55 protein-coding genes, 1 tRNA gene and 1 other RNA gene (1 of these 57 only partly in view) are annotated in these 57671 nt (G+C 36.1%); 19 read left to right on the forward strand and 38 right to left on the reverse strand.

The window, feature by feature from the left end; genetic code table 11:
- On the reverse strand, positions 1-339 hold the 5' portion of the coding sequence (locus R2Q77_RS09180) for a hypothetical protein (protein WP_316803424.1). The gene continues 264 nt to the left of window position 1, outside the view; only the first 339 of its 603 coding nucleotides appear in the window; it begins with the start codon at positions 337-339; the stop codon falls past the left edge of the window.
- 143 nt (positions 340-482) lie between these two features.
- Here R2Q77_RS09180 and gatB point away from each other — a divergent pair, with 143 nt between their 5' ends.
- The 5 genes from gatB (at position 483) to R2Q77_RS09205 (ending at position 6608) form a co-directional block, all read left to right on the forward strand.
- Positions 483-1940 (forward strand): Asp-tRNA(Asn)/Glu-tRNA(Gln) amidotransferase subunit GatB, encoded by a 1458-nt coding sequence (gene gatB, locus R2Q77_RS09185; RefSeq protein WP_316803425.1) that lies wholly within the window; start codon positions 483-485, stop codon positions 1938-1940.
- Positions 1941-1942: 2 nt separating this feature from the next.
- Positions 1943-3055 (forward strand): TlpA disulfide reductase family protein, encoded by a 1113-nt coding sequence (locus R2Q77_RS09190; protein ID WP_316803426.1) that lies wholly within the window; start codon positions 1943-1945, stop codon positions 3053-3055.
- A 104-nt stretch (positions 3056-3159) separates the two neighbouring features.
- Positions 3160-3849 carry a response regulator transcription factor gene (locus R2Q77_RS09195; RefSeq protein WP_316803427.1) on the forward strand — a complete coding sequence of 230 codons (690 nt, stop codon included), beginning with the start codon at positions 3160-3162 and terminating at the stop codon, positions 3847-3849.
- A gap of 170 nt (positions 3850-4019) precedes the next feature.
- Positions 4020-4742 carry an RluA family pseudouridine synthase gene (locus R2Q77_RS09200; RefSeq protein WP_316803428.1) on the forward strand — a complete coding sequence of 241 codons (723 nt, stop codon included), beginning with the start codon at positions 4020-4022 and terminating at the stop codon, positions 4740-4742.
- A 75-nt stretch (positions 4743-4817) separates the two neighbouring features.
- A complete protein-coding gene (locus R2Q77_RS09205; protein ID WP_316803429.1) occupies positions 4818-6608 on the forward strand; it encodes a chloride channel protein in 1791 nt (596 codons plus the stop codon).
- An 86-nt stretch (positions 6609-6694) separates the two neighbouring features.
- Here R2Q77_RS09205 and R2Q77_RS09210 read toward each other — a convergent pair whose 3' ends face one another.
- From R2Q77_RS09210 to R2Q77_RS09260, 11 genes are all read right to left on the reverse strand, one after another.
- Positions 6695-8098 carry a sigma-54 dependent transcriptional regulator gene (locus R2Q77_RS09210; RefSeq protein WP_316803430.1) on the reverse strand — a complete coding sequence of 468 codons (1404 nt, stop codon included), beginning with the start codon at positions 8096-8098 and terminating at the stop codon, positions 6695-6697.
- A 140-nt stretch (positions 8099-8238) separates the two neighbouring features.
- An RNA gene (rnpB, locus tag R2Q77_RS09215) (RNase P RNA component class A) lies at positions 8239-8616 on the reverse strand.
- 76 nt (positions 8617-8692) lie between these two features.
- Positions 8693-9115, reverse strand: coding sequence for a cytochrome c (locus R2Q77_RS09220; RefSeq protein WP_316803431.1), 423 nt, complete (start codon positions 9113-9115; stop codon positions 8693-8695).
- A gap of 107 nt (positions 9116-9222) precedes the next feature.
- Positions 9223-9873, reverse strand: a complete 651-nt coding sequence (locus R2Q77_RS09225) for an SCO family protein (protein ID WP_316803432.1) — start codon at positions 9871-9873, stop codon at positions 9223-9225.
- Positions 9874-9938: 65 nt separating this feature from the next.
- Positions 9939-10196 carry a YHS domain-containing protein gene (locus tag R2Q77_RS09230; protein WP_316803433.1) on the reverse strand — a complete coding sequence of 86 codons (258 nt, stop codon included), beginning with the start codon at positions 10194-10196 and terminating at the stop codon, positions 9939-9941.
- 5 nt (positions 10197-10201) lie between these two features.
- Positions 10202-10666: a hypothetical protein gene (locus R2Q77_RS09235; protein ID WP_316803434.1), complete on the reverse strand. Its 465-nt coding sequence runs from the start codon at positions 10664-10666 to the stop codon at positions 10202-10204.
- A gap of 3 nt (positions 10667-10669) precedes the next feature.
- A complete protein-coding gene (locus tag R2Q77_RS09240) occupies positions 10670-11647 on the reverse strand; it encodes a transporter (protein WP_316803435.1) in 978 nt (325 codons plus the stop codon).
- Positions 11610-12620, reverse strand: coding sequence for a cytochrome-c peroxidase (locus R2Q77_RS09245; protein WP_316803436.1), 1011 nt, complete (start codon positions 12618-12620; stop codon positions 11610-11612). Before R2Q77_RS09245 ends, R2Q77_RS09240 begins: the two co-directional genes overlap by 38 nt.
- A gap of 26 nt (positions 12621-12646) precedes the next feature.
- Positions 12647-13417, reverse strand: a complete 771-nt coding sequence (locus R2Q77_RS09250) for an MbnP family protein (protein ID WP_316803437.1) — start codon at positions 13415-13417, stop codon at positions 12647-12649.
- A gap of 168 nt (positions 13418-13585) precedes the next feature.
- Positions 13586-13957, reverse strand: coding sequence for a hypothetical protein (locus tag R2Q77_RS09255; protein ID WP_316803438.1), 372 nt, complete (start codon positions 13955-13957; stop codon positions 13586-13588).
- Between the two features lie 179 nt (positions 13958-14136).
- On the reverse strand, positions 14137-15873 hold the full coding sequence (locus R2Q77_RS09260; protein WP_316803439.1) for a phospho-sugar mutase: 1737 nt from the start codon (positions 15871-15873) through the stop codon (positions 14137-14139).
- Between the two features lie 271 nt (positions 15874-16144).
- On the opposite strand from R2Q77_RS09260, the gene R2Q77_RS09265 reads away from it, so the two are divergent.
- A complete protein-coding gene (locus R2Q77_RS09265; RefSeq protein ID WP_316803440.1) occupies positions 16145-17458 on the forward strand; it encodes an aspartate kinase in 1314 nt (437 codons plus the stop codon).
- Here the strand turns inward: R2Q77_RS09265 and R2Q77_RS09270 are convergent.
- Positions 17447-17611, reverse strand: coding sequence for a hypothetical protein (locus tag R2Q77_RS09270; RefSeq protein ID WP_316803441.1), 165 nt, complete (start codon positions 17609-17611; stop codon positions 17447-17449). The genes R2Q77_RS09265 and R2Q77_RS09270 overlap by 12 nt on opposite strands.
- A 218-nt stretch (positions 17612-17829) precedes the next feature.
- Between R2Q77_RS09270 and lysA the strand changes: the two genes are divergently transcribed.
- Positions 17830-18984: a diaminopimelate decarboxylase gene (lysA, locus tag R2Q77_RS09275; RefSeq protein ID WP_316803442.1), complete on the forward strand. Its 1155-nt coding sequence runs from the start codon at positions 17830-17832 to the stop codon at positions 18982-18984.
- A gap of 422 nt (positions 18985-19406) precedes the next feature.
- On the opposite strand, the gene R2Q77_RS09280 is transcribed toward lysA, so the two are convergent.
- The 3 genes from R2Q77_RS09280 to R2Q77_RS09290 form a co-directional block, all read right to left on the reverse strand.
- On the reverse strand, positions 19407-19619 hold the full coding sequence (locus R2Q77_RS09280; protein WP_316803443.1) for a hypothetical protein: 213 nt from the start codon (positions 19617-19619) through the stop codon (positions 19407-19409).
- A 48-nt stretch (positions 19620-19667) separates the two neighbouring features.
- Positions 19668-20045, reverse strand: coding sequence for an SRPBCC domain-containing protein (locus R2Q77_RS09285; RefSeq protein WP_316803444.1), 378 nt, complete (start codon positions 20043-20045; stop codon positions 19668-19670).
- Between the two features lie 118 nt (positions 20046-20163).
- Positions 20164-21354 (reverse strand): acyl-CoA dehydrogenase family protein, encoded by a 1191-nt coding sequence (locus R2Q77_RS09290; RefSeq protein WP_316803445.1) that lies wholly within the window; start codon positions 21352-21354, stop codon positions 20164-20166.
- 113 nt (positions 21355-21467) lie between these two features.
- Here R2Q77_RS09290 and R2Q77_RS09295 point away from each other — a divergent pair, with 113 nt between their 5' ends.
- From R2Q77_RS09295 to R2Q77_RS09305, 3 genes are read left to right on the forward strand one after another with little or no spacing between them, the layout of a single operon-like run.
- The gene (locus tag R2Q77_RS09295; protein ID WP_316803446.1) at positions 21468-21836 is read left to right on the forward strand and encodes a dihydroneopterin aldolase; all 369 of its coding nucleotides are present in this window, start codon (positions 21468-21470) and stop codon (positions 21834-21836) included.
- Between the two features lies 1 nt (position 21837).
- Positions 21838-23247 carry an FAD-binding oxidoreductase gene (locus tag R2Q77_RS09300; RefSeq protein ID WP_316803447.1) on the forward strand — a complete coding sequence of 470 codons (1410 nt, stop codon included), beginning with the start codon at positions 21838-21840 and terminating at the stop codon, positions 23245-23247.
- Positions 23248-23284: 37 nt separating this feature from the next.
- Complete coding sequence (locus R2Q77_RS09305; protein WP_316803448.1) at positions 23285-24214, forward strand: alpha/beta hydrolase; 930 nt, start codon at positions 23285-23287, stop codon at positions 24212-24214.
- Here R2Q77_RS09305 and R2Q77_RS09310 read toward each other — a convergent pair.
- A complete protein-coding gene (locus R2Q77_RS09310) occupies positions 24202-24696 on the reverse strand; it encodes a thioesterase family protein (RefSeq protein WP_316803449.1) in 495 nt (164 codons plus the stop codon). The genes R2Q77_RS09305 and R2Q77_RS09310 overlap by 13 nt on opposite strands.
- Before the next feature lie 69 nt (positions 24697-24765).
- On the opposite strand from R2Q77_RS09310, the gene R2Q77_RS09315 reads away from it, so the two are divergent.
- Positions 24766-25200: an Hsp20/alpha crystallin family protein gene (locus R2Q77_RS09315; protein ID WP_316803450.1), complete on the forward strand. Its 435-nt coding sequence runs from the start codon at positions 24766-24768 to the stop codon at positions 25198-25200.
- 156 nt (positions 25201-25356) lie between these two features.
- Positions 25357-26670, forward strand: a complete 1314-nt coding sequence (locus R2Q77_RS09320; RefSeq protein WP_316803451.1) for a nicotinamide mononucleotide adenylyltransferase — start codon at positions 25357-25359, stop codon at positions 26668-26670.
- A gap of 4 nt (positions 26671-26674) precedes the next feature.
- Here the strand turns inward: R2Q77_RS09320 and R2Q77_RS09325 are convergent, their stop codons facing one another.
- The 9 genes from R2Q77_RS09325 to R2Q77_RS09365 all read right to left on the reverse strand — a co-directional run bounded on the left by R2Q77_RS09325 (position 26675) and on the right by R2Q77_RS09365 (position 34829).
- Positions 26675-27373: a LytTR family DNA-binding domain-containing protein gene (locus tag R2Q77_RS09325; RefSeq protein ID WP_316803452.1), complete on the reverse strand. Its 699-nt coding sequence runs from the start codon at positions 27371-27373 to the stop codon at positions 26675-26677.
- A complete protein-coding gene (locus tag R2Q77_RS09330) occupies positions 27370-28416 on the reverse strand; it encodes a sensor histidine kinase (protein ID WP_316803453.1) in 1047 nt (348 codons plus the stop codon). Before R2Q77_RS09330 ends, R2Q77_RS09325 begins: the two co-directional genes overlap by 4 nt.
- A 153-nt stretch (positions 28417-28569) precedes the next feature.
- Positions 28570-29793 (reverse strand): ABC transporter permease, encoded by a 1224-nt coding sequence (locus tag R2Q77_RS09335; RefSeq protein ID WP_316803454.1) that lies wholly within the window; start codon positions 29791-29793, stop codon positions 28570-28572.
- 10 nt (positions 29794-29803) lie between these two features.
- Positions 29804-30550 (reverse strand): ABC transporter ATP-binding protein, encoded by a 747-nt coding sequence (locus R2Q77_RS09340; RefSeq protein ID WP_316803455.1) that lies wholly within the window; start codon positions 30548-30550, stop codon positions 29804-29806.
- Entirely contained in the window at positions 30550-31749 is a 1200-nt protein-coding gene (locus R2Q77_RS09345; RefSeq protein ID WP_316803456.1) for an efflux RND transporter periplasmic adaptor subunit, read from the reverse strand. The genes R2Q77_RS09340 and R2Q77_RS09345 overlap by 1 nt, the downstream gene beginning before the upstream one ends.
- A 41-nt stretch (positions 31750-31790) precedes the next feature.
- Positions 31791-33086 (reverse strand): TolC family protein, encoded by a 1296-nt coding sequence (locus tag R2Q77_RS09350; protein ID WP_316803457.1) that lies wholly within the window; start codon positions 33084-33086, stop codon positions 31791-31793.
- A gap of 167 nt (positions 33087-33253) precedes the next feature.
- A complete protein-coding gene (locus tag R2Q77_RS09355) occupies positions 33254-34279 on the reverse strand; it encodes an LD-carboxypeptidase (RefSeq protein ID WP_316803458.1) in 1026 nt (341 codons plus the stop codon).
- Positions 34280-34590: 311 nt separating this feature from the next.
- Positions 34591-34663 (reverse strand) — tRNA-Met (locus R2Q77_RS09360).
- A 4-nt stretch (positions 34664-34667) separates the two neighbouring features.
- Positions 34668-34829: a hypothetical protein gene (locus tag R2Q77_RS09365; protein ID WP_316803459.1), complete on the reverse strand. Its 162-nt coding sequence runs from the start codon at positions 34827-34829 to the stop codon at positions 34668-34670.
- Positions 34830-35043: 214 nt separating this feature from the next.
- Here R2Q77_RS09365 and R2Q77_RS09370 point away from each other — a divergent pair, with 214 nt between their 5' ends.
- Positions 35044-36342 (forward strand): DEAD/DEAH box helicase, encoded by a 1299-nt coding sequence (locus R2Q77_RS09370; protein ID WP_316803460.1) that lies wholly within the window; start codon positions 35044-35046, stop codon positions 36340-36342.
- 157 nt (positions 36343-36499) lie between these two features.
- On the opposite strand, the gene R2Q77_RS09375 is transcribed toward R2Q77_RS09370, so the two are convergent.
- The 4 genes from R2Q77_RS09375 to R2Q77_RS09390 all read right to left on the reverse strand — a co-directional run bounded on the left by R2Q77_RS09375 (position 36500) and on the right by R2Q77_RS09390 (position 40403).
- Positions 36500-37819, reverse strand: a complete 1320-nt coding sequence (locus R2Q77_RS09375; RefSeq protein ID WP_316803461.1) for an OmpA family protein — start codon at positions 37817-37819, stop codon at positions 36500-36502.
- Between the two features lie 211 nt (positions 37820-38030).
- A complete protein-coding gene (locus tag R2Q77_RS09380) occupies positions 38031-38696 on the reverse strand; it encodes a YdeI/OmpD-associated family protein (protein WP_316803462.1) in 666 nt (221 codons plus the stop codon).
- An 8-nt stretch (positions 38697-38704) separates the two neighbouring features.
- The gene (locus R2Q77_RS09385; RefSeq protein WP_316803463.1) at positions 38705-39235 is read right to left on the reverse strand and encodes an RNA methyltransferase; all 531 of its coding nucleotides are present in this window, start codon (positions 39233-39235) and stop codon (positions 38705-38707) included.
- A 16-nt stretch (positions 39236-39251) separates the two neighbouring features.
- Positions 39252-40403, reverse strand: coding sequence for a galactokinase (locus R2Q77_RS09390; protein ID WP_316803464.1), 1152 nt, complete (start codon positions 40401-40403; stop codon positions 39252-39254).
- A gap of 74 nt (positions 40404-40477) precedes the next feature.
- Here R2Q77_RS09390 and R2Q77_RS09395 point away from each other — a divergent pair, with 74 nt between their 5' ends.
- Together R2Q77_RS09395 and R2Q77_RS09400 are read left to right on the forward strand one after the other, a co-directional pair.
- Positions 40478-41527: an aldose epimerase family protein gene (locus R2Q77_RS09395; RefSeq protein WP_316803465.1), complete on the forward strand. Its 1050-nt coding sequence runs from the start codon at positions 40478-40480 to the stop codon at positions 41525-41527.
- Between the two features lie 3 nt (positions 41528-41530).
- Complete coding sequence (locus R2Q77_RS09400; protein ID WP_316803466.1) at positions 41531-41926, forward strand: DUF1398 domain-containing protein; 396 nt, start codon at positions 41531-41533, stop codon at positions 41924-41926.
- A gap of 205 nt (positions 41927-42131) precedes the next feature.
- Here the strand turns inward: R2Q77_RS09400 and R2Q77_RS09405 are convergent, their stop codons facing one another.
- On the reverse strand, positions 42132-42893 hold the full coding sequence (locus R2Q77_RS09405) for a LytTR family DNA-binding domain-containing protein (protein ID WP_316803467.1): 762 nt from the start codon (positions 42891-42893) through the stop codon (positions 42132-42134).
- Between the two features lie 334 nt (positions 42894-43227).
- Between R2Q77_RS09405 and R2Q77_RS09410 the strand changes: the two genes are divergently transcribed.
- Positions 43228-46326 (forward strand): two-component regulator propeller domain-containing protein, encoded by a 3099-nt coding sequence (locus R2Q77_RS09410; RefSeq protein ID WP_316803468.1) that lies wholly within the window; start codon positions 43228-43230, stop codon positions 46324-46326.
- Positions 46327-46343: 17 nt separating this feature from the next.
- On the opposite strand, the gene R2Q77_RS09415 is transcribed toward R2Q77_RS09410, so the two are convergent.
- From R2Q77_RS09415 to ribD, 6 genes are all read right to left on the reverse strand, one after another.
- Positions 46344-47555, reverse strand: a complete 1212-nt coding sequence (locus tag R2Q77_RS09415) for a patatin-like phospholipase family protein (RefSeq protein ID WP_316803469.1) — start codon at positions 47553-47555, stop codon at positions 46344-46346.
- Positions 47552-50548, reverse strand: coding sequence for a hypothetical protein (locus R2Q77_RS09420; protein WP_316803470.1), 2997 nt, complete (start codon positions 50546-50548; stop codon positions 47552-47554). Before R2Q77_RS09420 ends, R2Q77_RS09415 begins: the two co-directional genes overlap by 4 nt.
- 348 nt (positions 50549-50896) lie before the next feature.
- The gene (locus R2Q77_RS09425; protein WP_316803471.1) at positions 50897-51757 is read right to left on the reverse strand and encodes a nucleoside phosphorylase; all 861 of its coding nucleotides are present in this window, start codon (positions 51755-51757) and stop codon (positions 50897-50899) included.
- Positions 51758-51771: 14 nt separating this feature from the next.
- Positions 51772-52386, reverse strand: a complete 615-nt coding sequence (locus R2Q77_RS09430; protein WP_316803472.1) for a YigZ family protein — start codon at positions 52384-52386, stop codon at positions 51772-51774.
- Positions 52373-53242: an EamA family transporter gene (locus R2Q77_RS09435; protein ID WP_316803473.1), complete on the reverse strand. Its 870-nt coding sequence runs from the start codon at positions 53240-53242 to the stop codon at positions 52373-52375. The genes R2Q77_RS09430 and R2Q77_RS09435 overlap by 14 nt, the downstream gene beginning before the upstream one ends.
- The gene (ribD, locus tag R2Q77_RS09440; protein ID WP_316803612.1) at positions 53242-54294 is read right to left on the reverse strand and encodes a bifunctional diaminohydroxyphosphoribosylaminopyrimidine deaminase/5-amino-6-(5-phosphoribosylamino)uracil reductase RibD; all 1053 of its coding nucleotides are present in this window, start codon (positions 54292-54294) and stop codon (positions 53242-53244) included. The genes R2Q77_RS09435 and ribD overlap by 1 nt, the downstream gene beginning before the upstream one ends.
- Positions 54295-54382: 88 nt before the next feature.
- Here ribD and prmC point away from each other — a divergent pair, with 88 nt between their 5' ends.
- Complete coding sequence (gene prmC / locus R2Q77_RS09445; RefSeq protein WP_316803474.1) at positions 54383-55246, forward strand: peptide chain release factor N(5)-glutamine methyltransferase; 864 nt, start codon at positions 54383-54385, stop codon at positions 55244-55246.
- On the opposite strand, the gene xerD is transcribed toward prmC, so the two are convergent.
- Positions 55221-56120 (reverse strand): site-specific tyrosine recombinase XerD, encoded by a 900-nt coding sequence (gene xerD / locus R2Q77_RS09450; RefSeq protein WP_316803475.1) that lies wholly within the window; start codon positions 56118-56120, stop codon positions 55221-55223. The two genes, prmC and xerD, sit on opposite strands and share 26 nt — an antisense overlap.
- Before the next feature lie 63 nt (positions 56121-56183).
- On the opposite strand from xerD, the gene aroQ reads away from it, so the two are divergent.
- On the forward strand, positions 56184-56615 hold the full coding sequence (gene aroQ / locus R2Q77_RS09455) for a type II 3-dehydroquinate dehydratase (protein WP_316803476.1): 432 nt from the start codon (positions 56184-56186) through the stop codon (positions 56613-56615).
- A complete protein-coding gene (locus R2Q77_RS09460; protein WP_316803477.1) occupies positions 56608-57327 on the forward strand; it encodes a TlpA disulfide reductase family protein in 720 nt (239 codons plus the stop codon). Before aroQ ends, R2Q77_RS09460 begins: the two co-directional genes overlap by 8 nt.
- The last annotated feature ends 344 nt before the right edge of the window (positions 57328-57671 follow it).

Below are 57671 nucleotides of genomic sequence, written 5' to 3' on the forward strand. Positions count from 1 at the left end.
CTTGCCGTATTGCGATACGTATATATTATTTTGCAAATATGGTTTCGGTTTATTGATAACCACTTTATAAGCATTGTATAAATTAAAATTGGAGTACATTGGAGGCAGGCTGTTTACCCAAACCCAACGGCCATTGTTCAAATAAATGTACTGACCTGATGGCACATAATAATAAGCATTGATATCAGGTAAATAGTAATAATCTACATGGTTGTAGCCAGTTGGACCCCATAGTGGTTGTGAACCTATATTTATACTTAAACTTACCTGTGCTTTTGCACCATTTATACTGAATAGTGAAACCATCATTATTGCAGCGATTAAAAATATTTTTTTCATGACGTTTTAAATTAAAGGTTTCTTTTCTGTGTTAATTACTAATCAGACAATAGGATTACACGGTAGTTTAATTAGCCCGGACTGTTTTAACAGTATTTAACTATATTTGCCTGCACAACATCGTTAAACCGCATAATTTAAATATGAGTTTAGGTACAGAACCAAACAAATTCGAACTCGTTTCAGGACTGGAAATACATGTTCAGTTAAATACCAATACTAAAATTTTCTCTGCTGACAGTGCTTCTTTTGGTGCTTTGCCTAATCAAAATATCTCTACTGTTTCTTTAGCTTTACCAGGCGCGTTGCCTAAGTTAAATAAAGAAGTAGTGGCTAAAGCCATCAGAATTGGTTTAGCCCTGAATTGTACCATAAACCAGCTTAATTTTTTCGATCGAAAAAACTATTTCTATGCAGATTTACCAAAAGGCTACCAGATTACACAGGACAACCAACCCATCTGTATTAATGGTTTCTTAGAGGTGGAACTTGGTGATGGTTCTACAAAAAAAATTGGCATTAACAGAATCCACCTGGAGGAAGATGCCGGTAAGAGCATTCACGATCAGGATGAAAATTACTCGTTTGTAGATTTAAACCGTGCGGGCGTACCTTTAATTGAAATTGTAACCGAGCCTGACATTAGAACAGCTGAAGAAGCTTCAGCCTTGTTAAGTGAAATCAGGAAACTGGTGAGGCATTTAAATGTGAGTGATGGGAACATGGAGGAAGGTAGCTTACGTTGCGATGCAAATATTTCCATACGCCCGTTTGGTGCCAGCGAGTTTGGTACCCGTTGCGAGGTTAAAAATTTAAATTCTATGCGTAATGTACGCAGAGCAATAGATTTTGAGTTTAGTCGACAGGTAGAAGTTATTTCAGAGGGTGGGAAAATTATTCAGAGTACCTTAAACTTTGATGCCGATAAAGGCACAACTTCACCTATGCGTACCAAGGAAGAAGCAAACGATTATCGTTATTTTGCCGATCCTGATTTACAACCGATACAGATTTCGGATGAATGGCTTGCTGAAATAAAATCAGCCATGCCTGCTTTGCCAAATGAAATTTCAAAACAATTAATTTCCGAATTCGGGATTAATAGGGCTGATGCAACACTTTTTGCGGAGGATATTGATTTGTTGAATTATTTTAATGCGGCATCGCCATCCGTTAACCATAAAAAAACGTTAATTAACTGGCTAATCGGTCCGGTTAGAGCGTTGTTAAACGAAAAAGGAGTAGGAATTGCCGATTTTAAGGTGAAACCTAAGCAACTGGCAGAAGCCATTAATTTAGTTGATGATAAAAAGTTAACCCAGCAAATTGCCATACAACAATTATTGCCTGCAATTGAAGGACAAGAAAATCAAACCGTATCAGCATTAGCCGCCTCATTAAACCTGTTGATTTCTGATAATGGAGATGAATTATCAGCTTTTATAGATGAAGTTTTAAATAAATATGCCGCACAGGTTGAGGCATACAAAAAGGGTAAAAAAGGCGTTTTAGGCTTATTTGTTGGAGAGGTGATGAAAATGGCCGAAGGCAAGGCAGATGCTAAAAAAATAAATGAATTGATAATTGAAAAACTGAAATAATAATGAAATTAAAACAATTAAGCCTGATTGCGCTTATTGCCGTTGCATTTGCAGCCTGTAAGCCAAAAGATAGTTTTGTAATAGATGGAACTTTCCAAAATCCAGGAGCAGAGAAAAAAGTATTTTTATTCGGAATGAAAAGCAGCAACATGATTGCTATTGATTCTACTGTTTTATCAGAAAAAGGTGAATTTAAATTTATCCGTAAAACGCCGTCTGTAGATTTTTTCAGGGTATCTATTGGCAATCATGAATTTATGTTAATTGCAAAAAATGGCGATAATATTAAACTGGAAGCAGATTTAGCGGATAAAACACTTGCTTATAAAATTTCGGGCGCAAATGAAGTTGATAAACTTTCGGAACTGAATGGCCTTAGAAACAATTTTGCCAAACAGGTAGAAGGAATTCAAAAAGATTTTGATGCTAAAGTTGCCGCACAACCTCAAAATAGAGCCGCTATTTTGGATGCCATGCGCCCTCAATACGAATCTTATATTAAACAACTTAATAATGCTGTTATAAAATTTGCCGCAGATAACAAAGGTACACTTGCCAGCTTTTATGCAATGAATACTTTAAGTCCGCAGGAATATGAAGCAGAACTGGTAAAATTCAGCGATGAAATTAAAGATCAGATTAAAGGAAATGCAACGGTTGATACTTTTGTAAAACAAATGCAATTGCTTAAAACTGTTCAGGTGGGCCAACCTGCACCAACTTTTACCATGAATACTGCTGATGGAAAAGCCATTAACTTAACAGATTACAAAGGAAAGTATATATTGCTTGATTTTTGGGCCTCGTGGTGCCAGCCTTGCCGTCAGGAAAACCCGAATGTAGTTAAGGTATACAATAAATTTAAAGCCAAAAACTTCGATATTTTAGGGATTTCACTGGATACGGACAAAGAAGCTTGGTTAGGTGCTGTAAAAGCCGACGGTTTAGCATGGCAGCATGTAAGTGAACTGAAGGACTTTAATGGCACTACGGTTAGAAAATATCAGGTGCAGGCGATACCATCATCTTTCCTGATTGATCCGAATGGTAAAATAGTGGCTAAAAACCTACGTGGAGAAGAATTAGATGCATTTTTGACTAAAACATTACTTTAAAAGAAATTAAATGTTAAACTATTTTCACTGCTTAACAATTTCTTAACTTTGACTTAACTAAATATTGCATCAGAGACACTACTTTCGTAACAAATATTTAATTTATGAATAACGCAGGTCAGAAAATATTAATTGTTGATGATGAACCAGATATCCTGGAATTGATTGAATACAATTTAAAAAAAGAAGGATACCAGGTTTTCTTAGCTTCAAATGGCCAGGAAGGTATTACAATTGCGAAAAAAGTACATCCGGACTTAATCATTTTAGATATTATGATGCCTAAAATGGATGGGATAGAAGCCTGCCGTTTAATGCGGGCAATACCTGAGTTTAAAAATACCTTTATGGTGTTTTTAACCGCAAGGAGCGAGGAGTATTCTGAAATTGCAGGTTTTAATGTTGGTGCAGATGATTATATTGCTAAGCCCATTAAACCAAGAGCACTGGTAAGTCGTATAAATGCAATTTTAAGAAGAAATAGCAGTTCTGAAGAGGTATCAGAGAATAAGTTGGAGATTGGAGATTTAGTGATTGACAGAGAAGCTTATTTAGTATTTCAAGGTGGCAATAAAGTAGTGCTGGCTAAAAAAGAATTTGAATTATTGTATTTATTAGCGTCAAAACCGGGTAAAGTATACACCCGGGAATCTATCCTTAAAAATATTTGGGAAGATTCAGTGGTGGTAACCAACCGTACCATCGATGTTCATATTCGTAAACTGAGAGAAAAATTAGGCGAAACTTATGTGTCTACTGTAAAAGGTGTTGGGTACAAATTTGAGCTTTCCTAAGAAAAATAACGAGGCCGCAGATTTCTGTATTAACCAGAAATCTGCGGCTTTTTTACGCGACTAAATTTCATATTGGTCTTTTTAATTTCATTTCAGCTGATAATAAGCTGTTCTAAATGGCATCTCCAAAAATAAATCGTATTTTTGCGGCTCATTAGCATTATCATATATTGAAGTTTCCAAATTTTAAAGACCTTATTTTATTCGAAGACAACGATTTTATTGTTGTAAACAAACCACCGTTCCTTGCATCACTAGATGAAAGAGGTGCAGCTGGTGAAATTAACCTTTTGCGGTTGGCCAAACAATATAGTGATGATGCACAGGTTTGCCACCGGCTGGATAAGGAAACTTCTGGTGCGCTAATTATTGCTAAAAATCCTGAGGCTTATCGCCATGCTTCCATGCAATTTGAAAGACGTAAGGTAAATAAAACTTACCATGCAGTTGTAGACGGGCATGTAATATTCGATGATTTATTAGTGGATTTACCGATTTTAAATGCTGGTAATAAAAACGTAACCATTGATAGAGCTGAAGGAAAAAGAGCTGAAACTTATTTTAATTCCTTAAAGTATTACAAGCATTATACCTTGGTAGAATGTAAGCCTATAACGGGTAGAATGCACCAAATCCGCATTCACTTAGCTACACAGAAGGCTGCCATAGTGGGTGATGATATGTACCGCGGCAAACCCGTATTTCTCTCTTCTATAAAAAGAGGTTTTAAATTATCCAAAGGAGAAGAGGAGCAACCCATCATGAAACGTTTTGCTTTACATGCCAGACATTTGGTATTTAAAGGCCTCAATGATCAGGATATTATTATTGATGCCCCTTATCCAAAAGATTTTGCAACCTTAATTAAGCTTTTAGATAAATTTGATGCATAGTTAACGATATAAAAATTGTCTTCCGGCTATGTTTTTCTTACTTTTGGATTATCGCTCCAGATAAACTCCTAAGAAATGTATATTCGATTTGTAAATTACCTTGATAGCTTAAACCAGTACCGAAAATCTAAAATATCAAACCGTAATTTTCTCATCATCCTGGCTGTTATTGTTGGCATATTGGCCGGCTTGGCCGCTGCTGCTTTAAAATCACTTACCCACCACATTGAAGAATTTCTTCAGTCAGACTGGCAGTGGAAGTATAAATATTATCTATACTTATTATTTCCGTTAATCGGTATTATGCTTACGGTGCTTTATGTAAAGTATTTCATCAGGAAAAGTAAATTCGAAACTGGTTTAACGCCACTGCTGTATGCCATTTCAAAAAAATCGAGCAGGATAGAACCACATAATATTTATTCTCAGATTATTACTGCTGCCGTTACAGTAGGCTTTGGTGGCTCAACGGGTTTGGAGGCACCTATTGTAACCAGCGGATCGGCTATAGGTTCTAATCTGGGTAGGTTTTTGGGTTTATCCTATAGGGAAATAACCATGCTGGTAGCCTGTGGAGCAGCGGCAGGAATAGCCGGTGCTTTTAACAGCCCTATTGCAGGTATTGTTTTCGCCATTGAAATTTTACTTCCTGAATTTACCATTCCGGCATTTATTCCTTTATTATTATCTGCAGCAACTGCGGCTGTTGTAGCCAGGGTATTTTACACCCAGCAATTGTTTTTTCTGGTAACAGAAGGCTGGCAGATGAATGCCTTATTTTATTATATTTTGCTGGCTGGCGTTATTGGCCTGTTCTCCATTTATTTTACTAAAGCAAACTACGCCGTAAAAGGACTTTTCTATAAGATAAAACATCCATACACGAAAGTTATTGTAGGTGGTTTAATGTTAGGTGCAATGGTTTTTTTATTTCCAACACTTTATGGTGAAGGATACATTACCATTAAAAGTTTATTAAGGGGCGATTACCTTGCTATAATTAATAACAGTATATTTTCTGAATACAATAACATTCCGGCGCTGGTGGTCTTATTTACAGTGGTTACCGTTTTTATGAAATCTATTGCCACCCTGGTTACGCTTGGTGCTGGTGGTAATGGTGGTACTTTTGCACCCAGCTTAATTATGGGTGGATTAATCGGTTTTGTGTTTGCCTACACGATTAATCTTTCCGGTATTGCACATTTAAATGTTTCTAACTTTATTGTAGCGGGCATGGCAGCAGCTTTAAGCTCGATTATGCACGCGCCTTTAACAGGAATATTTTTAATTGCCGAAATTACGGGGGGCTATATTTTAATGGTTCCTTTAATGATTACTTCGGCCATTTCCTATGCCATTAACCGCAGTTCTCAAAAACACTCCATTTACACTAAAGCCCTTGCCGATAAAGGCGAACTTTTATCGTATGAAGATAAGGATACAACGGTTTTAAATCAGATGAAGTTAAGGTATTTGATTGAGAAAGATTACGTTAAGCTAAATCTGAATGATAAAATTACTGAAAGAATGTCTGACATTCTGCAATCAAAAAGGAATATCTGCGCTGTTGTAGATGAAACTGATGATTTTAAAGGTTTGATTTACGCGGAAGAGTTGTTTAAAGAGATGATGAATAATCCTGATAAGAATGAATTAACAGCGCATCATCTTGTTCAGGCGGCACCTAATACCATCAAAGAAAACGATGATCTTAAAATCGTACTTCAAAAAATGGAGCAGGAAAATGTATGGCTTTTACCGGTTGTGGATGAACTTAACCGCTATAAAGGTTTTGTATCTAAAACGGCCATCTTTAATAAATACCGGGCATTGCTAATGCGGCAGAATGATTATATGGGATAGGTGATAGCCATTAAGGTTAAAATATTGGAAGGTTCAAAGGCTGATTATAAAATCCACTATTAAACCTTCCAATAGACACAAAATATCTATTCTGCTCTTTTCAAGCCAAATTTTTCTATTTTGCTGTATAAGTGACTCCGCTGTATGTCAATTTCATCAGCGGTTTTAGAAACATTCCAATTATTTTTTTCCAGTTTAAATTTAATAAACTCACGTTCTGCGTGGTCTTTATAATCCTGGAAATTATTAAAACTATCAAAAGTAGAAGCTAAGCTTGAACCACCCGACCCGGCAATTTGTGCGCTGGTTGCAGCGCCTATATTAGTACCACCACCTGGATTTGCAAACGCCCTTACATCGTTTTCGGTAATCACCCTGTCACTTAAAATAATTAAACGCTCAATCATATTATGAAGCTCACGTACATTACCGGTCCAGGGCAATGCTTGTAATGCACTCATCCCGCCATCGTTAATCTTTTTAACTGGCATGCCATAATCATTACAAATGCTTTCCAAGAAGTTTTGAGCAATAACCGGAATATCATCAGTACGTTCGGTTAAGTGCGGCACATGAATGTTAATTACGTTTAAGCGGTGGTATAAATCCATACGGAAATTACCATCTTCAATTTCTTTTAACAAATCTTTATTGGTTGCAGCTAAAACACGAACATTTACTTCAATTTCCTTTTCGCCACCAACGCGTGATATTTTATGCTCCTGCAATGCTCGCAATACTTTTGCCTGTGCGGAAAGGCTCATGTCGCCAATCTCATCTAAAAATAAAGTTCCGCCATTGGCCAATTCGAATTTACCTATCCTTTGTTTTACAGCAGATGTAAATGAACCTTTTTCATGCCCGAATAACTCACTTTCAATCAATTCAGAAGGTATAGCCGCACAATTCACTTCAATTAAAGGGCTGTCTGCACGATTTGATTTTTCGTGTAACCAACGGGCTACCAGCTCTTTACCGCTACCATTGGCGCCTGTGATTAATACGCGGGCTTCTGTAGGGGCAACACGCTCTATGGTTTCTTTAATTTTAGAAATACTTTCTGAAGCACCTAAAATTTCGCGTGTTTTACTTGCTTTGCGCTTTAAAACTTTAGTTTCAGTAACTAAAGTACCACGATCAAGCGCGTTTCTAACCGTAATTAATAAACGGTTTAAATCAGGTGGTTTTGAAATAAAATCAAAGGCTCCTTTTTTACTGGCTTCTATTGCAGTTTCAACGGTTCCATGTCCAGAAATCATAATAAAAGGAAGGTCTGGTTTAATAATCAGCGCTTGCTCAAGCACTTCCATACCATCCATTTTATTCATCTTAATGTCGCAAAGTACAAGGTCGAAATTCTCTTTTTTGATCATTTCTAATCCATCGATACCGTTATCAATATCTTCTACATCATAGTTTTCATACTCTAAAATTTCTCTTAAGGTACTTCTTATTGCACGTTCATCATCAATTATAAGCAGTTTTGCCATTTGGTTTTATTTATTCTATTTTGAAATGCGAATATATTATTTTTTAATTAATGTATAGTTTTTTATACAATAAGTTAAGCTATTAACGGGAAAATGTTTTAAAAGTTTTAGCCTGGTGGGAAATAATATAGGATAAAGGAAAAAAATGCAGGTCTGTAAGCCGGGTTCTGTTTCCCAATAAATTGGGCTTCTATCATTAATCCACTATAAACGTTGCCGTTTATCTCTAACGACCTACCCACTAACATCGGACGGGCAGCCCTACATGCGTTAGCCTATTTGGTCTTTCAACTCCCGGGGTTTACAATCATTTACAGTCGCCTGCAAATGTCGTGTGCTCTTACCACACGTTTTCACCCTTACCCCGATAAATCGTGGCGGTATACTCTCTGTTGCACTTTCCGTAATTCAGGTTTTCAATCCTAAATCCCTTTCTGTTAGAAAGCGGGATGCCCTGTGTTGCCCGGACTTTCCTCTCTCTCGATTTTACCCGAAACAGCGATAGAACAACCTGCATTTTGCGCAAATATGAGCTTTTTAAGTGAAAGGCACCAAAAAATACTTATTTTTTTATATATAAAGCGATAGTCAGGATTACTTGCAGTTCTGCAAATCTTTGCTCACTTCATTATAATGAACAAAACCCTGTTTGTTTCCAAAAGAGTTGGTAATAAAAACCATTACCTGCGCTACATCAATATTTGCAAGCTCTGGAAATGCCGGCATTTTCTCTTTATATTCTTTACCGTGAATGGTGATGGATTCGTTTAAACCATTTTTAATAATACAAGCTAAGCGGGTTTTATTGTTTTTTAAAAAAACAGAATCTGTTAATGGAGGTGCAAGCTGACCTAATCCTTCTCCGGTTTCGCCATGACAGTTCTGACATTTGGCTACGTAAATATCTTTTCCATTCGACATGTAGTTTTGTAAATCTATTTGCTGCTGATTTTGACAGGAAATCATTATCGCGACCACAGAAAGGATAAAAACAGAATTGATGATGTATTTACGCATGGATGTTTTGTTGAAAATCAAAAATTAGTTTGTCACAGAAACACAGGTTTATAAGAAATAAAAAAAAATAATTATTCTTAATTCCTGTATTTCCGTAACGAATTGTTTTATTTTTTGTACTCCGCTAATAATACCGGAATATCTTTTTTTAATTGCTCTACCTGATCTGTTTTAGTGCCATCGTATGCACCACGGATGCGTTTGTCTTTATCTACCAAAACTAAATATCCCTGATGGATATAGCCATCTTTAGCCGTACTGTCTTCGCCAACAGCAACTAAATAACTTTTTTCAGCCAAAGTATAGACACTATCTTTCGATCCGTAAACAAATTGCCATTTGGGCCCATCTACACCTAATTTTTGTGCGTATTTTTTTAATACTGATGGTTTGTCGTACTTAAAATCAATGGTATGAGAAAGGAACATCACATCCGGATTGGATTTAAATTCGTTATAAACCGTCATTAAATTGCGGTGCATGGTGGGGCAAATGGTTGTGCATGATGTGAAAAAGAAATCGGCTACGTATACCTTACCTTCTGTAGCTGCATTTGTAATTAAGGTACTGTCCTGATTTAAAAATGACCATTTAGGTATAGTTTGATATACTGTATCTATTTTATCTACCCCGGCGGCATCCTTTTTAACTTCAGCATGGCGTTCGCCATAAATTGGGAGTTTTCTGTCTTGTTTACAAGATGATATTAGTGCAACAGACAATAAACATATTGCGATTGATGAGATAATTTTATTCATGTTCTTATATTAAAGTGTAAATATACAACCTCTGTTTTGCAGAAGACAATTATTTATGGCATCAATTAATTTTTGGTGTATTTGACAGGCTCTTTTACAAATTTTTGCTTGCAGCTTTCTGAACAAAAACCGTAAACAACTTTATTGTATACGACTGTTTTGGTACTGCCTGCTTTAACTTTCATTTTACAAACCGGATCAATGCCCTCTTTTTTCAAGGTATCGGTTAATGGTGTATCGGGGTTTGTAAAATGATTTTCGGTTGCTTTTAAAGTTAGCATGGCTACCAAAGCAATCAAAGTGGTGATTATTAATCTTTTCATCTTTTTTATTTATTTGTTTTTAATGGACCTGATTTTATTTGATAGCTGTTTAATACCGAATCAGATTCTCTTATGATTTTAATGTATACATCTTCTACACCTCTTATTTTCATCATTTCTGTTTTGTAGTAAGCTAAATTTTGTGCTTCGGTTTTGCCGTTGTAATCATCTTTAAATTCGTGCATCCAATCCATCATCTGTTCGTCGGCCAGGTTTAAGCGATTAATTAGATTGGTGATTTTTTCTTTTTGCTGGGTCGAATCCTGAGCAGTTCTTACCTGTTTTGATAAAAGAACCGTATCCAGAATCATCCTGTTTTTAATTACTTTTTCGCCATCAATCATAAGCTTATCGTGTATATTTAATACTTCCTTTTTAACGGCTTTAGAATCGGGCGTGGTTTTACAGGCCGTTAGGGCGGCTGCTATAATTGCATAGCAGCCGATTTTTTTGAAACTTATTCTATTCATAATTTAAAAATTATAGGTAACACCGATATATGCTTTTCCGGCACTCATTGGGTGGTCGGTTTTGGCTTCCCATATGTTTTTTTGGATGCCTGCATTTAAGGCTATGTTTTTATAGAAAATATCAGCACCTATTCCACCCATCAGGTTATTCATTTTATGCTCTCCGGTTTGCTGGCCCTTATATTTTTCACCTGCTGAATATTCGTAAAAGAATTGAGCTGAGGGCATAACCTGCCAGTCTTTATTAATTCTTTGAGTAAAGAAAATGTTAAGAAAACTTGTGGTGCTGTTGGCTATGCCTTCCTGTTCGCTGTTTTGGCCATTAACCTTATACGATGTATTTAAACTTGCGCCGAATTTTCCTAACCCTACCATGTAGTTTAAATAAACAAAGCCATCTGTACTGCCTGTACCGGCTTGCATTAATGAAGAATAACGAATGCCTTCAAAATTTTTGAAATCATTTTTACCTGTTGGTAATTTTATACCTGCTCCGGCAATTAACTGCTGTTTAAAATTATCTTCCATTTTTCTGAATAAATGATAACCTGCATAGAGATTTACATCACCAATGCCCGAAATAGAAGAGGTGTAACCATTATATCTTTCTGAATTGGATGCATAAGGCACAATGGCATTGATTTCAAGTTTATCGGTAATAAAATATCTTCCTCTAATCTCAAGTGAACGATAAATCTCATAATCTGCCGGATTATTATTGTGCCCTGTTATGGGCTGGTCCTGGCTTCTGGCCGGAATAAAAAAGCTACTTCCACCGGGGAATAATGAATGCGATTGTCCTTCGTAACCATTAAATGAGCGATAACGATATAACATACTGATGCTGTTTCGGTTATAGTATGGCGTAATACCCATAAAGCAACCGCAAATGTCGCAGGCAAAAGTTTGTGCGCTGATTAGCAAAAAAACTAAAACCAATAATTTACGCTTCGCTATATAGAGTGTTTTTAATAAATTCATAATCTGTTAATGTTTTTAAAAATGCTTTGATTTGTTCTTTTTCTGATCCACTTAATGGAATTCCATTTTTAAGCAGTGGATCTAAATTTTCTGATGCTTTAATACCAGAATTGTAATGCTCGAGTACTTCATCCAGGCTATAAAAGCGCCCGTCGTGCATGTAGGGCGAAGTATATTCAACATTTCTTAAAGTAGGTACCCGAAATTTCCCCCTGTCCGAATCTACGCCGGTGATATGCGCCCGGCCTTCGTCAATACTTGTTACATCCAGACCGTTGCTTTTATAATCAAAATCTGTAAAAAATGGTTCTTTATGGCACGAAGCACATTTTTCTTTAAATAATGCGTATCCCTTTTGTTCTGTATCGGTAAATGAAACGCCGGCTTCTTTTCTGATAACTTTATCATATTTGGAATTGGCAGAAACTAAAACACCAGTAAACTGCGTAATTGATTTTAAAATCAATTGTGAATTAATTTCAGTTGTACCGAACGCTTTTTTAAATAAATCAGGATAGGGTGCTGTATTTTTTAAAAAAGTTACGATGGTTTCAATATCCGTTCCCATTTCGCAGGCATCGGTAATCGCATTTAGCGGAGAAGTTTCCAGGTTTTTGACACCGCCATCCCAAAAAAATGCTTTTTGCCAGGCTAAATTAACTAATGGAGGCGTATTACGCTTTCCCTGACAGTTGTTTACACCATGGCTAACCTTATGATCCAATTGTGTAAAGGCGGCAAACTGCTGATGGCAACTTCCGCAGGAAACACTTTTATCGGCAGATAAGCGTGCCTCGTAAAATAATTTTTTACCCAGTGCAAAACCTTCATTGGTTAACTTATTATCTTCAAAATTGTATGCTGGCTCCGGAAAGTTAGAAGGCCTTTCAAACTTAATTGCTTTTTCCTCTGGCGTTAGCGTTCCTTCATTTTTACTACAGGCATACATCAACGCAATGCTTAAAAAAAGCATTGCGAAGACAGTTAATTTCCTAAGCATTAATTATGAATATGATCTAAACGAAATAGGCCGTTTGCATAATTATTGGCTACCAAAACAGAATTGACACCACCCATGGTGAAATTTAAAGTAGCAAAACTAACATCTGTTTTACCGGTAAAAAGAGCGGCGGCATTTACAATAAAATGCATATCAGGTTTTTTATCGGTTCTAATTCTTAATGGATTTGCTGCATTAATTTCTGTAGAAAAAGTTCTGATGGTATTGTTTGGATCTAATACGCCCCCGATATGGAATGTTAAAGCATTATTAGCAGCAGTGGATTGTGGCGATGTGCCTTCCAGTTTCACGAAAATATAACCACTGTTCCAGGTCCAGAACATTCCGTTTACAGGGTCCAAAGCACCTGTTTGGGCCCCTGCAAAATTACGTGCATAATCCACACCAATGGTATATTCAATTTTAGTATAATCTCCGGTTGGAATGTTGGCTACTGTAACCAGTTTTGAGTTGTCTTTAGATGCATCAATTAAAAAATAACTTTCGGGTACTGCAAATACAGTTCCATCGGTTTTTGTTAGTTTAACGTTGCTTACATAATATTTAAATGTACTTATTTTAAAATCTTCGCCTTTTGCATTTTTATAAGTGGCTGTTCCTAAGTTTAATGCGGCGCCATTTACCTGGTTTTCAAATTCCATGGTAAACGATGATTTCGAGTCAATAGTAATATCGTCGTTATTTTTTTTGCAGGAAGATAAGAGTATAATAGGGCAGATGAATGCCAGTAAGTATATTGATAATTTCATTTTTATCGAAAATTGGATTAGTAAATAATGATCTATAATGTCGTTGCCGCAATTATTTCGTTAAATTTTAGTAGAAATAGTAAGGCTAAAACAAGATTGATTGTTCATTCCATTTAATAGTGGATTGACAATCACATTCAAGTTAACGACGGTAAAAAAATAGAAATACTAAGCCAGTTTTGGCGGTTGGAAAATAGATAGGTGTAAGGAAGGAAGTGGCTTTTGTAAATAACCAATTTCGGTTTTAACCTCAAAAGAAGGAATGATATGATTTAAAACCACAAACTTAAAAGAAGGCTCGGCTTCTATTACTCTGCGCAGGTTTTCCTGCTCGGTTTTATTCTTTTTTTCAAGATCCTTTAATTTTGTCGCTAAAAAACATTTACCATCACAATGCAGTTCGGGGTGTTCTTTATTGATACAAAATACGCTTGTAATGTATTCTTTATTGAGTTTATAGCCAGAATATATAACCAATTGCATGGCGCCGTTGGATAATATCGAAGTGATTAAGAAAAATATAAGGATTCTTTTGAACATAGCTATTTGCCTGCAAATGTACAAACGAATTTGATTGTGGCAAATAAATATATGTTTCTTTTATTTGGAAATATATAATTTAGCTAAAAAGAAAGCTTGTCGAAGTGCTGTTAAATTATTAACAGATTTTTCGACAAGCCCAGTATGACAATTATTTAAATGGAATCTTTTATAAATGGTTAAGCCTGTAAATCAGTCATAACTGCTTTAATTTTCTCCGCCAGTTTTTCATTAACGCCATCAAAATCTGCTCTGCTGGCCAAAGGTGCATTCACACTGCAGTAGAATTTAATTTTAGGTTCCGTTCCGCTTGGACGAGCAGATACAATACTTCCGTCTTCGGTAATAAATTGAAGTACATCTGACTTAGGCAATGCCAATTTGCTTACATTGCCAGTATGTAAATCCGTTTCATTACCTAATTCATAATCTTTTAATAAAGCAACCTTAGAACCGCCCAATGTAACAGGTGGATTATTTCTAAATTTTTCCATCATGGCTTTAATTTCTTCGGCACCGGTTTTACCTTTTTTGGTAATGGAAACTAAATCTTCTTTATATAAACCATATTCTACGTAAGTATCCAGTAAAGCATCGTATAAACTATTACCTTTATCTTTGTAGTAAGCGGTCATTTCTGCAATAAAAGCAGCCGAAACCACGGCATCTTTATCGCGTACCAAATCGCCAACTAAATAACCATAACTTTCTTCACCGCCACCAATAAAATATTTTTTGCCCTCAAGCTCAGTCATCACCTGACCAATCCACTTAAATCCTGTTAAGGTATTGTAGAAAGTGACGTTCTTTTTTTTGGCTATCTCTTCAATCAGGTTAGACGTTACAATGGTTTTAACAATAAACTGGTTTCCATCCAGCTTACCCTTTTCTTCCCAGGCACTTAACAGGTAGTTGATTAATAAACTGCCGGTTTGGTTGCCATTAAGTAATAACCACTCGCCTTTATTATCTTTAACTGCAATGCCCACACGGTCGGCATCCGGATCGGTTGCCAGTACTAAATCTGCATCAATTTCTTTGGCTTTTTTTAAGGCTAATGTTAAAGCTTCTTTCTCCTCGGGGTTAGGGTAAATAACCGTTGGGAAGTTACCATCTGGCGTACTTTGCTCTTCAACCAGGGTAACATTGGTAAAACCAAACTGAGCCAGTGCCTTTGGAACCAAAGTAATTCCGGTACCATGAATAGGAGAGTAGACTATTTTTAAATCGTGTTGTCTTTTAATGGCATCAGGCGAGATGGAAAGGGCGGTAATGCCATCCAAATAAAGCTTGTCTACATCTTCTCCAATTAATTCAACATTGGCATCAATGCGGTTAAATTTAACCTCGTCTATACTTTGGATTTTATTTACTTCATCGATCACCAGTTTATCATCAGGAGCCGTAAACTGACCGCCGTCAGCACCGTAGGCTTTATATCCGTTATATTCTTTTGGGTTATGAGAAGCCGTAAGCATTACGCCACTTTTGCAACCAAAATGACGAACTGCGAAAGAAAGTTCGGGTGTTGGCCTTAATGCCGAGAAAAAATAAACATGTATTCCATTTGCAGAAAAAACATCAGCTGTAATTTTGGCAAAATAATCAGAGTTATTTCGGCTATCATGTGCAATGGCAACTTTAATCTTTTGGCCCGGGTATTTATTGTTCAAATAATTGGCTAAACCTTGCGTTGCGGTACCGATAGTATATTTGTTGATGCGGTTAGAGCCTGCGCCCATAATGCCCCGTAATCCACCCGTTCCAAATTCTAAACTTTTATAAAATGCATCAGTTAATTCTGTAGTTGCATTTTTATCTACAAGAGCCTGAATTTCAGCCTTGGTATTTTCATCGTAATTTCCACTTAACCACTTATTAATAGTGTTTTGTGTTGCTTGATCAATTGCTTGCATTGAGCTTGTTTTTAATTTAATATCTGGTTTTGAACAATTTTAAATCAGGGATGTTTGGAAGAAATCAAAATATTTTGCTCTTATCCAAATTTTATTTTGTTGAGGATGTTGATTTTAAACTCCTTTTGTTTAATTTCACGCCCCGATACAATAATAAAGAAAATTACATATTCCAGTATAAAAAATGAAAGCATCATAATTTTCCTATAGCCAAAAATAGATAAATAAATTATGATAGCTTCATTGCCGCTAAAAAACAATAGATAAGTAAATGAAAATATTAAAATTTGGGGGTACTTCTGTAGGTAGTCCCGAGCGCATGACGAAGTTGTTGGATATCATTAATCCAAATGAAGAACAGATTGTGGTTTTATCGGCTGTTGCCGGAACGACAAACAGTTTAGTAGAAATTGCAAATAATTTTTTAGCTGGAGATAAGAAGAAGGGGAGCGAGTGCGTTGAAAACCTTTATCAAAAATATAAAACTTTTGTTATTGAACTTTTACCTGCTGCAGAATTTCAGGAGCAGGGTAATGAGGTAATTGATTATCATTTTACTTTTTTGGCTGGATTAGCCAACGATATTTTTACCGCAATTGAGGAAAAAGTTGTTTTGGCTCAGGGCGAATTGTTATCAACAACTTTATACCACATTTATTTAAAATCTATAGGCGTACCTTCAGTATTATTACCCGCTTTAGATTTTATGAAAACGGATGAGGATAGTGAACCAGATATTCCGTTTACAACGAAACATTTAACACCTTTATTAGAAAAACATAAAGACAATAAACTTTTTATTACCCAGGGTTATATTTGCCGCAACAGTTTTGGCGAGGTCGATAATTTGCGCCGTGGCGGAAGTGACTACACTGCATCATTATTGGGCGCAGCTATTATGGCCGAAGAAGTTCAAATATGGACCGATATTGATGGAATGCACAATAACGACCCCCGTATTGTAAAGGGTACTAAACCAATAGCTCAATTATCTTTTGATGAGGCTGCAGAGCTTGCTTATTTTGGAGCAAAAATTCTTCACCCACAATCGGTTTTTCCTGCACAGAAATATAAAATACCAGTTCGTTTATTAAATACAATGGAGCCGCAAGCGGCCGGTACTTTAATTACGCACGATAGTGAAAAAGGTAAAATTAAATCAATAGCGGCTAAAGATGGTATTACGGCGATTCGAATACAATCAAGCCGTATGTTGTTGGCTTACGGTTTCTTACGTAAGGTATTTGAAGTTTTTGAACGGTATAAAACGCCAATCGATATGATCACCACATCAGAGGTTGCAGTATCTCTAACCATCGATGAAACGGCTCATTTACCAAAAATTATCGAAGAACTGGAAAGTTTTGGAACAGTTGAGGTGGATACCGACCATAGCATTGTTTGTGTGGTTGGCGATTTTGGCTCAGAAAAACATGGTTTTGCCAGTAGGGTTTTAGAAGGATTAAAACACATCCCTATTCGGATGATTTCTTATGGAGGAAGCAATTATAATGTTTCTTTATTGATACTAAGCGAATATAAGACGGAGGCTTTAAGAAGCCTGCACAACCGTTTATTCGAATAATAAAAAGAAACAGCCCGCAAGCACCACAAGGCCGATAAATAGATGAATGATTAAGAAATTTATCGGCAACATTTCTTTTTTATACCTGCGGTAAGAGTTTAACAACCCAAGGGTAATAATAAGAGCTATAAAGATGGCGGCTGCAATTTTCATAAAATTTGTTTTTTAAAATGACGGTGAGGGAATCTGAGAGATTAAATCATAATCTTCTGAGAAATAAAAGAAATAAAACAATGAAAAGTAAAACGATAAAAAATCTGATTTTACCTTCATATTGTTTTCGGGTAATTCTTCCATGCTTAAAATCCAGGTAGTTACCCCAGTAAATAAGTGCAAAGAAAATAATTAAAATTATAATAAGGAATTTGAACATGTTCGCCGATAAAGATATATCAAAGTTTAACAATATAGAAACACCTTTTTACTACTACGATACAAATTTATTGCAAAAAACATTGCGCACTTGTGCCGATGCTGCTGCAGCTTATAAATTTCACATCCATTATGCTTTAAAGGCCAATTTTAACCAGGTTTTACTGCAGCAGATAAAAGAAATTGGATTTGGTGCAGATTGTGTAAGTGCTGGAGAGGTTAGAAAAGCGGTAGAAATTGGTTTCGATCATCAGAAAATTGTTTTTGCAGGTGTAGGTAAATCAGACAAGGAAATTAATGAGGCTTTAGACCTCGATATTTTCTGCTTTAATGTAGAATCTATCCAGGAGCTGGAAGTTTTAAATGAGCTTGCTGCAAAAAAAGGTAAAACTGCCCAGGTAGCCATCCGTATTAACCCTAATGTTGATGCCCATACGCATCATAATATTACAACTGGTTTGGATGAAAACAAATTTGGCATCAATTCATGGGATTTACCGGAGTGTGCTGAAACCTTAAAAAAATCAGCCAGCCTTAAATTTATTGGCATTCACTTCCATATCGGATCGCAAATTACAAACCTGGATGTTTATAAAAATCTTTGTGTACGCGTTAACGAATTTGCAAAATGGTTTGAAGATAAGGGCTTTACTTTAAAAGTGCTGAATGTAGGTGGTGGCTTAGGAATTAATTATTACGAACCGGATAACCAGATACCTGATTTTGAGGCTTACTTTAAAATTTTTAACGAATTTTTAGAAGTCAAACCAGGGCAGGAAGTTCATTTTGAATTGGGAAGGGCTTTAGTTGGACAATCTGCTTCGCTAATAACGAGGGTATTATACATTAAAAATGGTAAGAAAAAGAATTTTGTAATTCTGGATGCTGGCATGACTGAATTAATGCGACCGGCGCTTTATCAGGCTTATCATAAAATAGAAAACCTAAGCCGTGGCATCGGAAATGCGGTAAAATATGATATTGTTGGGCCTATTTGCGAAAGCACAGATTGCTTTGGTAAAGAAGTAGAACAACCTGAATCTTTTAGAGGCGATATTTTTGCCATTAGAAGCGCTGGTGCCTACGGTGAAGTAATGGCTTCTAAATACAATTTAAGAGATGCGATAAGATCAGTTTACAGTGCTGATTTGTAATAATATTTGCTAAAAACGATTATTGAAAACCTTCCTTTGCCAAGCGCCAAAGGAAGGTTTTTTTGTTATTTATGTTTGTAGTTTTAGGTTCTTGAGATTCTTCTCTGCGTTCAGAATGACAAATAGGCTTGTAAGAGGGAAGTTTCTTAGCTTTAAAAGATTCTTCTTTGCGTTCAGAATGACAAATAGGGTTGTAAAAAGGAAGTTTTTAGCTTTAAAAGATTCTTCTTTGCGTTCAGAATGACAAATAGGGTTGTAAAAAGGAAGTTTTTAGCTTTAAAAGATTCTTCTCTGCGTTCAGAATGATAAATAGGGTGGTAAGAGGAAAGCTTGAGGAAGCTTTCTGTTTTATAGCTAAGCATGAGAAATCTGTTATATTCTTTACAGATTTCTCATGCCATTTTTTAAAAAAGATAATTTAATTATTTTCTTTTGGATGCCACGAATATAAATACTCCGGCTACCAAAATAATGCCGCCTACATATGGCGGCCAGTTTACATCTTTCTGTTTATCTGCTGAGATTTGAATTGGTCCGGCATCAACAACTTTTTCTTTTCTTGTATATGAAAAACCTGTCCAAATGAGCATAATTATTCCCAGAAATATTAATACAACGCCTAATGTTTTGTTCATGATTTTAGATATTGGTTAAAATCACAACAAGCAAGGCGCTGTTAAGTTTTAATCTTCAAAGAAATCAACCAAACCACCAAGGTAATTTTCTTCAATACCTTCGGTAAAATCTTTAAAATCTTCCTCAGGGATATTAGTTTGTCTAAACTCCAAAGATGTACCAGGCTTATCTTCGTGCAGCTTAATCGTCACAATAGAAGCTTCATTATCCTCACCAAAATACCATTGCTGTACAATTTTTTTATTGGGTTCAAATTCTAAATTCCTTCCAACGATATCGCCATCCCATAAAGAAAATTCAGTATCTGCTTTTTCTTCAAACTCTACCTCAGCACCAGTCCATAACTTTATACTGATGTCTTTTGTTAAAGCCAGATAAACTTCTTCAGGAGTAGCAGGTATGTAAATATATTTTTTAAAGTCCATAAGGTTATTAAAGTAGTAAAAAAGGCAAAGGTACAGGATATGATGTGAAATGATTAATGGAACACAGAATAAATGTTAAGTTAAAAGCACAATTCCTATTTCATCCATTCCAAATACATTATTTAAAGGCATTTAGGCCCGTTACATCCATTCCGGTAATTAGCAAGTGAATATCATGTGTACCTTCGTAGGTTACTACAGATTCTAAATTCATCATGTGGCGCATAATCGAATATTCGCCGGTGATGCCCATTCCACCAAGCATTTGGCGGGCGTTTCTGGCAATATCCAATGCAATTTCCACGCTATTTCTTTTGGCCATAGAAATTTGTTCGGCTGTTGCCCTGTTTTCACTTTTTAATACGCCCAAACGCCAAACTAATAATTGTCCCTTGGTAATTTCGGTAACCATTTCAGCAAGTTTTTTTTGCTGCAACTGAAAGCCTCCGATAGGTTTACCAAACTGGATCCTTTCTTTAGAATACCTGAGTGCGGTATCATAACAATCCATGGCTGCACCCAAAGCACCCCAGGCAATGCCATACCGGGCTTGGTTTAAGCAGCCCAACGGACCTTTTAAACCACTTATTTCCGGGAAAATATTTTCTTTAGGTACTTTAACATTATCGAAAACCAATTCTCCCGTAGCTGATGCTCTTAAACTCCACTTATTATGGGTTTCAGGTGTAGAAAAACCTTCCATTCCACGTTCAACGACCATACCTCTGATTTTTCCAGACTCGTCTTTTGCCCAAACTACAGCTATATCAGCAAAGGGCGCATTACTAATCCACATTTTGGCGCCATTCAAAATATAATGAGAACCCGCATCTTTTATATTGGTAACCATGCCGCTCGGGTTCGATCCATGATCGGGTTCTGTTAAACCAAAACACCCCATCATTTCGCCACTGGCTAACTTGGGTAAATATTTTTTACGTTGCTCTTCAGTACCATAAGCATAAATTGGGTACATAACCAAAGAACCCTGAACTGAAGCTGTTGAACGAATTCCTGAATCTCCACGTTCAATTTCCTGCATTAAAATTCCATAAGCTGTATAATCCAAACCAGCTCCACCATACTCTACCGGAATGGTAGGCCCAAAGGCACCAATATCTGCTAATCCTTTAATTAAATGTTTCGGAAATTCTGCTTTTTGAGCATAATCTTCAATAACAGGACTCACTTCTTTTTTAACCCATTCTCTTGCTGTAGAGCGGATTAACTTGTGCTCGTCTGTTAAAAGCTCATCTAATAAATAGTAATCTGGCGCTTCGTAAAGATCTTTTTTTGCTGATTTGCTCATATAAAATGAAATTATCTGGTTAAGAGAATGTGTTCATTTCAAAGGTAACAATTTACCGCAAGGGGCATTATATTCATGAATAAAAATTTAATTTTGTTTCACGAACGAACATAATGAGTAATTTAAAACAAACCGTTGCCTTAAAAGATGTAAAGTGTTTTGCTTTGCATGGTTTTTATCCCGAAGAACAATTAATCGGTAATCATTTTACAGTAGATTTAGAAACGATATTTGCGCCATTGGGTTTTGATGATGAATTAAAACAAACAGTAAACTACGAAGATTTGAATGCCATTATTTTATCGGAAATGAAAAATACACAGAAACTTCTGGAAACGGTGTTGCACAACATGATCTCGAAAGTGATAAAATTTTATCCCTTTGTAGAAATAATTAATGTGAGCATCAAAAAATTAAACCCGCCAATGCCCGGACAAATCGGCCATTCTTTTGTGAAACTAACTTATACAGCATCAAAATAACATGAACTTTACCAAATTAAATCCTCAGATTTTAGAAGAAATTAAAAGCATTTTAGGCGAAAACGCAGTTTTTACAGACGCCGAAAGTTTGGATAATTACAGTCATGATGAAACAGAAGATTTGCGCTATCAACCCGAAGTTGTAGTTAAACCTAAAACCACAGTTGAAGTTTCTGCTTTGCTTAAGCTTTGTAACGGCTACGGCATTCCGGTTACGCCAAGAGGTGGAGGAACAGGTTTGAGTGGCGCGGCTTTACCAATTTATGGTGGGGTTTCTTTATCAATGGAAAAATTTAAAGCCATTATTGAGGTTGATACCGAGAACTTACAGGCTACTGTTGAACCAGGCGTAATTACCGAAGATTTTATTAACGCAGTTGCTGAAAAAGGCCTTTTGTATCCTGTTGATCCAAGCAGTAAGGGCTCTTGTTTTATTGGTGGAAATGTAGCCCATGGCTCTGGTGGTCCACGGGTAGTTAAATACGGAACCATTCGCGAATATATTTTAAACCTGGAAATCGTTTTGCCCAATGGTGATGTAATCTGGACAGGAGCAAACACCTTAAAGTATGCTTCTGGTTATAATTTAACGCAACTAATGATTGGTTCGGAGGGTACACTGGCGGTGGTAACCAAAATCGTAACCAAGCTTTTGCCTAAACCACAAAATTCTGTCTTAATGATGGGATCTTTTAGCACGAATGAAGAAGCCTGCGAAGCTGTTTCGGCTATTTTTAGGGCTGGGGTAACGCCATCTGCCTTAGAATTTATGGAACGAAAAGGGGTGGAATGGGTAATTAAATACGACGATATTAAATTTGATCTTAAAGAGGATGTTAAAGCCTTATTGATGATTGAGTTTGATGGAGATGATTTAGATGATATTTTTAAAAACTGCGAGAAAACCAACCTCGTTTTAGAAGAGCATAAATGTACTGAAGTACTTTTTGCCGATTCTGCAGCTCAAAAAGAAGAATTATGGAGAATGCGCAGAACGATGGCTGAATCTGTAAAGTCTAACTCGGTATATAAAGAAGAAGATACCGTTGTGCCGAGAGCCGCCTTGCCAAAATTAATTAATGGAATTAAAGAAATTGGTGCAAAGTATGGCTTTGAAAGTGTTTGTTATGGCCATGCTGGTGATGGAAATTTGCATGTAAACATTATAAAAGCAGGTATGAGCGATGAAGACTGGAAGGATAAATTGAAATTCGGTATTACCGAAATTTTTGAACTCACCAGGGATTTGGGCGGAACTTTATCTGGCGAACATGGAATTGGATTGGTACAGAAAGATTATATGCCGATTAAATATTCTGAAATTCATTTAAATTTAATGCGGGGAATTAAACAGGTTTTCGATCCAAAAGGTATACTAAACCCAGGGAAAATGATTCCCGATTCAAAATAATAAATCAACTTAAACATTCTCCAGATTATTAACACACATGAAATATATATTAATTTTACTTTACCTTATTTTAGGCATATTTAATACACAAGCACAAACCATTTATAGTCATGCATATGGTAGATCTAATCATAAAGCGGTTATATTTATTCATGGCGGCCCAAGTGGTAATTCAACACTTTTTGAAGGTACAACCGCTCAAAATTTAGCCGACCAAGGTTTTTATGTAATTGTCTACGATAGAAGAGGAGAAGGCAGATCGGCTGATCCTGCTGCAAAATTTACCTATGAGGAAGCTTTTAATGATCTAAATGATATTTACAAGAAATATAACCTTAAATCTGCGAATATTATTGCTCATAGTTTTGGTGGATTAGTAGGTACATTATTTTCAGAGAAATACCCTGAAAAAGTCCATATACTCATATTAGCTGGTGCTTTATTTTCCCAGCAGGAAACCTATAATCATATTCTAACCTCAGTTAAAAAAACATATACGGTCGAAAATGACACGGCAATGCTTAAAAGAGTGGCTTATGTAGAAGGTTTAGATAAGAACACTGCTGAATATAGAAAAGGTTGCTTCGATCTGGCCGGAAAAAATGGCTATTTTAAAGTTCAAAATCCCAGTGATGATGCCCTTGCTTTAAATAAAAACTACGAAGCCAGTATTTTTTATAAAACCAACATCAAGAATCAGAATGCGCCGATCAGTTTTTATAAAAATGAGCCTCTTAAAAATATTGATACCAAGCCCGTTCTGGAGAAAATAAAAAATAAAAAAATCAAGCTTTTTGCAATTTATGGTAAACAAGATGGGATTTTTTCTGACAAACAAATCGAAGACATGAAGCGCATTACCGGAAAAAACAAGTTTGTTTATTTAGATAATTGTTCACATTACCTTTTTGTAGATCAACAACAAGAATTTTTAGCAGCAGTTAAAAAATGGCTTTATTTTAATTGATCTAACTGCTCAAAATTTACCATTTTTTGTTTTTCAGCATCAGGAATAGCTGTTGGCTTTCCTGATGAATAATCTACTGCAATGCAAACCGTTTTGCCTTTGCTGCAAATTACTTCTTCATTACCCTTTAGTTTTACAATCTGATAATCCAGATCAAAACTGCTATTTCCAATTCTGGATGTTTTAACATGGACAGCTATTTTATCGCCCATTAAAATCGGTAAAATGTAATCCAGTTCGGCATGACCGATAACTATACCAGTCTTTTTCCAGTCCCAGTTTATAATTTCTTCCCAATACTTCGTTCGGGCAATTTCCAGATAGGTGAAATAGACAGAATTGTTTACATGTCCCATCATATCAAAATCTATAAAGCGAAGCGGAATGTTGGTTTTATAGTTATAAAAGTCAGAAAATCGCTTAATTTCTGACAATTTGTCTTTTGATTTGCTTTTATTTTGCCAAAATGTCTTAAAAATCATAATAATTTAGATTGGTATATAAGTTGAATAGAGTGAGATATAAGTTTTAAAATAAAAAAAATCAGAGATATGACACTTGTAAATTTCAACAACAAAACACGCAACACAGCTCCTTACTTTAACAATGTTTTTGATTCATTGTTTAGCGATGCAATGACAAAAAATAAAATGGTTGATAAATCGCCAAATGTTAACATTAGCGAAAATGAAACGGCTTATGTAATTGAGTTGGCTGCACCAGGATTAAAGAAAGAAGATTTTCAAATTAATTTAAAGAAAGATACTTTATCTGTTTGGGCTGAAGTAAAAAAAGAAGAAACAAACGTTATAAAAGATTTTACCCGTAAAGAGTTTGATTACAGCTCTTTTGCAAGATCGTTTAACTTGCCTGATAGCGCAGATGGCGACAAAATTACTGCCGAATATAAAGATGGTATTTTAAGCATCAACATCGGTAAAAAAGATGAGGCTAAATTACAGCATAAAGAAATTGTAGTCGCATAATAGTTTTTCATATTAGTTTAAGTTTAGGTTTATAAGGATAATACCGGATGGTGTTATCCTTATTTTTTGCTGTCTGGTTAATCGCATACCGTATTTAGATTGATTTTATATTACATCTGAATTTATCCTAACGTCATTTTTTTGTACTTTTGCGCCATGGAAAGAGAAATTCTGGATACTAAACGCAAAGCCTTAAAAATAAACCTTGACCAAGCCATTTATGGTACTTTTGCCGAAATTGGTGCAGGACAGGAAGTTTCGAGAAACTTTTTTAATGCAGGTGCGGCATCCGGAACGGTAGCCAAAACCATGTCGGCTTATGATATGACTTTTAGTGATGCCATTTATGGTGCCGAAGCTTCAGGTCGTTATGTAAGTCAAAACCGATTGCTGCAAATGCTCGATCATGAGTTTGGCCTGCTTAACGAGCGTTTATCGGGCGAAAAGTATGAAAGCCGCACTTTCTTTGCTTTTGCAGATACAGTAACCACCCTCAATTACAAACGTACCAATGAGCCTCACGGTTGGGTGGGTATTCGTTTTCAAAATGAACCGGGTGGTTTGCCTAATGAAATCTTTTTCCACGTACGTTTATTGGATACCGATGTAAATATGCAACAGCGTGTGCTGGGCATTATTGGCGTTAATTTACTTTATGCGGCTTTCTATAATTATCAGGACCCTAAATTAATGGTCGAGTCTTTGGCAGATAACCTGACGATAGGGTCGGTAGAAATCGACTTAATTTCTGTTAAAGGACCAGCTTTTCCTGAGGTAAACAATATTTTGCTGAATCTTTATATGATTATGAAGGATTTTTCTGCAGCAGCAATTTTTGATGCAGATGCACATCCACGCCAGGCTAAAGATTTGTTGTACAAAAAGGACATCATGATTTTAAGGACCAAATACGGACAGAAATCTAATCCTAACTTTAACCTGTTTAATAAAGCTACAGAACAATTTAAACGGACCAACAATGTAGCCGAAGGCAACTTAGCCGTCATGATAGAGGTATTACTTACCAATGTTTTAACTGACGGCCAGGAAACTCCTGATGATGTTGATTTGGAAGCTGTTGCAAAGAGAACACAGGATATGTGCGATACTGGAAATATTGTAATTGTATCAAACTTTACCCGTCATAACCGTTTGGCAAAGTATTTAGACCGTTGTAAGCCTAAAAGTGTTGGATTGGCCACTAACATCAATAACCTGAAATTTGTATTTAATTCCACCAATTTTGGCGAGAATTATTCAGGTCAGTTATTAAGCTATGTAAATGATATGTTTAGCAAAAATGTGAGGTTGTTTGCTTATCCGTTTTTAGATAAAAAAACCAATCAGGTTATCACTACAGCTAATATGCCGATAACCCCTGAAGCTAAACCTTTATTTGATTTCTTGCTGATAAACGGTTATATTACAGATATTAAAGATTACAGCGAAGACGAAGTGAAAACGGTTTAATTAATTATTTAAGCAATTTTTCAATTACATATTTATAAGTATCGCTAACAGGTAATTCCTCCTCGTGGATAAAAACTGAGTTTTTTCTAATAGAAGTAACCTGCCTGATATTAACGATATAAGATTTATGAATTCTTTCGAAATCATCCGGAAGTTGTTCTTCAATACCTTTCATACTTACGCGTACAACCGCAGCTTTAGGACTATTGGCAAGGTGAATTTGGACATAATCTTTTAAGCCTTCTATAAAGGTAATGTCGTTAAAATTAATTTTCATCAGGCTATAGCCAACATTAACAAACATATATTCCGGCTTGGCCAGGTTAGCGTGTTCAGATGATTGCTTTAATTCGTATAAATCTTTGGCTTTATTACAGGCCCTCATAAAACGATCCATTGAAACAGGTTTCATTAAATAATCCAGAACATCCAATGCAAAGCCGTCTAAAGCATATTGTTTGTAGGCTGTAACTAAAATTACCATTGGCTTTTTAACCAAACTCTGAATAAACTGTAAGCCGGTAATGCCCGGCATCTGGATATCTATAAAAATTAAGTCTATAGATTGTTCCTGCATAATTTTATTTGCAACAAATGCATCATCGCAACTTGCAATTAAATTAAGAAAAGGTATTTTGCTAATATTATCCGCTAAAAGATTTAAAGCTAAAGGTTCGTCATCAATGGCCAGGCAGTTAATCATACATTTAATTTTAGAGCTAAATTTACTATAAACCAATCCTTATTTTTATCAATTTCGAGCGTATGTTCTTTCTGGTAAAGCAGGTTTAACCGGCGGCTTACATTCGTTAAACCAATGCCCGATGAATTATCTTTGACTTCCTTACCTTCATTAGGGTTAAATTTATTCTGAACGTTAAATGTCAATGTACCGTTTTCGGCTTTAAGATTGATTAAAATTTTCGGCTTTTCGATTAAACCAACCCCATGTTTAAAGGCGTTTTCTACAAAAGGAATTAAAAGCATGGGTTCAATCTCATCATATTCATTTTGCAGGCTAATATTGGTTTCTATTTCTACCTTTTTACCAAAACGCTGCATTTGAAGATCGATATACCCTTGTAAGTATTCAGATTCAGTTTTTAAAGTCACTTTTTCCTCATCAGTTTCATACAACATATATTGCATTAAGCCTGATAATCTCATCACCGTAGGTTCTAACTCCTCACTTTTTAAACGAACAAGCGCTACAATATTATTTAAAACATTAAAAATAAAATGTGGACTGATTTGCGAACGAAGAAAAGAAAGTTCTGTTTTCATATTTTCCTGTTCGCGTTGCAAAGTTCTTTTTTCTTCTTTAATCCGATCTGTAATCATTCTAAAAACAGTGCTGGCAGCCATCGTAAGTAAAAAGGTTGGTAAATTAAACCAAATCGTTCTTACCAGGTTAAAATTAAAATTTGGAAGATAAAGCTGGAATAAAATGGCATGAACAACCATTACTCCCAATAAACTAAGCAAAAAGAAAAATGCATACTGTAAATACTGTTTCGGGTAAAGAAATTTCTGAACCAGTACCTGGCTGTTTAAATAAAATATGGCAATCCAATAAAAATAGCTGGTAAAATTTAACCTTAAAAACTGTGCTTCTTCATCAGGCGACAAGGGGCGTGGTGGCCTACTGCGGTTAACATTTATAATATAGGGTAGAGCAATTAAAACAGCCCATACCAGAATATGCATGGTAATTTTAATCCATTTTTTGGAGAAATTGATTGTCATTATCTTTTGCGTCGATCTTTTCATGGCTAAGTTATCAATAAATTATGCTTTTACCATTCTGATAATTTACGATCATAGAGAAACTAAATAAACAAATGAGTAAGGGCAAAAAGACTATCGCACGCTTAAAACAAAGCCTGAGTGTCATTAATTCTACTCGTATCTTAATGCATCAATCGGATCTAAATTAGATGCTTTCTGAGCCGGATAATAACCAAAGAATACACCTGTAACCGCACAAACAATAAAAGAAATAACAATTGATGATTCTGAAATCAGTATTGGCCAGTTTAAAAAATAGGAGATGAGGAAGGCCGAACTTACCCCTAATAATACACCAATAATACCACCGGTGATGCTAATTAAAATGGCCTCGATTAAAAATTGCATCAATATATCTTGTCCTCTGGCACCAATAGACATTCTCAAACCAATTTCACGGGTACGCTCCGTTACTGAAACATACATAATATTCATAATCCCGATGCCGCCAATAAGAAGCGAAATACCTGCAATGGCCGTTAGCAATACAGTAAGCATGCTGCTGGTAGAAGTAATGGTGGTAATTAGTTCGGCCTGTGTACGTACCTGAAAATCATTTTCCTGTGTACCCAATAATTTATGGCTTTCGCGAATAGAATTTGTAATTTCAGTTGTAGCTGCATCACTTGAAGCTTCGCTGGTTGCAGAAGCATAAATACTTTGTAAATAATTGGTAGCCGTAATTCTTTTTTGCACTGTGGTATAAGGTGCCAGGATAATATCATCCTGATCCTGGCCGAAATTACTTTGACCCTTTGGCTCTAAAATACCAATAACCTGAAAAGGAATGTTTTTGAACCTGATGATCTGACCGATAGGATTGCTGCCATCGGGAAATAAATTTGTAATTACGGTTTGTCCCAGCAGGCATACTTTAGCAAATTTTTTCACATCTGTTTCTGAAAACAATATTCCGTCTTTTAGCTTTAACTGGCGGATATTTAAATAATCTGGGCTTACACCGGTAATGGTTGTTGGCCAGTTGTAGGCACCCTTAATAGCTTGCCCACTTGTTGAAACCACAGGAGATAGGCCATTTATATTTTTAGAATTTAACCGCTCAATGCCTTGAATATCTTCCAGTTTAAGGGTTTGTATACTACTTCCCTGCAAACGTACACCTCCAGGTTCGTTACTTTGGGGCATAACAGTAATCATATTAGAACCCATGCCGGATAATGAAGATTGAATGCTTTGCTTTGAACCTTGCCCAATTGCCATCATCGCAATTACAGCCGCAACACCGATAATTATGCCCAGCATGGTTAAAAAAGCCCTAAGCTTATTTCTCTTCAATGCCATAAAAGCAATTCTCAACAAATTTAAAATGCTCATTTCTTTCTATTTAATAATCATCAGATTCGGGCAGGTTTGCCAATGCTTCTTTAGCCGATCGCTGATTTTCGTTTATACTGTCTTTTTGGATTTTGCCATCACGAAGCATAATGGTCCTTCTGCTAAAAGCAGCAATATCAGGCTCGTGTGTTACAAAAACTATGGTTTTACCTTCAGCATTTAATTCCTGCATTAAAGCCATAATTTCGTAGGAGGTTCTTGTATCTAAATTTCCAGTGGCTTCATCAGCTAAAATCATAACCGGCTGGTTTACCAATGCCCTTGCTATGGCAACACGCTGTTGTTGTCCGCCCGAAAGCTGGCTTGGTGTATGATCAAATCGTTCAGCTAACTTTACCGATTCCAGTGCTTTAATGGCTTTATCTTTACGTTCTTCGGCCGTGATTTTTTTATTGTAAAAGAGGGGTAACTCTACATTTTCCAATGCCGAAGTTCTTGGCAACAAATTATAAGCCTGAAACACAAAACCAATTTTAGTATTCCTTAAACCGGCTAAACTATCCCGGTCTAAACTCTTAACATCAACACCATCTAATAGATAAGTGCCATCAGTTGGCTTATCCAAACAGCCAAGGATGTTAAGCAACGTTGTTTTTCCTGACCCGCTACTGCCCATAATGGTCACAAATTCCCCGGCCTCAATATCAAAGCTAATGCCTTTTAAGGCCCGTACCGTTTGAGTGCCCATTACAAACTCACGTTTTAAGTCATGGATGTCTAATATTTTCTGTCCCATTATCTTTTCCTGTTATTACCACCTGGGCGTTTTGGCATAAACGGACTTGATTGTCCTTGAGTTTTAGCTTCCGCTTTGCCCATTACCTGTGCAGCTGTCACTACTTCATCAGTTGCGGCCAAACCACTTAATACTTCAACCTGGGTATTGTTGTTAATTCCAGTTTTAATTTTCTTTTGTACCAGTTTGTTCTCTGCTGATTTTACCCATACATAAGCTTCACCTTCTGCTACAGGTTTTTTCTCAGGATTAATCCAGGTAAGCTGATATTTTGGTGCAAGGGTCGAATCTGGCATATACTTAATGGCTTTTGCAGGAATTAGCATGGCCTTGTTTACTTCTTTAGTAAAAATGGTAATGTTGGCAGTCATGCCTGGTTTTAGCTTATTATCATCATTTGCTGTTTTAATAATTGTTTTATAAGTAACCACATTGGATGAAATGGTCGGATTAAGTCTGATTTCCTGGATGGTTCCGTTAAAAGTATCGTTCAAATAGGCATCAACGGTAAACGTGGCCCGTTCATCTTTTGATATACCGCCAACATCAGCCTCATCTACGGACGCTTCCACCTGCATTTTTGTTAAATCTTTTGCAATGCTAAAAATGGTAGGCGTACTAAAGCTTGCCGCTACTGTGGTACCCTCACTTACGCTACGGGATAAAACCGTTCCATCAATAGGCGAGTAAATACTTGCCAGTGACAGGTTTTTCTGGGCAGATTGCAATTGTGCTTTTATGCTGTTTACAGAAGCTTTAGCCGCGTTATAGGTGTATAAAGCATTATCGTAATCGGCTTTGCTGATGGCCCCAACATTATATAAACCACTTTGGCGGCTAAAATTTCCCTGCTGATAAACCAACTGGCTCTGTGCACTGGCTAAGTTTGCTAAATACTGGTTAACTGTTGCTTCGAACAAGGTTTTATCCAGCTCCGCTAACAACTGACCCTTTTTAACTTTAGAGTTAAAATCGGCATAAAGTGTTTTTATTGTACCAGAAACCTGTGTACCTACGGCAACGGTATCTACCGGCTGTACTTTTCCTGTTGCCGTAACATTTTCTGAAATGTATCCTGTTTTGGGTTTCTCTGTACTGAGTACTACAATCTGCTCACTTTTACGCAGTGCGAAATACCAAACTCCAAAGGCAATTACGGCGATGCCAAGGATGAGCCATATAATTTTATTCTTCTTCATTTTCTTAATATTAATAGGATGCCTTAATCTTTTTTGATGATTTAATTGGTTATTGGAATGCCGGTATAAAAATTATAGATTTTAGTATATAAGTTTGCGGTATATTTTGCCTGTACAAAAGATTGCAAAGCTTGTATATAAAGGTTTTTTTGCTGTAGATATTCCACCGTATTGCTTATACCTTGCTTTAGTTGGGCATTAGAAATCCGCAGTGCTTCATCCGTATATTTAAATTGCTCATCAGCAGCCTCATATTGACTGTTTGCATTTTGAACATTAATGTATGCCCTTTCAACATTTTGAGTAAGGGTAGTTTTAGTATCTAATAAAGATAACTTAGCTTGTTCAATACCAATATTAGCTTTTGCTACATTGGTTTTCGTTACTTTTCTATCAAAAATTGGAATTGAAAGTGTTAAACCTAACGATTGATTAAAGGCATTATTAAGCTGGTATGAATAACTGCCCAGCGAATTATTATTATAACCGCTATATAAAGAGCCGGATAAACTTAAAGTAGGTCTGATGGTCGCTTTAGCCTTCAACAGTTCAGTGTTTTGCAGTTGAATGTTTAGCTCTGCACTTTTAATCTCCGGACGTGTACGTAGTGCTTTATCCTGGGCAGATGCTAAATTATCTAATGCCTGATTGGTTTTTGTCGTATCTTGTGTAACCACCTCAAATGCAGATGAAGTAGGTAATTGCAGGATTTGTTTTAAGGTTAATATATTTTGTTGTAAAGTGTTTTGAGCGGTTATCAGGGTATATTTATCGTTGGCATAGCTGGCTTCCAGTTGTAATAAATCTTTTTTTGCAATGGTTCCAAACTTCATTTGTTGCTGGGCCTGATCTACCTGTGCCTTGCTTGTGGTGAGTAAATCCTGTAAATAGGTAATATTTTCTTTCGCTAAAAGAATATTCAGGTAAGCCTGCGTAATGGATATGGTGATGTCGTTTTTTGCAGCATCAACCGAAAGATTAGCCGTTTGCAAACTTAAATCTTTAGCCTTGATGTCATTTTTAAGGTAACCGCCATTATAGAGGGTCATTGCAGAATTTACACCATAACCGCTTGTGGTTTCCAGTCCCGATTTATAATTGGTAAGGGCCTGTGAAACACTGGCAGATAAATTGGGAAGGGTAGCCGTTTTAGAAGCAATTAAATCTTGTTCAGCCGTTTTAGAACTTAACACCAGGTTGTTAATGTTGATGTTTTTTTCTTTGGCATATTCAATGCAGGTTTTCAAATCCCAAACTTTGGGTTGCTCTTGTGCCTGGCTGCTGTGCCCTGCAAGCAGAAATAGAAATACGGTTATATAGGAAATGTATGGGCGCATAGCAAATATTTTTTGTGCTTAATATTAATATTGTACACAAAAATATATCCGGCTAAAGCATGATTTTGACAATTGCGACCAAATCCGAAAATACGTAGACAAAACGATTCGATTTTGAGATCAGCCAGTTTGAGGAAGTTATCCGCTACTTAAAAGAAATGGAGATTTTATATTGTTTTTAATACAGTTCCGCTTTCATTTACTTGCAGTTGATGCTGTACGCCACATTTTAAGGCAAAATTATTTCTTTGGTGACCAACCGGGAAATCAAAAGCAACCGGGTAATTGTATTCTTTAATTTTTTCCATTACAATTTCATAAATGGTTTTTCCAAATTCCTCTCCAACATCATCTGGCTTAATTTTAAACCCACCAATAATTAATCCTTTTAGTTTATCCAGTTTCCCGCTTCGTTTCAAACTCCAGAACATCCTGTCCAGGTTGTATAGGTATTCTCCCGTATCTTCTACAAAAAGAATTTTGTGGTCTGTGTTTAAGTCAGACTGGCTTCCACAAAGCGTTTCAACAATGCTCAGGTTACCTCCAACCAAAATACCTTCAGCCTTACCAAATTTATTATTTGTATGGGCAGGAGCGGAGTAAGCCATCTCTTCGCCAATTAATACATTCTTGATGGATAAGATGGTTTCTATTTGCATAGGTTCAGCTTTATCCCACTCATCGGGAAAGCTGTTGCACATTTTAGAATGAATTGAAGCAATACCAAATTGCCTCGCTAAATGACAGTGTAAAACGGTTATATCGCTAAAACCAATAATCCATTTCGGATTTTTTTTAAATTTAGAAAAATCAAGCCGGTCAATAATCCTTACAAAACCATAACCACCACGGGCGCACATAATGGTTTTAACAGTAGGATCATCGAGCATATTCTGAAAATCGATTAGCCTTTCTTCATCTGTGCCGCCATAGATAAAATCGCGTTTTCCTATGGTATTGCCTATTTTAATTTTAAATCCCCAATCCTGCATTTGTACAACAGAAGACTGGATTTGTTCCATAGAAATGTAACCTGACGGGCTGGTTATGCCTATTGTATCTCCTGCTTTAAGGTATGGAGGGATTTTAAAAGATGATGCATTTTCCGGTTCGATGGTAATGGCAAGGCTTTTAAATGCAGGCAATAGCGCAGCTGAAGCTATAAATGAAGAAAGGAAATATTTTCTGTTCATCTAAAATGTAGTATTTTAAACGAATATAGGGTTTGAAATGATGAAATGAAGGTAACAAAAATATGAAAAGGGATTTATATCCATAAATCCCTTTAAACCAAACAAATTAATCTGTAAAAGATTAGTATAATGTGAATTAACTATATAACCAAGTAATGCGAAAATTGTTTTTTGGTGTTAAATTATTTTTATAAAAAAAATAAGGCTATCCCTCGCGGATAGCCTTAGCTAACAACAAAACAAATATATGATAACCAAATCATTCAAGCTTGAATAGTACAAGCTTGTAAAGTATATGAGCGTATACTTTGCGGCCCAGTGATGGATTCGAACCACCATGTAAAAGTTTATGAAACTCCAACCTTTCCCTTCAGTCAACTGGCCATTTTTACAGTTGTTTAAGCGTCAAATAATCTTTCAATTCTACAATTTGATCTTTGTTTAAAGTATCTTTATCATCCTGAGCCAGTTCCTTCTTTTCTTCACTTGTTAGTGGATAAATGAAGTTAGGGTACTCATCTATTGCAGGGTATTGAAAGTAAATAGACATAATAGTGATCCTTTAAGTTTAACCATTAATAACATTAACCAATAAGGTTAGGCAAATATATAAATTAGTATATAATATCTATAGAAATAGTAGTATTTATTTTCAAATAATTTTTAACTCTTAAAAATGCCTGAAAAGAGCAATTCAAATTCATGTTCTTAAAAGCTAATTATTTTAAGGATATTTGCATCCTTATTCATTAATCAAAAAAATTGTGTCTTTAGATAAATTAAAACTCAGTAAGCCACTTGTTGCGGCAATGACAGATGCCGGATTTCTAACTCCAAAAGAGGTTCAGTTAAAAACAATGTCGAGGATTTTGGGCGGACAGGATGTAGTTGCTGTAGGACCTGAAGGGATTGGTAAAACCACAACATATGTTTTGGCTACACTGATGAAGCTTAAATATGCTTTTGAAGAAGCGCCGCGTGCTTTAATTTTAGTGCCTGATGCTGAGCATGTTGCTGAAGTAATAGCGCAATTTAATTTGCTTAACAGAAATAAAACATTTCGCATTGTTGGGATAGACAGTTCAGGAAGTATAGATGCGCAAATGAACGAACTGACCGATGGAGTTGACATTATAGTAGCTGTGCCTGATCGTGCACGTGCTTTATATTTAAAGTTGGCGCTAAATACCAATAAAATTCAGTTGTTTATTGTGGATAATGCTGAATTAATTGTTAAAAAAGGCTTACAATTACCCGTTGTAGAGCTGGCAAATAGTGCTCAAAAAGCACAACACGTTGTTTTTACAGAGGTTTTGCATGATAAATTAAACCACATGCTTAATCCTTTTATGAAGTTTCCGGCAATTATTGAAGTTCAGGAACTGGCCGAAAAGGAAGCAGAAATACACCAGCAGTTATTATACCAGGTGCCTAATTTTAGAACCAAACTTAACCTGCTTACACTTTTAATGGGCGACGCCGAAGTGTTTGATAAAGTTGTTGTTTTTGTAAACACCAAATTAACTGCTCAAACGGTTTATAAGAATTTCAATCATGTTAATGAAGGTGAAATAAGCATTTACAGATCGTTATTTTTTGATGATGCAGGTTTTGATGATATACAGGATTTTAAAAACATTGCTGAAGCCAGGATTTTAATTGTAGCTAACGAAGGTCTTCAGGATCTTGATGTTTCTGGTATTCCATTTATTATTCATTTAGAATTGCCTGAGCAAAAAGAAACATTAATTAAGAGGATTGTAAAACATGGTGATGAAGAAGTGGTGGCCATTACATTCTCTACGGATATTGAATTAATTGAGGTTAGAAAAATTGAGCAGGCGGTAGGCGAGCTGATGCAGCTTATGGATTTGCCTGATGAATTAAAAGTAGATACTACTGCTTCGAAAACTAAAAAGAAAAAATCAACAGACGAAGAAGAGGAATCTTCAGATCGTGGTGCTGCATTTCACGATAAGAAGGCCAGCAACGTAAAAAACTATAATTATAGTGCAGGCACAAAAGCAAAAATGACTTACAAAAATAAAAAGGGTTTATCTTAACTTTTTTATATACGGAGCAACTGTTATTTTGAATTAGGCTTATAATTCTTTAAAATAGCGCCCTGATTCAAACAACATTTAATTTTTTTCAATAAAAATTAAAGCAAAAAAAAGTCCCGATTTTCATCGGGACTTTTTAATTATCGTTAATTAACGATTAGTATAATGTAAATTCTACACGACGGTTTTGTTGACGACCAGCTGCAGTTTTGTTGGTTGCAATTGGTTGACCCATTCCGTAACCAGTAGCTTCGATTCTTGATGCGTTAGCACCTTGAGATACTAAATAAGCTTTTACTGATTCAGCTCTATCTTTAGATAAACGTAAGTTTAACTCTTTAGAACCTGTGTTATCTGTGTGACCAGCTAATTTTAAGCTAAAGTTTTTCTCTACTAATAGAGCAGCAACACGGTTTAAAGTACCATAAGATTTTGAACGAATGGTTGCTTTACCTAAATCAAATTCTAAATCTTTAATCGCATCAGTTACAACTTTACGATCTGCTTCAGTTACAACAACTTTAGTTTCTTTAATGATTTGTGGTTTTGGAGTTGTTAAAGGACAACCTGAACCATCTACTACAGTACCTGCAGGAGTTCCTGGGCATTTGTCAAATTTGTTTGCAACACCATCATTATCATCATCACCTAAATCTTTAGCATATTGCTCACGATCTCTTGCAGCATTTTGCTCAGCAGTAGATAATGCTCTTCTTAAATCAGCACTTTCTTCTCCACTTTGTTTACGTAAATTAGCTAAAGAGCTATAGTTTTGTAATTGAGGTTTGTCTTTACTTCCTAAAGCAAACTCTAAACCAGCGTGTGCATAGGCAAATCTGTCATTAGTACCTGTGTTAACCCCGTCAAATTTAGCAGATTTAACAAAGTTCACATCATAACCGAAATCTAAGTTGATTCCTTTAGCTACACCTAATTTAAAACCAGCACCTACTGGAACAAACCAGCCTTCTCTGTAAGAACCACCATCATTTGGCGTAATGTTATTTACAGTAGCACCTGATGACATGTAACCAGCACCTGCTTTTAAGTAAGGGATAATAACTGCATTTTCGTTATTGATGTTGATGTTTGCAACATTATAAACAGCTGTTAAAGCACCTGACCATTGAATGTTTGTTTTGTAACCTGTGTTGGCAACATAACCACCTACACCGTTAGCAATTCTTAATTCTTCAACTTTACCTGCTAAGAAATCAGCCTGAATACCTAAAGAAGGTAAAATTTGCTTTTTAATATAACCACCGTAACCTACGTGCTCACTTGGCGTTTGGAATAAGTGATTAGAGTTGCCAAAAATTGTTCTTGGCGTTAATAAGCCACCGTGTACACCTACAGACCATGTTCTGAAGTCTTGTGTAGAGAAACGATTGGTTGTTGGGGTTTCCTGGGCAAATAATTGTGACGATAAGCCTAATAAGGCAACCAACATTGTTGATTTTGTAATCTTGGAGTTCATATTTTTTCTTTTTACGTTATTCAATAGATTTTACTACTGTTGTTGGTATGCTTTAAGAAAAAACCCTGCCAAAGATGAATCAAACAGTTCAAAATACACTAAATCAATCGCTTATAAGGGAGATTATTCCTTATCGCTTTGTTATATAAAAAAGAAAAGAAGATAAAATTATGTATAGTATTGTATACAAATTTAACTTTGTGATAATATTTTAATCCTTTGAGGATGGATTTTTTTTACTATTTAGAAGCATCTTTATAGCTTTTTCTACTCTTGTAAGCCTTGTTTTTTCCTGCTTAGCAGTTAAAATCCACAATACATATTCTTTTTTATTTGAATAGGAGAGCTGACTGAAGAATTGTAAAGCATCCGGATAAATACTTATTGCAGCCTTAAAATCGGCCGGGAGGGTAACGGTCTTTTTATCTACATCAATAAAATCGGCAAATTCATTGTGTTTTATCTGTGCATTGCCAACATTTGATGTTTTTACTTCCGATAATGGTTTTAATCGTAATCCTGTCCAGGTAGTATCTATCGATGCAGATGCGCAGGGCGTTAAACCATGCAAGTCCAAATCTTGCCAGGTATTCATCAGATCAAGGTCTGATTTTATTTTTGATGATTTTTTTGGATAAACAATCCATATTATACTGCCGGGTTTAATCGAATTAAGATACCTTTCAACCTGACTGGATAAATCTTTTTTACTGAGTGCAAAACAAATTAATGCATCAAACACAGGTGCATTACCATATTCAAAAGAAATATCGCCGGGAATTTCACCAAAGATTGATGACGCATCTACAGGAGCACCATCGATCTTTACTGTATATCCGGGTTTAATCTGAAGCTTTTTTAAAAGTGGATTTTGCATACACTTAATTATAATCTCATTTTGGCAAAGAAATCCCAAAATACAATTCCCGCAGATATAGTGATATTAAAAGAATGCTTCGTTCCAAATTGAGGTATTTCAATACATTCATCTATTTTAGCCATTACTTCTTCGCTAACCCCATCAACTTCGTTTCCGAATATTAAAGCATATTTTTTAAGCGGATCAGGTGTAAATGTATTCAGCATAGTGCTGTTTTCTGCCTGTTCAATAGCCACAATCTCATAGCCTAAGGCACGTAAAGCATCAACCGCCTGAACGGTGTCTGTATAATGGATCCAATCTACAGATTGCGTAGCACCCAATGCTGTTTTCTCAATTTCCCGATGCGGTGGTTGTGCTGTAATTCCGCAAAGCACAACTTTTTCAAGTGCAAAGCCATCGGCGGTTCTAAAAATAGAACCTACATTATGCATACTTCTTACGTTATCCAATACTGCAATAACCGGTAATTTTTCCTGGGCTTTAAATTCTTCTATATCCGGACGGTTTAACTCGTCTAATTTTAATTTCTTCATTCAATAATATGTGCTACTAAAGCCTTGCCGGACCGTTTCCTATTTCACTAATATAAATTTCTGCGGGGTAACCGATTTTATCCACATAATAATCTGTTAATTTCTTTGCAAAATCTTCTTCAAACCCTTTTTCAAGCAAAGCAATTGCACAACCGCCAAAACCAGCACCCGTCATCCGTGCGCCGATTACATGCTCGTAGTCGATGCAAAAATCAACTACCGCATCCAGTTCTTTACCGCTTACTTCATATAGTTCTTTTAAAGATTGGTGAGAAGCATACATCAAACGGCCAAATTCATCCAAATCGCCTGCATTTAAGGCTTTAGCGGCTAAATGAACCCGGTCATTTTCTTTAACCACATGTGTTGCCCTGTTTAATATCAGTTCGTCTTTAATTAAATGACTGTGCAAAGCAAATTTTTCTGCTGTTAATTCGCAAAGATTATGCAAGGTAATTTCCTCATTTAGTGCTTTTAAAGCGGTCTGACACTCGGCAACGCGTTCATTATATTTGGAATCTGCAAGTTCCCTCGGTTTATTGGTATTAATAATTGCTAAAACATAATTACCCAGGTTAACATCAACCATTTTATATTTTAAAGTATCGCAGTCCAAAACAATTGCTTTATCCTTTTCGCCAAAAGCCACCGCAAACTGATCCATAATACCAGAATTAACCCCAATAAACTCATTTTCTACCCGTTTTGCCATTTTAACCAGGTCAAGTTTATCGTAACCTAAATTAAAATAATCATTAAGGGCAAAAGCCGTAGCCATTTCTATAGAGGCAGATGATGAAAGCCCCGAGCCGATTGGAATGTTACCAAAATATAATAAATCTACTCCTGATAAACTTTTACCATCAGTTATAAATTCATTTAAAATTCCAATAGGGTAGTTGAACCAGGAGCTGCCGTTTTTTTGTTGAACTTCATTACTATTAATTTCTATAACAGACTCAAAGTTCAGGCTTTTAAACCTAAATTTTTGATCGTTGTTTGGCGCTAAAACGAGCCATGTACCTAATGTTATTGCACAAGGCATTACCAGGCCACCATTATAATCAATATGTTCTCCAATTAAATTAACCCGGCCAGGTGTAAAGTATACAGCATCAGCATTTTTATGGTATTGTTCGGCAAATTTTTCAGCTAATTCAATCTTCATTTGGTTAAAAATATTTATAAAATCATTAATAATAGTATGTTTGTTTAGGAAACAAAAGCCCTAAGTTACAATTTATGAGCGTTCAGCAAACACCAACAGGAAAAAATATTGACGGCAAACCGGTTGTCGCAATCGAACTAACCAATAAAAAAGGCACTTACGTTAAAATATTTAATTATGGTGCTATAATTAACAAGTTTATTGTTAAAAATGCACAGGGTAAAGAACAAGACATTGTTTTGGGCTTTGATACTTTTGAGCAATACCTGGATGAAAAATACCTGGAGAACAATGGATTAATTGGCGCTGTGGTTGGCCGGTACGCCAACAGGATTAAAAATGGAAGATTCACTATTGAGGACAAAACCTATCAATTGGCTCAAAATGCCGGCCCTGATTGCTTGCACGGTGGAATAACTGGTTTTGATAAAAAGGTTTGGGATATTATAGAAACAAGTGAGGAGCCAAATGCTGCTGTTACCCTTGAATATGAAAGTGAGGATGGGGAAGAAAACTTTCCCGGAAACCTGGTAGTTGCACTCACCTTTGAGTTAACCGATAATGATGAACTTATTTTAAGTTATGAAGCAGAAACAGATCAGGCTACGGCAATAAATTTAACACATCATGGTTATTTTAACCTATCGCCAAATGGGGGTAACTTAGCCAAACATAAGCTTCAGATTTTTGGATCCAATTACCTTGAGCAGGATGACAATTATTCGGTTACCGGAAAATTAATTCCTGTTAAAGATACCGCCTTAGACTTTACCCAAATGAAAGAAATTGGTAAAGACTGGGATGCAAATGTGGGTTACGACCAAACCTTTGTGCTGGATAAAATCCATGGTGATTTAACTTTAGCGAGCAAAACAATTAGTGAAGATAGCGGTTTAGTATTAAGTGTTTATACAACAGAGCCAGTAGCGCATTTATATACTTCAAAGTATTTAAGAGCCCAAAACGGTAAGGAAGGACGTGATTATATTGGTTATGATGCTTTTTGCATCGAAACACAGCATCATCCGAATGCGATTAATATCCCTGAATTTCCAAGTACCATTTTAAAACCTGAGGATTTGTATACTCAAACAACTGTTTACAAAGTTTCACTAAATAAATAAGCTATGTTTACCATTGAAGAGATAAAAGCAGCTGAATCGAAAATAAAAACTGGCGCTGATTTCCCGAATTTCATTAAAGAAATAAAGAAGCTTGGCGTAAAAAGAAATGATGTTTATGTTTCCAATGGATTATCTATATATTTTGGAGATGAAGATCACAATGAACAAACAAGTCCTGAAAATTATCCGGATTTAATTATTAATGACGAATCTTCTCCAGAAAAACTACAACATGCATTAAGTATTCATCAAAAGGGCGAAACCGATTATTTTACCTTTTGTAAGCAGGCAGCTGATGCAGGCGTGGAAAAATGGATAATCGAAACGGCTGATTTAAGTGTGGTATACTTAAACAGTGAAGGAAATGAACTGATTAAAGAAAATATACCAGTAGGGTAGTGAGTCCTAATTTTTCTTGAATAAGAATGTCTTGTTGCCCTAATCGAAAGACGGTAATTATTTTCTAAAACGAGTTTAATTAAAGAACGTACAAAATCTGAATGCTGATGCTGTACGTTCTAATCACTATTTACTTATTTCTTTGGTTCCGTCGCTGTTCCAATTCACAAAAGAGGAATTAGCGATCAATCTTAAATAAGGGTAATTATTGATTGATTTTGCCTGTAAAAATGTTGTTTGGGCCAATTGACAGAATTTGAATTAATGCTGTTTTTCTTGATGGGGAAACCTCAATTTCGGTATCGTCCTCCATTTCCAAGGTACCGCCATTGCCCTTACGATATTTTACAACATAGTTAAGGTTAACAATAACAGAGCGGTTAACACGCAAAAAGAATTCATCCTGAAGGATATACTCGTATTCTTTTAAGGTTTTAGAAACAATAATCTTTTTTTTATCGTGTAAATAAAAAGTACTGTAGTTACTCATCGCCTCAACACGCATAATATTAGCCTTGTTCACAAAATAAATTCCTTCAGCAGTAGACAGCGCCAACCGGCTATTGATTGATTTATGGTCTGATAAAGTGATGCTTTTAGTGTATTCTGCGCGTCTTTTCTTCAGCCTGAAAATAGCTGCATGCAATTCATCTTCATCAATTGGTTTAACCAGATAATCTACCGCATTTAATCGCAATGCCTCCAGGGTATAGGTATCATAAGCAGTTGTAAAAATAACCTGAAAATTAAAAGCCCCTAATTTCTCGAGAAATTGGAAACCATTTAAGCCGGGCATTTCTACATCCAGAAAAAGTACATCGGGGTTCAGCTCCAGGATTTTAGAAAGTGCTTTAAAAGGGTCGTTAAAAATAGCCTGTACCTGGAGGTCTTCGCTAAACGTTTCCAGTTTACGATTGAGCAGGAAACTACCACGCACTTCATCATCCAATATAACTGCTTTTAACATCCCGAGCTTTTTAACAGACTAAATTTCGCTTTTTAATCCATACTAAACAAATTGAAAATTAGCTGATTAATAATTCACTTGTGCGACTTATTGAGCTGTACTGAATTAAAATTGGATTATAAATAAGATCATTCCTATTAAAATGAGTAAAACAGTTAGTTGAACGAGTGGAGCGCCAGTGCTGAATAGCAAAGATTGTTCTTATTGAATATAATAATGTGTTATTTTGAATTGTATTTTGCTGTAAATCTACAATTTACGCCCTACAGGGTTAGATTGGATAAAGTAGAAGAAAGATACACTTGCTTATTTAAGGTGGCTTATTCAATTTAATATGAAAATATACCATTGCATACTTTTGGTTTTAGTAATAACCGGGCCGTTGGTATTCGGACAATCTTTTCCTAACTTAAAATTTAATCAGCTTACCGTAAAAGATGGATTAAGCACCAATGCTGTAAAATGTTCGTATGAGGATCATAATGGTATTATCTGGATTGCCACAAGCAAAGGTTTAAACCGTTATGATGGCACCGGCATAAAAGAATTTAAGCATAATGCTAAAGATACTCAGTCTATTTGTAATGATGTTATTAATTATATAGCAGCCGATCCAGAACATCATTTATGGCTTGCCACTTTGGGCGGGCTATCCCGTTTCGATCCAAAGACGGGAAAAGCGGTCAATTTCTTACACAACGAATACAATAAGAACAGCTTAGCCAGCGACCAGAATTGTTCGCCGTTTTTTGATAGCAAAGGCAGGTTATGGCTGGCTACAAATGGCGGAATACAACTGTTTAATTATAAAAAGAACACTTTTATAACATTTAAGGCACCTGCTTTAAAAGCAGACTTAAATGCTTATGCCTATAATTCGTTCGTTGCGGTTCGGGAAGACAAAACACACCGTTTATGGGCGTTAAGTGCTTATGGATTATACCTTATCGATGAGCAAAACAAAAGGCTTATTCTGTACAACCAGGGTGGCACTAATGAAAATGTAACCTTTTATCAGGGTTCTAACGGTACTATTTATTTAGGACAGCACAAGGGTATTCAAACTTTCGATCCTCAAAAGGGGACTTATCAAGAATTGTTGAAATCGCTTTTTAATCTGCCTGGTATACGGGTAAACGACATTAATGAATGGACTGATAACCAGCAGCATAAATGGCTTTGCATAGCCGGTAATGGTGGCTTTGCCTTAATGAACCCAAAGAGCGGCCGCTTAAAAGAATATGTTTCTGATAATCTGAATCCGTCATCGCTTAATGCATTTAATATTTACCATATTCAAAAAGACAGGCAGAATCGCCTGTGGCTATCAACCGACAATGGACTAAACATTATCGACCCGAACCTGCAGAATTTTGAAAACATTCCTTTATATCAACAGCTTAAATTAAGTAACCCCAAAATTTTCGGCTTACCCAACAACATGCTCGAAACAAAAGACCGGTTTTACCTGACAGGCTATTATGCCAAAGGTATTTACGTGTTCGATAAAAACTGGAAATTTTTGTCGCATACCTTGCAGGTTCCTGAAAACGCCAAAAGCGCGTTGAGCAAATCGATTAACAGCATTTACAAAGATGACCAGAACAATTTTTGGTTTAGTACAGACTCAGGTTTGATTAAAAAAAGTGGAAATCAATACAAATTCTTCTTTCCTCCGGTAGATACCACCAATAAAGATAATCTTGCCATATCCAAAATATATAAAAGAAAAGATGGTTTGTTCTGGATAAGGGCAAGGCAAAATGGTATTTATCTTTTTGATCCGTTTAAGGGGATATTTATGAAGCAATATAAGGTGGATGGCAAAGCCATTGATGGCCCTGTTTATTCCTGTCTTTTAGATAAAAACGATAATTTTTGGATTGGTTCTACCAAAGGATTGAGTTACTATGTTCCCTCTAAAGATGCCTTTAACAAAATCATAGTAAAAAAAGCTGATGGCAAACAATACCCGATAAGCTGGATAACGGATATTACTGAAGATAAAGACCATATTATATGGGCAGTTTCGGATGTAGGCCTGGTAAAGATTAACAAATCCACGAGAATTGGTTTGCTGATTGATACTGAAGCCGGCTTGCCCGAAAATTACCTGAAAAGAATATTGGCCGATACCCTGGGAAATTTATGGATTCCATCGCAACAAGGGATTATTAAGTACGACAGGAAGAAGACATTTACTTTTTTTAATGTCAATAACGGTCTTCCTTTTCAATATGAGGGCCATGGTTTTTTTGAAATCGATCAGACCGGCAATTTTTTATTGAGTTTTAGCGGCTTTGTTACGCGGTTTAATCCCTATCATGTCAAAACAAATACCATTGTGCCGCATGTTATTTTAATGGAAATTAACGCCAACGGCGAAGAAATAGCGATTCAGAATTCAGACAAGGCGAAAAAAATTGAGCTTGAGCCGGGAACAAAAATTGTTAATATTCATTTTGCCCTTACAAATTACACGGTACCGCAAGAAAATAAATATTTCTACAAAATAGGTTCGCATGCCCATTGGCAGCAGGTAAAAAATGGCGATATCGCTTTAGGAAGCATGCCAAAAGGTAAATATACACTCTATATTAAGGGGTGTAACAACGATGAGCTTTTTAGCCCTGAGGAAAGCCTGTTTATTACGGTACTGCCTTACTGGTACGAAACAAATTTATTTAGTATACTTTGCCTTGTAGCCGTTTTAAGTCTTATTGTTTTTTTATGGCGCAGGCGGATTGCTTTTATCCGAAAACAATTTTTGTTTAAGCAAAGGCTTTCAGAAAGTGAGCTGAAGGCCATCAGGGCCCAGATGAATCCACATTTTATTTTTAATGTACTTAATTCTATCGAATCTTATATTGTAGAAAACAATCCGAAAACGGCAAGCAGGCTGGTTCAGAAGTTTGCGGCCCTGAGCAGGTTGATATTGGAAAACTCTACCCAGAGTGTAGTTGCGGCAGATCGGGAATGGAAGGCGCTAAAACTTTATGCGGAGCTGGAAGTAATGCGTTTTAACAACCAATTTAGCTGTACGTTTAATTTAGATCCGGATATTGATCTTTCCAGGTTATTATTGCCTCCAATGCTTGTGCAACCCTTAATCGAAAACGCGATACATCATGGAATGCGCAATTCGATTGAAAAAAACAACCACATTAATGTTAAGCTTGAGCAAACCGAAACCGAAATTTGTTTTACTGTGGAAGATAATGGAATTGGGATAGAAGAAGCCGGAAAATTCAGAACCTTTTCTTCCATCAAAGGGAAATCTATCGGTCTTTCATCTATAAGAGATCGTGTAGATATTTTTAATGTACTGAATGAAACTGGATCTGCAAGCTTTAACATCCATAAAAAAGATGAGCGCGAAGGGCGGGGAACTGTTGCAAAGTTAATACTACCGAAAATTTTTAAACAAGGTTAATTTTATAGAAGGCCGATTTAAGGCTGCAGATTATTTAAAAAATCTAAAGTGATTTTTTTATTGGCATCAGATAGATTGGTCAAATCTGTTTTCTCTAAATTGAATTTTAGCAAGGATAATCCGGAAACATTAAGCTCTACAACGGCTAAATCGGGAACCGTACTGCTATTGACCTGACCTGATCCGGTGCCCATAATCCCAATTTTTAAATAAGTTCTTAAAAAATCAATTAAATTGGATAAAACATTTTTTTCTTTTCTGTTACCTAACCTAAACAAAATGGTATGGTATACATCGTTAAATACCCTGGCTGGTGCGTTGTCAAATAAACCGCCATCAACCCAATATCCTTCGAAATGTGGCGGTAAAGAAAGTTTGTATACTGATGCGGTCGTAATTAAAACAGGTTTAAAGATCAAAGGTAAACTCATTGACATACGGACCGCTGTTGAAATCGGAAAGTCGGGCGTGGTTTTATAAGAAAACACTTCTACATTTTCTGTTTTAAAATTGACGCTGGTAAAGGCCAGTTCAACACCAAAAATAGCATAGTGTTCTTTAAACGTACATGGTTTTTCATTTAGTTGCTGAGTTAGCAGCAACTCCTTGGCATAGGCATAAGCATCTTCATTCATACCTTCTTTTGAGAAGGCGATCTTGTTTCGGACACAAAAAATTTTGTATTGAAGCCAGAACTCAAAAAACTCCTCCTGTATGGTTCTTCCTGAAAACAAACCCCAATCGGCTATTAAACAGGATAAATATTGAGGTAACTTATCCTTTATTTTTTTAGCCAATTCAGGTGATTCTTTAGCGAGGTGGTTGTCGATTTGACTACCGATTACACCAGTTTTGTGCAGCCCGATTAACAACATCACGACCCATTTCGGAGCATTTTTAAATCTTGCTTTTCCGTCGTCAATGTTTATTTCGCTGAAACCGAAGCCAGCTATTACATTTTCACCCATAATCGGGTAGTCAAAGAAGTAATTGAAATCTTTACTCAGAAGAATAAATATCTCATCGCCGCTAAAACCACTTCCTAATAAGAATGCCGTGATCGCACCGGCAGAGGCGCCTGAAATACCTTTTATACTGCCTGTAAGCTTAGAATTCTGAAACGAAATCACTTTGGCTTCTTCTAAAGCATAAATAGCACCAAGATAAGCATTGCCTTTGCCACCACCACCTTCAAAAGACAGGTAATTAATTTCTGATCGCTTTTTCATTGCTGATAATCTGGTAACTCTGAATCCTGTTGCAGGTAAACCAATGTAGTCGGAATAATCACTTCCCATGGCTCACCCTCCGGTACCGCATTGCCTATATCATCGGTTTGGTTTTTCAGCTCATCTGCCAGAGATATAAACAATGGACTTTGTAATTTCGGTGTATCGCCGCCGCCCCATAATGCACCATCATTTTCAAGATAATACATCACCGCATCGTTGTATCCCGGGTGTACGGGAAGTACAACCCTTACAGAACCTGCCTGAAGAAATTTAGTAAATAACGGGTCGTTATCAAAAATGCTTGATTTATGGATCCATTCCGTTTTGCGGGCCCAAAAGTATGGGTAGAATAAATAAGTCAGGTTTTCCCATTCAAATGCCTGCTCAAAAAACTGGATGGTTTTTCCTTCATTAATGGCATCAAAGATGTCAAAGTCTGGCGAATCATTCAGGTTAGCTTTCATCGCATCAAATAATCCGAAAGTGTAGGTGTCCATCAGCAATTTAATACATTGTTTTTTTAGTTCAACCTTTTCTATTTCCCGGTTTATTAATGGATTTTGACCTGAAATTACGATACCCTGTTGTACCTTCTGTGCAGCATTTTTTTGATCATAATCCATCTGCATTGCTTTATAGGCATTCATGATTTTTTCATAGGTCTCAATTTGCCATTGCTCGTAGGTTTCAGGAAGCCTTTCTACCAAAGCGTACAGATTTACCGTATAAGAAAGTACATCATAACTGTTTACCGATACCTGGATAATAGTGTCTTGATAAAAGGTATGAAAAGGAATGGATTGGTCATCAAACAGGGAATTGGCCAAAAAACGTTCATTAAACCGTCCTCTGGTATCATCCAGATTTAATATACGAAAGATCTTGTTGCCTATAGTGATTTCCAATTTTGGGAAATGTGTCCAGATGGCTGATACATCGAACCAAACGCCTACTTTGGAAACATAGCCAGAAGGTACCACCAAAGACTGGTTGTTGAGCGAAAAGGATGCACCTTCCTGAACTTCATCGCTGTCTTTACCTTCGCCAATAGGCATACCATCTTTAAAAATGGCTGATGAAATGGTTTTATACAACGGTGGAGGAGGAGTTACACCCTGGGTATTATAATCTCTGATGTACCATTGATAGTTGAATTCATTGATATCCTTGTGTGAAATAAGGCCATCAGTTATCCATTTGGCCTCGCTGTCCTGAATCCATTTGTAGGGTATGATAGGGGGTGTTAAGTCTTGTTTTGGCTGATGGTTTTGTGCATATTCAAAAAATGCAGCGGGCTCAGGTATAATAAACTCAAACATCATGCGCTTGCCGTAATTAAATATCTGTGCTTCATAGTATTTATCAACCCATCTGTAAATGCCGATTGTGTGTTCAGTACTGTTTTTATTATCTATACCGTGTGTATTGATTTCTTCAACTTCATGGAGCTGTTTCTCTGTACGTTCTTCACTGGTTTTCTTTTGTATTTTAGAAACGGATTTATTGATAACTTCCTTGGCAAAGTTTGATGAGGTTTTATTGGATTCTTCACTGGAAGTACCATAAGCAAAATCGCCATAGGCACCAAATGTGACCATTCCATAGGAGCCAGAAACAGTAACCCCCGCCTGAACATCCATTTTTTCTTTGATGGTTTTCTCACTTTCCTTTGCTAATTCAAATCTTTCGGTACTTTGGGTGTCTTTATCTGTTGTTTCCTCAGTTTCTTTTGATTCAATAAATATTTCTTCTGTCCGATCGAGTACACGATGTTTACGTTCTTTATATTCCCCCTTTAAAACATTCTCAATATGAGCCACCTCTCCGCTCATGTATTTTTTCAGCTTCTGCTTTACCACCTTAAGATCGCCAACGCCCAGTGGCTTAATTGATCTCCTTACATTGTTAGGAACAGGAATAGGAAAGGGTTTATAAGGTTTCCTAAAATCATTCAGGCGCGATACCAGGTTAGATAAGTCGTTATAACTTAATACTTCCTTAGGCATCAATTCCAAAAATGCCTCATCCTGAACGTTGCTGGCTTTTTGATATAAAAGGTTTAGTTGATTTTGCAATTGAGACATCGTAACAGGCACCTGAAAATCGACATCTGTAATGTGCATACTTGTCAGTAAAGACTGAGTCGTATTTTGCAGTTTTGTTAAGTCAGATTTTTTATACACCAATTTATTGGATATCGTAGTTCGATTAATGCTTTTACCGGCTTCTTCTGATGGCTTACCACCAACGTCTTTAGTTTCGCTATATATAATGGGATTTAGAGTCTTTACTTCATCTATGGCTTTTTTTGTTTCAAGGATATCAGTCCATATTTTGGTATATTCCTTTACTTTTTCCGGATCAATTACATTCGGTATGGTGGTTGGAGGACGATCTGTACTTACTGGTTTTGGAAGTATGGTAAGCACTTTTGGAATTAACGGCTGGGCAGTCATCACCCGTTGTAAACTTGCCACATCTGTAACCAGATTACGATTGATGCAATCTAAAAGGTGAAAACTCTGCAATCCGATGGTTAATATCTCAGGATTTACGGTTTCAGCCCTTCCTAAAACATAAAAAGCATAATACCTGTCCCAAATGTTTTCAAGCATCCGTTGCCGAATAGGCGTTTTTAGAAATACATCTATCGACATTCCAATGGCTTCATAAATTTGCTGCTTTAAAATGTTGATATCAAAATTGCCGACCTGTGCTTTTGCGGTTTCATGTATTTTCGATAAACTGAAATCTCCTTCTGATTGAGGATAGTTTATTTTATAATCTGTCGAATTGATAAAATCCTTAGTTATTTCTGGTATCCTCTCGGCTTCTTTAGCATTGAATAAACTTAATAGTTTGGCAATGGGAGTTTTCTCAATTGCCCTGCTGTCTTCAATAAAATTTAATTGAAAGTTTCTTTCGTTAATAGAAGTTGGAGGTCGGAGGGCAACAAATTTGAATACATCTGTTTTGGCTGAATTATCCATAATCTTGTTTTAGCTAAGTAAATGAAATGTCTAATTAAGAGGGTGGTCTTAGATTTCAGTGTTAAGCTAATCACAATTAACAAGCGAATGTATTGTAATGATTGAATAGGATGGATGGCTGCGTAGATTAGGGCGTCTAATGAGCGAAGGCAGCAGGTAATTTAGCTCAAATTAAAAGGAAGCAGAAGTAATAAAATTATAATAGGCTTTTTATAAGCCACTTATGAATCTTTTTTGTTATTCTGAAAAGTTCAAAGCATTGTTAAGTAATGAAAAGCAAACTCAACGATACAATACTTCTTAGCTTTCAGAATAACAGCGTGTGCAGGGGATTTGTAAGGTGCTTTCTTAAATTCTCTCCAGCACCATTTTAATGGCTTTTTCTACAATCTCATTCGGATTCTGGCTAAACTGAAAGTTTACCCTGCTGGCTAAAATTGCATTAACAGACAGTGCTTTATGACCTAAAACTTTAGCCAATGCATATATTCCTGCTGTTTCCATCTCCAGGTTAGTAACCCTTAAACTTCCGCTTTTAAAAGAATTAATTAAACCAATAAAATTAGGAACTGCATTTTTAGCCCGTACCTGTCGCCCTTGTGGTGCATAAAAACCAGGTGCTGTAATGGTAATGCCTTGTTCCATATCTTTGCCAATTGTATTAATTAGCGTTTCACTGGCTGCAGTTAAATAAGGGTTAATGTTTTTTAAATGCCCGAAATGAGACTTTATATCATCCAGCAAACTATGCTCATCACCAGATAATTCCTGCACGTAATAATTCATTAAAGCATCCATTCCTAAGCCATAAGCAGAAGCTAAAATGGTGCCCATCGGTATATCAGGTTGTACCGCACCAGAGGTGCCTACCCGAATGATATTTAAAGAAGTAAGCTCCTTTTTTACCGCTCTGTTGCTAAAATCTATATTAACAAGCGCATCAAGCTCATTGAATACAATATCTATATTATCAGTTCCTATTCCGGTAGAAAGAACTGTGACACGTTTAGCCCCTATATAACCCGTATGGGTGATAAACTCACGTTTGCCTTTTTTTAGTTCAATGCGGTCAAAATATTTACTTACCGCTCCAACACGATCAGGATCGCCTACTGTAATCACCGTTTCGGCTACGTCTTCAGGTAAAATGTTCAGGTGGTATATTGTTCCGTCTGGATTTATGATTAAATCACTTTCTGCTATTTTCATGGATATATCTGGTCTTAAATGGTTTGAAGGTACTTTAGTTTAATGCCTTCAATTTTATCAAACTTAGTTAAAACTATATTTAATTGTGCCTTTCTGATCTCAAATTTTAAAATGCATTGGGTATCAAAATTTTGACCCAGTACCAACAAATTCTCGTCCTTTACCAGTTTCATCACATCGTTCATTTGTAAATAATCAAATTGAACTTCATACACATCATTAATGGTTTTACTTATTATGGAAGCAGATTTAATGGATTCGGCAGCTGCCGTTTTATAAGCATTAATTAAACCCGGAACGCCTAACAAAGTACCACCAAAATACCTCACAACCACAATCAAAACATTTGTTATGTCATCTGATAACATACAGTTTAGAATCGGTCTGCCAGCCGTACCAGAAGGTTCACCGTCATCGTTAACTCTAAAAACAGACCGATCAGGTGTTAATCTGTATGCATAGCAGAAATGCCGTGCCTTAGCATGCTCGGTTCTTAAATTTGTAATTATTGGTTTAACTTCTTCTTCAGATTTAATGGGGTAGGCATAAGCAATAAATTTACTGCCTTTATCTCTAAATATACCTTCAGCAGCACGATCTATTGTTTTATAAGAATCATCGAACAGCATAAATTTGTGATAAAGTAATTAGTACAACAGCAGCAATGGCTAAAACAATCCCGGCATAATTGAGCTTGGTTAGTTTTTCTTTAAAAATTAATATCCCGATTAAGCTGCCCACAACAATAACACCTAAATTCATTGCGGCGAATACTGTTGACGGGTTTTTAGATAATGCCTGATGGGCTTTTAAATAAAACAGGATATTGCCAAAATTAAATAAGCCCAGAATAACGCCGCACACCAGGTTAACCAGCTGTAATTTAGTTTTTTTAGCTAAAACCATTATCATTACGATTATGATAGAAACTATAAAGGCCAAACAAAAGACCGTGAAGAGCGAAGTGGTATAAGGCAATTCCTTATGTAAAGCAATTTGTTTAAAGAGTACATCAATTACACCGAAGCCTATAAAAACAAATACCGGATAAATCCATTTATTTTGTTCTGCTTGTTTATCCGTTTTACGGATAAAAGTTAAAAATATGGCGATAAAACCAACCGCTAATCCAATAAACTTTAAGTTGTTAAAATCTTCCTTAAAAATAAAATAAGCTGCTAAAACCGGTATAAATAAAGAAAGTCGTTGTGCAATATCTGTTTTAACGATTCCCAGATTTTTAACAGAGGCAGCTAAAAACAGAAAAATTGTAGGTAAAAGCACAGCTAAAGAAATGTAAATAGACCACGGAGCAGTAGCTGTTACGACAGATACATCTGGTTTAAAAAACAAAAAACACAAAGTTAAAGCTGTTAAGTAGTTATAAGTAACGGCTTGTATAATGCTAATCTGGTATCTTTTAGCAAGTTTTAAAAGGATAGCAACAGTTACGCTGCATAAAATACTTAAAGCAATGTATATCATTAATTTATATCGTTTATATAGATAGAGAGTTTGTCTGTTCCAAGTTGAAATTCTTCTTGTAAATGGCCATTTATGGTAGGCGCCGCTATACCGGCTGTCCAGCTATTTGCTGAGCGGAAAATACGGGCCTCATCCCAAAGATTGTTTTCTAAAAATTGATTTAAAATATGTGCGCCTCCTTCAATAATTACAGATTGTATGTCCATTAAATAAAGTTGAAAAGAAATCTTTTGCGGAAGATAAAAATGCATGTCTTCCATTTGAATGTAGTGAATGTTATCAACTACATCAGTTTTGATTTCATTTAAAATAATGGTTTTGGCTTCCTTATTGAATAGGTGGTTATTTTTAGGGATTTCTAAATGTTTATCAATAACCAGGCGAACCGGGTTTTTGCCTGTCCATTCTCTGGCAGTTAAATGTGGATTATCGGCGATAGCAGTTTTTTTTCCAACTAAAATGGCGTCTTCTTCTGTACGCCATTTATGCGCTATGCGTTTGGCTAAGGCTCCGCTAATCCATTTTTGATGACCATCACTGGTCGCAAAGTAACCATTAGCTGTTTCGGCCCATTTTAAAATAATATATGGTCTTTGTTTTTGTATCCTGGTAAAAAATCTCCTGTTAAAATACAAGCATTCTTCATCTAAAACACCACTTACAACTTCAATACCGGCATTTTTAAGTTTTTCAATTCCCTTACCATCAACACCAGAAAAAGGGTCACGATTTCCGATGACAACTTTTTTTAGCTGGTGTTTTACAAATAAATCTGCACAGGGCGGGGTTTTACCAAAGTGGGCACAAGGTTCTAAATTAACATAGGCTGTAGCTTGTTTTAAGAGGCTTTCTGCTTCATCTCCGTAACGCTCAAATACAGTTTTAACCGCATTTGGCTCTGCATGTGCCTGCCCAAATTCCTGATGGTAACCTTCGCCAATTATTTTTCCGTTTGCCACAATAACGCATCCAACCATTGGGTTTGGACTTACGTTTCCGATTGCTGTGGCTGCTAATTCTAAACAACGTTTTATGTAAAATTCATCGCTCATTAGCGCAAAAGTAGTCAAAGATTTTAATGGATGGCGTAAAATAGAAAATGTAATTAAAAAAGCTAAACTATGTTTAGTTTTGCAGTACATGAAAATAGGAGAATTAGCCGAAAAATATATTTCTGATTTGAATATCCTCTACGAGCGAGAGGAAGCTAAAGTTCTATTTAGCTTATCTGCGGCGCATATTTTAAACATTTCGACAACTCAATTAAGAATGCAGTATGCAGTATCTTTGTTGTATAATGATTATCAGCAATTGCTGGCCATTTTGGAGGACTTAAAATCGGGCAAACCCATTCAGCATATACTAAATGAGGCACATTTTTATGGTTCTGTTTTTAAAGTAAATGAAAACGTATTGATTCCGAGACCGGAAACTGAAGAACTGGTAGATTGGATAATTAACGAAATTCAGCAGGTGGGAAATGGGGCTGTACAAATACTGGATATTGGTACCGGATCGGGTTGTATTCCTATAACTTTAAAAAAGTATTTACCTAACAGTACCGTTTCTACGATGGATGTTTCTGCCAAAGCCATTGAGGTTGCAAAAGAAAATGCAGAACATTTACAACAGCAGGTTAATTTTATAGAAGCTGATATATTGGTTTATAAAAGCAATGAAAAGTACGATGTGGTGGTTAGTAATCCGCCGTACATCAGAATGCTGGAACGAACAGAAATGCATAAAAATGTATTAACTTTTGAGCCACACCTTGCTTTGTTTGTAAGTGATGAAGATCCATTAATTTTTTATAAAGCCATAGCCGAATTTGCAATTCAGAACCTTAACCCTAATGGTTATTTATTTTTTGAAATTAATGAGTACTTAGGTTTAGGAACCATTCAGTTGTTAAAAGATAAAGGATTTAATAACATTAAGTTAAAGAAAGATATGCAGGGTAAAGACAGAATGATTATGGCTAAGATCGTGGATGAAATTGCGTAATTACTTCTCTTAAATAATCACGATCTATATGCGTATAAATTTCTGTAGTGGTAATGCTTGAATGGCCTAACATTTCCTGTACCGCCCTTAAATCAGCTCCGCCTTCAATTAAATGGGTAGCAAAGGAGTGGCGTAGGGTATGTGGGCTAATTGTTTTTTTAAGTCCAACGCTTACCGCTAAACTCTTAATTAAATTAAAAATGGTAATCCTGGAGAGTTTTGCTCCAAAACGATTAAGAAAAATATAATCTTCATTGCCTTTCTTAATGTTTGCATGTACTCTAACTTGATTAAGGTAAATATCAAGCAATTTCAAAGCAACCCCTCCAATGGGTACCAAACGTTCTTTATTGCCTTTACCAATAACTTTAATAAATTCTATCTGTGGGTATAAATTTGATATTTTTAAATCCGTTAACTCACTAACTCTTAAACCACAACCATATAATACTTCAATTATAGCTTTATTTCTCATGCCTTCAGGCTTTGAAGCATCTATCGCATCAATTAAGCTGTTAATCTCATAAATATTTAAAGTGTCTGGCAGTTTTCTGCTAATTTTGGGTGCCTCGATTAAGGAAACAGGATCACTTTGAACAACATCTTCCAGCATAAGAAACGAGAAAAATGCTTTTAATCCGGAAATTACACGAGCTTGCGTACTGGCCTGCATACCCAACTCATTTAGCCAGGTAATAAACAGCTTTACATCTTCAACCTTTATTTCATTCAGTTTCGGCTCCAAGCCTAAAGTTGCATAATATTGCCTTAATTTATCGATATCATTCAAATAAGCATCAACAGAATTGCCTGACAAAGAGCGTTCTAACTTTAAATAAACCGTAAAACCTTTAATATATGATTGCCAAAGCATGTTTTTGTATCAGATTTTTTTTAACATTGCAACGTTACAACATTTTAACGTTATAATACCATCATGAAAATACAAATTATAAACGGACCAAATTTAAATCTTTTAGGTGTGAGAGAGCCCTCAATTTACGGTAATGAAGGTTTCGATGATTACGTTAAACAACTAAGAACCGTTTATTCTATCCTGGAAATTGATTATTTCCAAAGCAATGTAGAGGGCGAAATCATTAACAAACTGCACGAAGTAGGTTTCAGCTATGATGGCGTGATCCTTAATGCAGGAGGTTACACACACACCTCAGTAGCTATTGCGGATGCGATTGCAGCCATAAAGACGCCTGTAATTGAAGTTCATATTTCTAATATCTATGCCCGTGAAGAATACAGGCATATTTCTTTAACAGGTAAAAATTGCAAAGGTGTTTTAACCGGTTTCGGCATCAATGGATATCGTTTGGCTATAGAAAGTTTATTAATAAATACTCAAAATGCTTAAAAATCTAATATTAATCGCTCTGTTTTTCTGTGTAACTGTTGTTTGTGCACAGGAAGGTACTCCAAAAAAAACGATGATTAATGAACAATCTGTTGTAAGGGGAGAAGACGGCATGGCTTACCCTTATGCGGTATGGCAAAAATTAATGACAACGGGTAAGTATGGGCTAAAAAGTAGGGGAACACGTGCAGAAAATGGCAGCCCTGAATATTTAATCTATCAGTTATCGGCTAATGAAAAGACCGCCTTTTTTGATAAACTACCTAAACCCCGAGCCAGTGATTCTTTTGCTGAAGGAGAATTGTTTAATGGTTTAAAGGTTACCGATATGAACGGCAATAAATATGATCTTCGAGATAGTACAGGCAAAGTATTTGTACTTAATTTCTGGTTTATTAATTGTCCGCCTTGTAAAGCGGAAATCCCTCAGTTAAATGAACTTGCAGCCGAATACAAAGATAAAAACGTTGTTTTTTTAGCCATTGCATTGGATGAAAGATATGATTTAAAGAGCTTTTTAAAAACAACTCCATTTAATTATAATATCGTTGACGGAGGTCGTTATATTGCCAATAAATATGATGTAAAAGGTTATCCAACACATGTTGTTGTTGATAAAAGTGGCTTTATTAAATTCAGCACTTTGGGTTTGGCTTCCAATACCATTCATTGGGTTAAAAAATCTATCGACGAAGCTTTGATAGGTAAGTAGAGGAGTTGCTTAACCAATTCATACGTCACCCTGAATTTATTTCAGGGTCTTAGGGAATAGATTCAGTTTCTATTTCTTCATTGCGAGGCACGAAGCAATCCTTATGCAATGAATATTTACCTTTTAAGATTGCTTCGTGCCTCGCAAGGACGGCTTTTGTGATTTTTTATTCTTAACCAATTCATACATCACTCTGAATTTATTTCAGGGTCTTAGTGATTAGATTTAGTTTCTATTTCGTCATTGCGAGGCACGAAGCAATCCTTATGCAATGAATGTTTACCTTTTAAGATTGCTTCGTGCCTCGCAATGACGGCTCTTAACCAGTTCTTACATCACCCTAC

The sequence above is a fragment of the Pedobacter nototheniae genome (genome assembly GCF_032678625.1).
GTDB classification, from domain to species: Bacteria; Bacteroidota; Bacteroidia; order Sphingobacteriales; family Sphingobacteriaceae; genus Pedobacter; species Pedobacter nototheniae_A.

Coding starts and splice junctions, on each gene's coding strand:
- gatB (WP_316803425.1), top strand. CDS start 483: ATGAGTTTAGGTACAGAACCAAACAAATTCGAACTCGTTTCAGGACTG.
- R2Q77_RS09190 (WP_316803426.1), top strand. CDS start 1,943: ATGAAATTAAAACAATTAAGCCTGATTGCGCTTATTGCCGTTGCATTT.
- R2Q77_RS09195 (WP_316803427.1), top strand. CDS start 3,160: ATGAATAACGCAGGTCAGAAAATATTAATTGTTGATGATGAACCAGAT.
- R2Q77_RS09205 (WP_316803429.1), top strand. CDS start 4,818: ATGTATATTCGATTTGTAAATTACCTTGATAGCTTAAACCAGTACCGA.
- R2Q77_RS09210 (WP_316803430.1), bottom strand. CDS start 8,098: ATGGCAAAACTGCTTATAATTGATGATGAACGTGCAATAAGAAGTACC.
- R2Q77_RS09220 (WP_316803431.1), bottom strand. CDS start 9,115: ATGCGTAAATACATCATCAATTCTGTTTTTATCCTTTCTGTGGTCGCG.
- R2Q77_RS09225 (WP_316803432.1), bottom strand. CDS start 9,873: ATGAATAAAATTATCTCATCAATCGCAATATGTTTATTGTCTGTTGCA.
- R2Q77_RS09230 (WP_316803433.1), bottom strand. CDS start 10,196: ATGAAAAGATTAATAATCACCACTTTGATTGCTTTGGTAGCCATGCTA.
- R2Q77_RS09235 (WP_316803434.1), bottom strand. CDS start 10,666: ATGAATAGAATAAGTTTCAAAAAAATCGGCTGCTATGCAATTATAGCA.
- R2Q77_RS09240 (WP_316803435.1), bottom strand. CDS start 11,647: ATGAATTTATTAAAAACACTCTATATAGCGAAGCGTAAATTATTGGTT.
- R2Q77_RS09245 (WP_316803436.1), bottom strand. CDS start 12,620: ATGCTTTTTTTAAGCATTGCGTTGATGTATGCCTGTAGTAAAAATGAA.
- R2Q77_RS09250 (WP_316803437.1), bottom strand. CDS start 13,417: ATGAAATTATCAATATACTTACTGGCATTCATCTGCCCTATTATACTC.
- R2Q77_RS09255 (WP_316803438.1), bottom strand. CDS start 13,957: ATGTTCAAAAGAATCCTTATATTTTTCTTAATCACTTCGATATTATCC.
- R2Q77_RS09260 (WP_316803439.1), bottom strand. CDS start 15,873: ATGCAAGCAATTGATCAAGCAACACAAAACACTATTAATAAGTGGTTA.
- R2Q77_RS09265 (WP_316803440.1), top strand. CDS start 16,145: ATGAAAATATTAAAATTTGGGGGTACTTCTGTAGGTAGTCCCGAGCGC.
- R2Q77_RS09270 (WP_316803441.1), bottom strand. CDS start 17,611: ATGAAAATTGCAGCCGCCATCTTTATAGCTCTTATTATTACCCTTGGG.
- lysA (WP_316803442.1), top strand. CDS start 17,830: ATGTTCGCCGATAAAGATATATCAAAGTTTAACAATATAGAAACACCT.
- R2Q77_RS09280 (WP_316803443.1), bottom strand. CDS start 19,619: ATGAACAAAACATTAGGCGTTGTATTAATATTTCTGGGAATAATTATG.
- R2Q77_RS09285 (WP_316803444.1), bottom strand. CDS start 20,045: ATGGACTTTAAAAAATATATTTACATACCTGCTACTCCTGAAGAAGTT.
- R2Q77_RS09290 (WP_316803445.1), bottom strand. CDS start 21,354: ATGAGCAAATCAGCAAAAAAAGATCTTTACGAAGCGCCAGATTACTAT.
- R2Q77_RS09295 (WP_316803446.1), top strand. CDS start 21,468: ATGAGTAATTTAAAACAAACCGTTGCCTTAAAAGATGTAAAGTGTTTT.
- R2Q77_RS09300 (WP_316803447.1), top strand. CDS start 21,838: ATGAACTTTACCAAATTAAATCCTCAGATTTTAGAAGAAATTAAAAGC.
- R2Q77_RS09305 (WP_316803448.1), top strand. CDS start 23,285: ATGAAATATATATTAATTTTACTTTACCTTATTTTAGGCATATTTAAT.
- R2Q77_RS09310 (WP_316803449.1), bottom strand. CDS start 24,696: ATGATTTTTAAGACATTTTGGCAAAATAAAAGCAAATCAAAAGACAAA.
- R2Q77_RS09315 (WP_316803450.1), top strand. CDS start 24,766: ATGACACTTGTAAATTTCAACAACAAAACACGCAACACAGCTCCTTAC.
- R2Q77_RS09320 (WP_316803451.1), top strand. CDS start 25,357: ATGGAAAGAGAAATTCTGGATACTAAACGCAAAGCCTTAAAAATAAAC.
- R2Q77_RS09325 (WP_316803452.1), bottom strand. CDS start 27,373: ATGATTAACTGCCTGGCCATTGATGACGAACCTTTAGCTTTAAATCTT.
- R2Q77_RS09330 (WP_316803453.1), bottom strand. CDS start 28,416: ATGACAATCAATTTCTCCAAAAAATGGATTAAAATTACCATGCATATT.
- R2Q77_RS09335 (WP_316803454.1), bottom strand. CDS start 29,793: ATGAGCATTTTAAATTTGTTGAGAATTGCTTTTATGGCATTGAAGAGA.
- R2Q77_RS09340 (WP_316803455.1), bottom strand. CDS start 30,550: ATGGGACAGAAAATATTAGACATCCATGACTTAAAACGTGAGTTTGTA.
- R2Q77_RS09345 (WP_316803456.1), bottom strand. CDS start 31,749: ATGAAGAAGAATAAAATTATATGGCTCATCCTTGGCATCGCCGTAATT.
- R2Q77_RS09350 (WP_316803457.1), bottom strand. CDS start 33,086: ATGCGCCCATACATTTCCTATATAACCGTATTTCTATTTCTGCTTGCA.
- R2Q77_RS09355 (WP_316803458.1), bottom strand. CDS start 34,279: ATGAACAGAAAATATTTCCTTTCTTCATTTATAGCTTCAGCTGCGCTA.
- R2Q77_RS09365 (WP_316803459.1), bottom strand. CDS start 34,829: ATGTCTATTTACTTTCAATACCCTGCAATAGATGAGTACCCTAACTTC.
- R2Q77_RS09375 (WP_316803461.1), bottom strand. CDS start 37,819: ATGAACTCCAAGATTACAAAATCAACAATGTTGGTTGCCTTATTAGGC.
- R2Q77_RS09380 (WP_316803462.1), bottom strand. CDS start 38,696: ATGCAAAATCCACTTTTAAAAAAGCTTCAGATTAAACCCGGATATACA.
- R2Q77_RS09385 (WP_316803463.1), bottom strand. CDS start 39,235: ATGAAGAAATTAAAATTAGACGAGTTAAACCGTCCGGATATAGAAGAA.
- R2Q77_RS09390 (WP_316803464.1), bottom strand. CDS start 40,403: ATGAAGATTGAATTAGCTGAAAAATTTGCCGAACAATACCATAAAAAT.
- R2Q77_RS09395 (WP_316803465.1), top strand. CDS start 40,478: ATGAGCGTTCAGCAAACACCAACAGGAAAAAATATTGACGGCAAACCG.
- R2Q77_RS09400 (WP_316803466.1), top strand. CDS start 41,531: ATGTTTACCATTGAAGAGATAAAAGCAGCTGAATCGAAAATAAAAACT.
- R2Q77_RS09405 (WP_316803467.1), bottom strand. CDS start 42,893: ATGTTAAAAGCAGTTATATTGGATGATGAAGTGCGTGGTAGTTTCCTG.
- R2Q77_RS09410 (WP_316803468.1), top strand. CDS start 43,228: ATGAAAATATACCATTGCATACTTTTGGTTTTAGTAATAACCGGGCCG.
- R2Q77_RS09415 (WP_316803469.1), bottom strand. CDS start 47,555: ATGAAAAAGCGATCAGAAATTAATTACCTGTCTTTTGAAGGTGGTGGT.
- R2Q77_RS09420 (WP_316803470.1), bottom strand. CDS start 50,548: ATGGATAATTCAGCCAAAACAGATGTATTCAAATTTGTTGCCCTCCGA.
- R2Q77_RS09425 (WP_316803471.1), bottom strand. CDS start 51,757: ATGAAAATAGCAGAAAGTGATTTAATCATAAATCCAGACGGAACAATA.
- R2Q77_RS09430 (WP_316803472.1), bottom strand. CDS start 52,386: ATGCTGTTCGATGATTCTTATAAAACAATAGATCGTGCTGCTGAAGGT.
- R2Q77_RS09435 (WP_316803473.1), bottom strand. CDS start 53,242: ATGATATACATTGCTTTAAGTATTTTATGCAGCGTAACTGTTGCTATC.
- ribD (WP_316803612.1), bottom strand. CDS start 54,294: ATGAGCGATGAATTTTACATAAAACGTTGTTTAGAATTAGCAGCCACA.
- prmC (WP_316803474.1), top strand. CDS start 54,383: ATGAAAATAGGAGAATTAGCCGAAAAATATATTTCTGATTTGAATATC.
- xerD (WP_316803475.1), bottom strand. CDS start 56,120: ATGCTTTGGCAATCATATATTAAAGGTTTTACGGTTTATTTAAAGTTA.
- aroQ (WP_316803476.1), top strand. CDS start 56,184: ATGAAAATACAAATTATAAACGGACCAAATTTAAATCTTTTAGGTGTG.
- R2Q77_RS09460 (WP_316803477.1), top strand. CDS start 56,608: ATGCTTAAAAATCTAATATTAATCGCTCTGTTTTTCTGTGTAACTGTT.